This is a genomic window from Comamonas sp. UBA7528, assembly GCF_002479375.1.
GTDB lineage: Bacteria > Pseudomonadota > Gammaproteobacteria > Burkholderiales > Burkholderiaceae_C > Comamonas.
Map to the genome: position 1 here is coordinate 55,747 of NZ_DLMU01000015.1, position 55,431 is coordinate 111,177.

The 55,431-nt window shown below is 67.3% G+C and carries 56 protein-coding genes (2 of these 56 cut by a window edge); 23 read left to right on the top strand and 33 right to left on the bottom strand.

What is annotated here, in order from left to right; genetic code table 11:
• Position 1, top strand: a 1-nt sliver of a protein-coding gene (locus tag B3349_RS18640; protein ID WP_291590997.1) for a lactate/malate family dehydrogenase. 953 nt of this gene lie to the left of the window's left edge; a 1-nt sliver of its 954-nt coding sequence is all that appears in the window; the start codon falls outside the window, past its left edge; only part of the stop codon is in view: it crosses the left edge, with 1 base visible at position 1.
• 121 nt (positions 2-122) lie between these two features.
• Here the strand turns inward: B3349_RS18640 and B3349_RS18645 are convergent, their stop codons facing one another.
• The 3 genes from B3349_RS18645 to B3349_RS18655 form a co-directional block, all read right to left on the bottom strand.
• A complete protein-coding gene (locus B3349_RS18645) occupies positions 123-1,001 on the bottom strand; it encodes a M48 family metallopeptidase (protein ID WP_291590999.1) in 879 nt (292 codons plus the stop codon).
• Between the two features lie 93 nt (positions 1,002-1,094).
• Positions 1,095-2,039 (bottom strand): DMT family transporter, encoded by a 945-nt coding sequence (locus tag B3349_RS18650; RefSeq protein ID WP_291591001.1) that lies wholly within the window; start codon positions 2,037-2,039, stop codon positions 1,095-1,097.
• A gap of 128 nt (positions 2,040-2,167) precedes the next feature.
• Positions 2,168-2,911 carry a helix-turn-helix domain-containing protein gene (locus B3349_RS18655; RefSeq protein WP_291591002.1) on the bottom strand — a complete coding sequence of 248 codons (744 nt, stop codon included), beginning with the start codon at positions 2,909-2,911 and terminating at the stop codon, positions 2,168-2,170.
• A 107-nt stretch (positions 2,912-3,018) separates the two neighbouring features.
• Between B3349_RS18655 and B3349_RS18660 the strand changes: the two genes are divergently transcribed.
• From B3349_RS18660 to B3349_RS18670, 3 genes are all read left to right on the top strand, one after another.
• A complete protein-coding gene (locus B3349_RS18660; protein ID WP_291591004.1) occupies positions 3,019-4,389 on the top strand; it encodes an AmpG family muropeptide MFS transporter in 1,371 nt (456 codons plus the stop codon).
• A 236-nt stretch (positions 4,390-4,625) separates the two neighbouring features.
• A complete protein-coding gene (locus B3349_RS18665) occupies positions 4,626-5,354 on the top strand; it encodes a response regulator (RefSeq protein ID WP_291591006.1) in 729 nt (242 codons plus the stop codon).
• Positions 5,355-5,367: 13 nt separating this feature from the next.
• Complete coding sequence (locus B3349_RS18670; RefSeq protein WP_291591007.1) at positions 5,368-6,615, top strand: HAMP domain-containing sensor histidine kinase; 1,248 nt, start codon at positions 5,368-5,370, stop codon at positions 6,613-6,615.
• A 48-nt stretch (positions 6,616-6,663) separates the two neighbouring features.
• Here the strand turns inward: B3349_RS18670 and B3349_RS18675 are convergent, their stop codons facing one another.
• From B3349_RS18675 to radA, 8 genes are all read right to left on the bottom strand, one after another.
• Positions 6,664-7,296, bottom strand: coding sequence for a YrbL family protein (locus B3349_RS18675; RefSeq protein WP_291591009.1), 633 nt, complete (start codon positions 7,294-7,296; stop codon positions 6,664-6,666).
• 8 nt (positions 7,297-7,304) lie between these two features.
• Positions 7,305-8,546 carry an O-antigen ligase family protein gene (locus B3349_RS18680; RefSeq protein WP_291591010.1) on the bottom strand — a complete coding sequence of 414 codons (1,242 nt, stop codon included), beginning with the start codon at positions 8,544-8,546 and terminating at the stop codon, positions 7,305-7,307.
• 52 nt (positions 8,547-8,598) lie between these two features.
• Complete coding sequence (locus tag B3349_RS18685; RefSeq protein ID WP_291591011.1) at positions 8,599-9,372, bottom strand: glycosyltransferase family 2 protein; 774 nt, start codon at positions 9,370-9,372, stop codon at positions 8,599-8,601.
• A 15-nt stretch (positions 9,373-9,387) separates the two neighbouring features.
• Positions 9,388-10,296: a glycosyltransferase family 2 protein gene (locus B3349_RS18690; RefSeq protein ID WP_291591012.1), complete on the bottom strand. Its 909-nt coding sequence runs from the start codon at positions 10,294-10,296 to the stop codon at positions 9,388-9,390.
• Entirely contained in the window at positions 10,286-10,495 is a 210-nt protein-coding gene (locus B3349_RS18695; protein WP_066538786.1) for a zinc-finger domain-containing protein, read from the bottom strand. Before B3349_RS18695 ends, B3349_RS18690 begins: the two co-directional genes overlap by 11 nt.
• 31 nt (positions 10,496-10,526) lie before the next feature.
• Positions 10,527-11,465: a branched-chain amino acid transaminase gene (locus B3349_RS18700; protein WP_280012186.1), complete on the bottom strand. Its 939-nt coding sequence runs from the start codon at positions 11,463-11,465 to the stop codon at positions 10,527-10,529.
• 178 nt (positions 11,466-11,643) lie between these two features.
• Positions 11,644-12,096: a glycerate kinase gene (locus tag B3349_RS18705; RefSeq protein ID WP_291591014.1), complete on the bottom strand. Its 453-nt coding sequence runs from the start codon at positions 12,094-12,096 to the stop codon at positions 11,644-11,646.
• A gap of 186 nt (positions 12,097-12,282) precedes the next feature.
• The gene (gene radA, locus B3349_RS18710) at positions 12,283-13,668 is read right to left on the bottom strand and encodes a DNA repair protein RadA (protein WP_280024420.1); all 1,386 of its coding nucleotides are present in this window, start codon (positions 13,666-13,668) and stop codon (positions 12,283-12,285) included.
• A gap of 151 nt (positions 13,669-13,819) precedes the next feature.
• On the opposite strand from radA, the gene B3349_RS18715 reads away from it, so the two are divergent.
• Positions 13,820-14,443, top strand: a complete 624-nt coding sequence (locus B3349_RS18715) for a glutathione S-transferase family protein (protein ID WP_291591017.1) — start codon at positions 13,820-13,822, stop codon at positions 14,441-14,443.
• A 25-nt stretch (positions 14,444-14,468) separates the two neighbouring features.
• Here B3349_RS18715 and B3349_RS18720 read toward each other — a convergent pair whose 3' ends face one another.
• Positions 14,469-15,281 (bottom strand): siderophore-interacting protein, encoded by an 813-nt coding sequence (locus B3349_RS18720; protein ID WP_291591019.1) that lies wholly within the window; start codon positions 15,279-15,281, stop codon positions 14,469-14,471.
• A 105-nt stretch (positions 15,282-15,386) separates the two neighbouring features.
• Here B3349_RS18720 and B3349_RS18725 point away from each other — a divergent pair, with 105 nt between their 5' ends.
• Complete coding sequence (locus B3349_RS18725; RefSeq protein WP_280012190.1) at positions 15,387-15,896, top strand: MarR family winged helix-turn-helix transcriptional regulator; 510 nt, start codon at positions 15,387-15,389, stop codon at positions 15,894-15,896.
• 65 nt (positions 15,897-15,961) lie between these two features.
• Here the strand turns inward: B3349_RS18725 and alr are convergent, their stop codons facing one another.
• Entirely contained in the window at positions 15,962-17,065 is a 1,104-nt protein-coding gene (gene alr, locus B3349_RS18730) for an alanine racemase (RefSeq protein WP_291591021.1), read from the bottom strand.
• Positions 17,066-17,205: 140 nt separating this feature from the next.
• Here alr and lplT point away from each other — a divergent pair, with 140 nt between their 5' ends.
• The 3 genes from lplT (at position 17,206) to B3349_RS18745 (ending at position 20,007) form a co-directional block, all read left to right on the top strand.
• Positions 17,206-18,498 carry a lysophospholipid transporter LplT gene (gene lplT / locus B3349_RS18735; protein WP_291591023.1) on the top strand — a complete coding sequence of 431 codons (1,293 nt, stop codon included), beginning with the start codon at positions 17,206-17,208 and terminating at the stop codon, positions 18,496-18,498.
• 73 nt (positions 18,499-18,571) lie between these two features.
• Positions 18,572-19,459: a DMT family transporter gene (locus B3349_RS18740; protein ID WP_291591025.1), complete on the top strand. Its 888-nt coding sequence runs from the start codon at positions 18,572-18,574 to the stop codon at positions 19,457-19,459.
• A gap of 47 nt (positions 19,460-19,506) precedes the next feature.
• On the top strand, positions 19,507-20,007 hold the full coding sequence (locus B3349_RS18745) for a glutathione peroxidase (protein ID WP_291591026.1): 501 nt from the start codon (positions 19,507-19,509) through the stop codon (positions 20,005-20,007).
• Positions 20,008-20,107: 100 nt separating this feature from the next.
• Here the strand turns inward: B3349_RS18745 and B3349_RS18750 are convergent, their stop codons facing one another.
• The 5 genes from B3349_RS18750 to B3349_RS18770 form a co-directional block, all read right to left on the bottom strand.
• The gene (locus B3349_RS18750; RefSeq protein WP_291591028.1) at positions 20,108-20,875 is read right to left on the bottom strand and encodes a ProQ/FinO family protein; all 768 of its coding nucleotides are present in this window, start codon (positions 20,873-20,875) and stop codon (positions 20,108-20,110) included.
• Between the two features lie 151 nt (positions 20,876-21,026).
• A complete protein-coding gene (gene glcF / locus B3349_RS18755; protein WP_280012198.1) occupies positions 21,027-22,274 on the bottom strand; it encodes a glycolate oxidase subunit GlcF in 1,248 nt (415 codons plus the stop codon).
• Between the two features lie 34 nt (positions 22,275-22,308).
• Positions 22,309-23,436, bottom strand: coding sequence for a glycolate oxidase subunit GlcE (gene glcE / locus B3349_RS18760; RefSeq protein WP_291591030.1), 1,128 nt, complete (start codon positions 23,434-23,436; stop codon positions 22,309-22,311).
• Positions 23,437-23,794: 358 nt separating this feature from the next.
• Entirely contained in the window at positions 23,795-25,159 is a 1,365-nt protein-coding gene (locus B3349_RS18765; RefSeq protein WP_279999888.1) for an ammonium transporter, read from the bottom strand.
• Positions 25,160-25,185: 26 nt separating this feature from the next.
• Positions 25,186-25,524 (bottom strand): P-II family nitrogen regulator, encoded by a 339-nt coding sequence (locus tag B3349_RS18770; RefSeq protein WP_066538759.1) that lies wholly within the window; start codon positions 25,522-25,524, stop codon positions 25,186-25,188.
• 267 nt (positions 25,525-25,791) lie between these two features.
• Between B3349_RS18770 and B3349_RS18775 the strand changes: the two genes are divergently transcribed.
• Entirely contained in the window at positions 25,792-27,324 is a 1,533-nt protein-coding gene (locus B3349_RS18775; RefSeq protein WP_291591032.1) for a YifB family Mg chelatase-like AAA ATPase, read from the top strand.
• Positions 27,325-27,501: 177 nt separating this feature from the next.
• Here the strand turns inward: B3349_RS18775 and B3349_RS18780 are convergent, their stop codons facing one another.
• Positions 27,502-28,437: a LysR substrate-binding domain-containing protein gene (locus B3349_RS18780; RefSeq protein WP_291591034.1), complete on the bottom strand. Its 936-nt coding sequence runs from the start codon at positions 28,435-28,437 to the stop codon at positions 27,502-27,504.
• Between the two features lie 135 nt (positions 28,438-28,572).
• On the opposite strand from B3349_RS18780, the gene B3349_RS18785 reads away from it, so the two are divergent.
• The 4 genes from B3349_RS18785 to B3349_RS18800 all read left to right on the top strand — a co-directional run bounded on the left by B3349_RS18785 (position 28,573) and on the right by B3349_RS18800 (position 32,135).
• On the top strand, positions 28,573-29,763 hold the full coding sequence (locus B3349_RS18785) for a YbfB/YjiJ family MFS transporter (RefSeq protein WP_291591036.1): 1,191 nt from the start codon (positions 28,573-28,575) through the stop codon (positions 29,761-29,763).
• 36 nt (positions 29,764-29,799) lie between these two features.
• On the top strand, positions 29,800-30,870 hold the full coding sequence (locus B3349_RS18790; RefSeq protein WP_291591037.1) for an NAD(P)H-dependent flavin oxidoreductase: 1,071 nt from the start codon (positions 29,800-29,802) through the stop codon (positions 30,868-30,870).
• A 219-nt stretch (positions 30,871-31,089) separates the two neighbouring features.
• On the top strand, positions 31,090-31,479 hold the full coding sequence (locus B3349_RS18795; RefSeq protein ID WP_291591039.1) for a DUF4878 domain-containing protein: 390 nt from the start codon (positions 31,090-31,092) through the stop codon (positions 31,477-31,479).
• Entirely contained in the window at positions 31,476-32,135 is a 660-nt protein-coding gene (locus B3349_RS18800; RefSeq protein ID WP_291591041.1) for a YiiX/YebB-like N1pC/P60 family cysteine hydrolase, read from the top strand. Before B3349_RS18795 ends, B3349_RS18800 begins: the two co-directional genes overlap by 4 nt.
• 46 nt (positions 32,136-32,181) lie before the next feature.
• Here B3349_RS18800 and B3349_RS18805 read toward each other — a convergent pair whose 3' ends face one another.
• A complete protein-coding gene (locus B3349_RS18805) occupies positions 32,182-32,958 on the bottom strand; it encodes an SDR family NAD(P)-dependent oxidoreductase (RefSeq protein WP_291591043.1) in 777 nt (258 codons plus the stop codon).
• 103 nt (positions 32,959-33,061) lie between these two features.
• On the opposite strand from B3349_RS18805, the gene B3349_RS18810 reads away from it, so the two are divergent.
• On the top strand, positions 33,062-34,000 hold the full coding sequence (locus B3349_RS18810) for a LysR family transcriptional regulator (protein WP_291591044.1): 939 nt from the start codon (positions 33,062-33,064) through the stop codon (positions 33,998-34,000).
• Here the strand turns inward: B3349_RS18810 and B3349_RS18815 are convergent.
• From B3349_RS18815 to B3349_RS18830, 4 genes are all read right to left on the bottom strand, one after another.
• Positions 33,997-34,773, bottom strand: coding sequence for an ABC transporter ATP-binding protein (locus B3349_RS18815; RefSeq protein WP_291591226.1), 777 nt, complete (start codon positions 34,771-34,773; stop codon positions 33,997-33,999). The genes B3349_RS18810 and B3349_RS18815 overlap by 4 nt on opposite strands.
• Before the next feature lie 5 nt (positions 34,774-34,778).
• Complete coding sequence (locus tag B3349_RS18820) at positions 34,779-35,540, bottom strand: ABC transporter ATP-binding protein (RefSeq protein ID WP_291591046.1); 762 nt, start codon at positions 35,538-35,540, stop codon at positions 34,779-34,781.
• Positions 35,537-37,444: an ABC transporter permease gene (locus B3349_RS18825; RefSeq protein ID WP_291591047.1), complete on the bottom strand. Its 1,908-nt coding sequence runs from the start codon at positions 37,442-37,444 to the stop codon at positions 35,537-35,539. Before B3349_RS18825 ends, B3349_RS18820 begins: the two co-directional genes overlap by 4 nt.
• 107 nt (positions 37,445-37,551) lie before the next feature.
• The gene (locus B3349_RS18830; RefSeq protein WP_291591228.1) at positions 37,552-38,745 is read right to left on the bottom strand and encodes an ABC transporter substrate-binding protein; all 1,194 of its coding nucleotides are present in this window, start codon (positions 38,743-38,745) and stop codon (positions 37,552-37,554) included.
• A 266-nt stretch (positions 38,746-39,011) separates the two neighbouring features.
• Here B3349_RS18830 and B3349_RS18835 point away from each other — a divergent pair, with 266 nt between their 5' ends.
• The 3 genes from B3349_RS18835 to B3349_RS18850 all read left to right on the top strand — a co-directional run bounded on the left by B3349_RS18835 (position 39,012) and on the right by B3349_RS18850 (position 41,878).
• Positions 39,012-39,785 carry a ferredoxin--NADP reductase gene (locus tag B3349_RS18835; RefSeq protein ID WP_291591050.1) on the top strand — a complete coding sequence of 258 codons (774 nt, stop codon included), beginning with the start codon at positions 39,012-39,014 and terminating at the stop codon, positions 39,783-39,785.
• A gap of 376 nt (positions 39,786-40,161) precedes the next feature.
• Positions 40,162-40,965 (top strand): IclR family transcriptional regulator, encoded by an 804-nt coding sequence (locus B3349_RS18845; protein WP_291591051.1) that lies wholly within the window; start codon positions 40,162-40,164, stop codon positions 40,963-40,965.
• A 139-nt stretch (positions 40,966-41,104) separates the two neighbouring features.
• Positions 41,105-41,878: an SDR family oxidoreductase gene (locus B3349_RS18850; RefSeq protein WP_066538686.1), complete on the top strand. Its 774-nt coding sequence runs from the start codon at positions 41,105-41,107 to the stop codon at positions 41,876-41,878.
• A 281-nt stretch (positions 41,879-42,159) separates the two neighbouring features.
• Here B3349_RS18850 and B3349_RS18855 read toward each other — a convergent pair whose 3' ends face one another.
• The 6 genes from B3349_RS18855 to B3349_RS18880 all read right to left on the bottom strand — a co-directional run bounded on the left by B3349_RS18855 (position 42,160) and on the right by B3349_RS18880 (position 48,209).
• On the bottom strand, positions 42,160-43,326 hold the full coding sequence (locus tag B3349_RS18855) for an ABC transporter substrate-binding protein (protein ID WP_291591054.1): 1,167 nt from the start codon (positions 43,324-43,326) through the stop codon (positions 42,160-42,162).
• A gap of 99 nt (positions 43,327-43,425) precedes the next feature.
• Positions 43,426-44,133, bottom strand: coding sequence for an ABC transporter ATP-binding protein (locus B3349_RS18860; RefSeq protein WP_066538682.1), 708 nt, complete (start codon positions 44,131-44,133; stop codon positions 43,426-43,428).
• Complete coding sequence (locus tag B3349_RS18865; RefSeq protein ID WP_291591057.1) at positions 44,120-44,884, bottom strand: ABC transporter ATP-binding protein; 765 nt, start codon at positions 44,882-44,884, stop codon at positions 44,120-44,122. Before B3349_RS18865 ends, B3349_RS18860 begins: the two co-directional genes overlap by 14 nt.
• A complete protein-coding gene (locus B3349_RS18870; protein WP_291591058.1) occupies positions 44,871-45,845 on the bottom strand; it encodes a branched-chain amino acid ABC transporter permease in 975 nt (324 codons plus the stop codon). The genes B3349_RS18865 and B3349_RS18870 overlap by 14 nt, the downstream gene beginning before the upstream one ends.
• Before the next feature lie 2 nt (positions 45,846-45,847).
• Positions 45,848-46,711: a branched-chain amino acid ABC transporter permease gene (locus tag B3349_RS18875; protein WP_291591060.1), complete on the bottom strand. Its 864-nt coding sequence runs from the start codon at positions 46,709-46,711 to the stop codon at positions 45,848-45,850.
• A 493-nt stretch (positions 46,712-47,204) separates the two neighbouring features.
• Positions 47,205-48,209 (bottom strand): YihY/virulence factor BrkB family protein, encoded by a 1,005-nt coding sequence (locus B3349_RS18880; protein ID WP_291591061.1) that lies wholly within the window; start codon positions 48,207-48,209, stop codon positions 47,205-47,207.
• 378 nt (positions 48,210-48,587) lie between these two features.
• On the opposite strand from B3349_RS18880, the gene scpC reads away from it, so the two are divergent.
• Positions 48,588-50,156 (top strand): succinyl-CoA:acetate CoA-transferase ScpC, encoded by a 1,569-nt coding sequence (gene scpC / locus B3349_RS18885; protein WP_291591064.1) that lies wholly within the window; start codon positions 48,588-48,590, stop codon positions 50,154-50,156.
• Between the two features lie 176 nt (positions 50,157-50,332).
• Here scpC and B3349_RS18890 read toward each other — a convergent pair whose 3' ends face one another.
• Both B3349_RS18890 and B3349_RS18895 read right to left on the bottom strand, forming a co-directional pair.
• Entirely contained in the window at positions 50,333-51,028 is a 696-nt protein-coding gene (locus B3349_RS18890) for an LrgB family protein (protein WP_291591066.1), read from the bottom strand.
• Positions 51,029-51,030: 2 nt separating this feature from the next.
• Positions 51,031-51,504, bottom strand: a complete 474-nt coding sequence (locus B3349_RS18895; protein WP_291591067.1) for a CidA/LrgA family protein — start codon at positions 51,502-51,504, stop codon at positions 51,031-51,033.
• A 77-nt stretch (positions 51,505-51,581) separates the two neighbouring features.
• Here B3349_RS18895 and B3349_RS18900 point away from each other — a divergent pair, with 77 nt between their 5' ends.
• The 4 genes from B3349_RS18900 to B3349_RS18915 all read left to right on the top strand — a co-directional run bounded on the left by B3349_RS18900 (position 51,582) and on the right by B3349_RS18915 (position 55,299).
• Positions 51,582-52,499 (top strand): LysR family transcriptional regulator, encoded by a 918-nt coding sequence (locus B3349_RS18900; protein WP_291591069.1) that lies wholly within the window; start codon positions 51,582-51,584, stop codon positions 52,497-52,499.
• A gap of 209 nt (positions 52,500-52,708) precedes the next feature.
• Complete coding sequence (locus B3349_RS18905) at positions 52,709-53,677, top strand: tripartite tricarboxylate transporter substrate binding protein (protein ID WP_291591070.1); 969 nt, start codon at positions 52,709-52,711, stop codon at positions 53,675-53,677.
• 90 nt (positions 53,678-53,767) lie between these two features.
• Positions 53,768-54,526 carry an SDR family NAD(P)-dependent oxidoreductase gene (locus B3349_RS18910; protein WP_291591073.1) on the top strand — a complete coding sequence of 253 codons (759 nt, stop codon included), beginning with the start codon at positions 53,768-53,770 and terminating at the stop codon, positions 54,524-54,526.
• Between the two features lie 89 nt (positions 54,527-54,615).
• Positions 54,616-55,299, top strand: a complete 684-nt coding sequence (locus B3349_RS18915) for an ankyrin repeat domain-containing protein (protein ID WP_291591075.1) — start codon at positions 54,616-54,618, stop codon at positions 55,297-55,299.
• A gap of 61 nt (positions 55,300-55,360) precedes the next feature.
• Here the strand turns inward: B3349_RS18915 and B3349_RS18920 are convergent, their stop codons facing one another.
• Positions 55,361-55,431, bottom strand: partial view of a hypothetical protein gene (locus B3349_RS18920; RefSeq protein WP_291591077.1) — the end only. Its footprint extends 217 nt past the window's final position; the window shows 71 of its 288 coding nt (coding positions 218-288); its start codon lies off the right edge, out of view — the gene reads right to left on this strand; it ends in the stop codon at positions 55,361-55,363.

A 55,431-nucleotide genomic window follows, 5' to 3' on the forward strand; every position in this document is an offset into this window, starting at 1 on the left:
AGCGGTTAATCCGCAGGCTTCCTGCAAAAGGCCCGCTCCATGAGCGGGCCTTTTTGCTTCTTTCCGCGATCGCCCGGCATTCCGCCGGGACGGGTACCTCCTCCGTCGCCCGGGCCGCCGCGCTAACGCAGGCGGGCAGCCTCGTAGAGGCCCTGCACCCGCGGAATATTGCGCTCCAGTTCGCGGATGCGGTCCGGCCCTGTGGGGTGGGTCGACAGAAAGCCGATGCCGCCATCGCCCGTGGCCTCTCCCATCTTGCGCCACAGGCTCACCGCAGCCTGCGGGTGATAGCCGGCACGGGCGGCCATTTCCAGCCCCACCAGATCGGCTTCGCTTTCATCGCTGCGGCTGAAACGCAGGCTGAGCAGCTGGGTGCCCATCCTGGCGGCCAGATCGCCCAGATCGCCCAGCCCCAGCAGTTGTGCTCCCAGGGACAGCCCGATGCTGGTGGCCGAATTCTTGGCCATCTGCTCACGCGAATGCTCGCGCAGTGCATGGGCCATTTCATGGCCCATGACCATGGCCACTTCGTCATCGCTGAGCTGCAGCTTCTCCAGAATGCCGGTGTAGAAGGCGATCTTGCCGCCGGGCATGCAGAACGCGTTGATCTCCTTGCTGCCGATCAGGTTCACCTCCCAGCGCCACTGTCCGGCGCGGGGGTTCCACTGGCTGGCATAGGGAATCAGGCGCTGGGCAACACCGCGCAGGCGTTGCAACTGGGGGTGGGTGCTGCCTGCCAGAGCGCCTTGCGCCTTGGCCTTCTGCAGCAGCTCCTGGTACTGCTCGGTGGCGGCGCTTTCCAGGGTTTCGGCCGGCACCAGCTTGCGCAGACCGGAGGAACCTCCCACATTGACCTGCGCCAGCGCAGCCCCGGCCCCGGTGGCGACCGTCCCCGCCACCAGGGCACGCAGAAAGCCACGCCGGCCGGCGTGGCAGCGGCAGGCCTGCGGCAGATGGCCGTCATCGGACAGATGGTTCAGTGGCGTGTGCGGTAGGGGCATGGGTGCTTCTCTCCAGGGCAGTCCAATCAGCCTGCACAGCGGTGCCGTGCCTGAGCGTCAGATTGTGCCGCCAATGTGTGCCAGTGAGACGGCTCAGACCAGCGCCAGCCTGCGCCGCGCGCCACGCACCTCGGCGCCGATCACCACCATCAGCCCCGCCAGCACCGCCAGCAGGCCCAGCCAGGCGGCCAGCGGCTGGTGCTCGCCCACGACCCACACCGCCAGCAGGAAGGCAGCCACCGGCTCGATCAGCGTCAGCGTCACACCGGTCGGACCAGAAATATGGCGCAGTCCATTGGAGAACAGCACATAGGCCAGGCCGGAGACCACCAGCCCCAGGTAGATCACCACCATCAGCGACGGCGCCGTGAACCGCGGCACCCCGGCCAGCAGCAGCGCCACCGGCGCCGCCAGCACTGCGGCACCACTGAACACATACAGGTTCACCAGCCGGGTGGGCACCTTGCTGACCAGGCGCTTGTTGACCAGGGCATAGGACGCGTACGACAGCCCGGCCAGCAGGCACAGCAGCAGGCCGGGCAGCGACAACGCGCCCGCGCCGCCCCCTTTGCTCAGCACCATGGCCACACCGCCGGCCACGCTCACGCCCGTGCCCAGCCACCACAACAGCGACAGGGGCTGGCGCAGTAGCACGGCCTGGATCAGGCCGGCCCAGATGGGTGCGCTGCCAATGGCCACCGCCGTGCCCACACCCACGCCGGCCAGCTTCACGCCCGCATAGAAGCTGATGCTGTAGCCGGCGGTACCGGCCGATGCCAGCCAGAACCAGCGCGCCGGCATACCCAGCGGAGAGGGCCTTGGCAGCAGCGGTTGTCCAGTCGGCGCACTGCGCCGTGTCACCCACAGCACCAGTGCAAAGAAGGTGCTGGCCACAGCCAGCTGGGCCGCACCCACCCAGAACGGCGACAGCACCTGGGCGCCCAGGCTCTGCGCGGTCCCTGTGGTGCCCCACAGCATGGACGCCACCGACACCAGGGCCACACCCCAGACCGAAGAAGAAGCAGAAGAAGAGCTCATGCTTCAAATGATGCCGCCGCAGCGTCCCGGCAACTGTCGAGCAACACTGGTTCTGCCGTGCAGGGCGTATACATGGCCATCCTGCACTGTGTACCGTCACCAGCCACTCCCCACCCGCACCGCTGCGATCAGCGCTGAGCGGCCCGAAGACTGCGCGCGCTCACCTGGCGTTCGCGCCGCAAGGCATAGGCCAGGGCACTGGCCGTACGGTAGCCACAGCGCAGGGCCGTGGTCTCCAGCGGCTGGCCCCGGGCCAGCTGGGCCTCGGCCGCATCCAGCCGCAGGCCGCGCAGCCAGGACTGCGGCGGCTGACCGACCAGCTCCACAAAGCGGCTGTGGAACTGGGGCACGCTCAGATGGCACAGCGCCGCCAGCCGGGCCGTGGGCCAGTGGGCATGCAGGGCGGCCTGCACCTGCTGGGTCAACCAGGCCAGGTCCACCGTACGGCGGTGCAACAGGCTGGGCGCGTCCAGCACCAGCGCCAGCTGGGCGGCAGCAGACAGCGGGTGGCGTGCCAGCGCCGGAGCGCGCAGCCGGGCCGGCACCGCAAACCGGCGGATGCGGTCCAGGCCCGGCCCGGCGGGCAGGTCGATCACCTGCACCTGGGTGTGGGCCTGGGCCAGATAGCCGTGGCTGGCGCCGGCAGGAATGAGCATGCCGCTGGCAGCGTCCACATAGCCGGCGTGGCCGTTCAACTCCAGCTCCATGCGGCCTTCCAGTGCATACAGGATTTGCACATGGTCGTGGGCGTGGGACTGGTGTTCCCCGCTGTAGCGTCGCACCGACCAGGCGGGCGCATCCAGCCGGCCGCCGTCTTGCGACGGAGCAGCGCTGGAGTCCACAAGGGCGGAGACGGTGCTGTGATCGGCCATGGCAGTACGCAGGTGCGTACTGCCATGGTAGCGCGCACGGCGGGCTGCCACCATCGCGGGATAATGGTTCTCAGCCCTTCCTGGCCCTGTGCCCTTTTCGCCTGTCCATGTCCGAACCGTCCACCTCCCCTGTGCCCACCGCCGCCACGCCTTCGGCCCCCTCGACCGCTGCCCCACGCCGCAGCTGGGGGCAGACGCTGCGCGTCTATGCCGAGCCGGCCAGTCTGCGCATGCTGGCCTTGGGGTTTTCGGCCGGCCTGCCGCTGCTGCTGGTGCTGGGCACGCTCTCTTTCTGGTTGCGCAAGGCTGGCATCGACCGCTCCACCATCGGCTACATGAGCTGGGTGGGCCTGGCCTATGCTTTCAAATGGGTGTGGTCGCCGCTGGTCGACCGGCTGCCGCTGCCGGTGCTGAACGGCTGGCTGGGGCGCCGGCGCAGCTGGCTGTTGCTGGCCCAGCTGCTGGTGGTGGGCGGGTTGCTGGGCATGGCCTTCACCGATCCGCAGCAGGATCTGAACCGCATGGTCTGGTGCGCACTGGCTGTGGCGTTTGGTTCGGCCACCCAGGATATTGCGCTGGATGCCTACCGCATTGAATCGGCCGACGCCGAGCGCCAAGCGGCGTTGGCCGCCACCTACCAGACGGGCTACCGGCTGGCGATGATCTGGGCCGGCGCGGGCGCGCTGTGGCTGGTGGCTGCGGCCCTGCATGGCGCACAAACGGCCTACGTGCATGCCGCCTGGCAGCTGGCCTACGGCGTGATGGCGGCCAGCATGCTGGTGGGCGTGTTCACTGTGCTGCTGTCGCCCGAACCTGCTGCGCGCGCGCTGACGCCAGCGCGCAACCTGGGCGAATGGCTGCGTGAAGCCCTGGTGGCCCCGTTTGCCGACTTTGTGCGCCGCTACGGCGGGCAGGCGATTCTGATCCTGGCGCTGATCGGCATCTACCGCATCAGCGATGTGGTGATGGGCATCATGGCCAACCCCTTTTACGTGGACATGGGCTACAGCGAGGCCGAGGTGGCCACGGTGAGCAAGGTCTTTGGCGTCATCATGACGCTGCTGGGCGCCTTCATCGGCGGGGTGATTTCGATGCGCATCGGCGTGATGCGGGTGCTGATGCTGGGTGCCGTGCTGTCGGCCGCCAGCAACCTGCTGTTTGCCTGGCTGAGCACGCGGGGCCACGATGTGACCGGCCTGACCTTGGTGGTCAGCGCCGACAACCTGGCCGGCGGCATTGCCTCAGCGGCCTTCATTGCCTACCTGTCGAGCCTGACGAATGTGCAGTACTCGGCCACGCAGTACGCGCTGTTCAGCTCCATGATGATGCTGGCGCCCAAGTGGCTGGCCGGCTTCTCCGGCGCGTTTGTCGACGCCCATGGCTACAGCAGCTTCTTCATCAGCACGGCAGCCCTGGGCCTGCCGGTGCTGCTGCTGGTGGCGCTGGCATCCCGCGTCACCCTGCGCACCAGGGCGTGATGCAGGCGGGCTGTCAGCCACAGGCTGCGGCTTACGAAAGCCGTTGACAAGACACGGTGCGCGTCTGCGCACCCCGGGTGGACGGCCAGCGGCGTTGTCAGGCCCCAACCGATCGGCAGATCGCAGCCACAGGTTTACCCGCGCTTTACATACAGGACAAGCGCGTGTGACGCGCCTCCGCCATGCTGGGACCATCGCGCTCCCCATGAGCGCCCGACTGCCTACACTCTCCCACCATGAGCACCCACACCCTGCTGATGATCGAAGACGATGCCCGCCTGGCCCAGATGGTCAGCGAGTACCTGGGCCAGAACAGCCTGGCCGTCATCCACTGCGCCGACGCCACCAGCGGCCTGGAACGCCTGCAGCCCGGCGATCCGTCCGAGCTGCCCGATCTGGTGATCCTGGACCTGATGCTGCCCGACATGGACGGCCTGGAAGTCTGCCGCCGGCTGCGTGCCCTGCCGGGTGCGGCCGCCAAGGTGCCGGTGCTGATGCTGACCGCCAAGGGCGACCCCATGGACCGCGTGATCGGCCTGGAAATGGGCGCCGACGACTACCTGCCCAAGCCTTTCGAACCGCGCGAGCTGCTGGCCCGCATCCGCGCCATCCTGCGCCGCCGCGGCAGCGAAGGCGCCCCGGCCAGCCAGCCTATTCCGGCGCTGCGCTTCGGTTCGCTGGAGATCGATCGCGACGCCCGCACCGTCACCGTGGCCAGCCAGCCCTGTGAGCTGACCAGCTACCAGTTCGACCTGCTGGTGGCCCTGGCCGAGCGCGCTGGCCGGGTGCTGACCCGCGACCAGATCATGGAGGCCGTGCGCGGCCGCGAACTGGAGGCATTCGACCGCTCCATCGACGTGCACATGGGCCGCATCCGTGCGGCGATCGAAGTGGACTCCAAGAACCCCAAGCGCATCCTGACCGTGCGCGGCGTGGGCTACGTCTTCGCCAAGCAGCAGGACTGAAGGGATCGCCACCATGTTCAAGGCTTTCTCCCAACGTCTGTACCTGCGCATCTGGCTGGCCGTGGTGCTGGGCGTGGCCATTCTGACCCTGCTGGTCGGCTGGGCCTGGAAGGAGGCCGCGGAACAGAATGCCCGCAACCAGACCCAGGTGAACCAGATCGCCCGCGAGCTGGTGCTGACCGATCCGGACGGCAAGGTCATCGCCCAGGGCAGTGCCACGCGCGCGCCGACGCCGCCGCAGGAAGGGGTGTTGTTCGACATCGTCACGCCCGGTGGGGATTTGCTGCAACTGCACATGGCCCCCCGCCCCGACCGGGGTGACCGCAACGAGCGCGGTGGAGGGCCCCATGGCGGCCGCCCGCCCCCCGGCGGCTACGCGGCTTTCTGGCTCAGCCCGCCTTTCGGCTTTCTGTGGATGCTGGCCCTGGTGGGTGTCGCGGTGGCCGTGGGGGTGTTCCCCATCATCCGCCGCCTGCTGCAACGCCTGGAGAACCTGCAACGCGGGGTGCAGCGCTTCGGCGAAGGCGATCTGTCCGTGCGCGTGGCTACCAAGGGCGATGACGAAGTAGCCGATCTGGCCCGCCAGTTCAACGCCGCCGCCGAGCGCATCGAAACCCTGGTGACCTCGCACAAGACGCTGCTGGCCAATGCCTCGCACGAGCTGCGCTCGCCGCTGACGCGCATCCGCATGGGCCTGGAACTGATGGGCGATGACCAGCCTTCAGCCAGTGCCAAGGCCGAGATCCTGCGCAACATCGGAGAGCTGGACCAGCTGGTGGACGAAATCCTGCTGGCCAGCCGCCTGGAATCCAAGGAAACCGATGTGGGGACACCCGAATCGGTGGACCTGATTGGTCTGGCCGCCGAGGAATGCGCCCGCGTGGAAGCCGAACTGGACCTGCAGGGCACCAGCCCGCTGGAGGTGCAGGGCGTGGCCAAGCTGCTGCGCCGTGCCGTGCGCAATCTGCTGGAAAATGCCCGCCGCTACAGCCACGGCGACATCACCCTGACCCTGGCGCAGGAGGGTGGCATGGCCCTCATCCGGGTACAGGACCACGGCCCCGGCGTGCCGGCCGCACAGCGCGAACGCATTTTCGAGAAGTTCTACCGCCTGCCCGGAGCCAGTGAACGCTCGGGCGGTGTGGGCCTGGGCCTGTCGCTGGTGCGCTCGATTGCCGAACGCCATGGCGGCACGGTGCGCGCCACCGACCGCACCGACGGTGCGCCCGGCGCGTGCTTCGAATTGCGGCTTCCGCTGTAAGCCGCCTGCACATGCACAGTCCTGCTCCGGCAGGGCTGTGTCTTTTCTTCAGGCCTGCGCAGCCTCCTGAACCAGGGCCTGCACCTGCCCCATCAGACGGCGCTGGACCTTGCGGACATAGCTGGTATTGATGCTTTTGAACCAGCTGCGCACCGGAATCAACAGCTTCTCGCCAATGCCGTCCACCAGCACGAACTCCGGGCCACCCGAGCGGGATTCGGTGTACATCAACCCCGCCACATTCACTTCCCCGAACACCAGGTGCAGGTCTGCACAGGCATCGAAGAACTGCTCCAGCGCGGTGTAATGCTTGGCCTCCAGCGCGCCGGCGGCAGCGAGCGCTTCGAGCGTCTGGGGCAGGCCGTCCGGGCCGAGGATTTTCTCTGTCACCAGGCCCAGGCCCTGCGTCGTGGGCACCAGCCCATACGGCGTTTCCATCGGAAAGAAGGTGGTCTGCTGGTGGTAGGCCGCTTTGGACAGCTGCAGGTACTGGATGATCTCGCGCCGGAACTGCCGGTACACACCCTGGGCAAACGCACGCTTGAGCCGGCCATGTTTGGCGAAGCCGCCGTCCGGCGCCACCAGTTCGGGGCGGATCAGCTTGAGCACCTTGCCGTCATCATCGGGCAGGGCATAGACACGCTTCACGGTTCCTTCGCCCAGCAGGGGCAGGCGGCTCACATCCACAATCACATTCGGTCCTTCTGCAGGGCGGCAGATGTCTGTCGCGTTCCAAAATAGGCCTGGGCCGCCAGCAAGCTCAGCATCATGGTGAAGAAATGGCTCTCACGCGAGCTCCACAGCGACACATTGATCAGGCTGTTGGTCGCCAGGATCACGAGGAAGCTCAGCACCACCGGACGCCAGCGGTCATCACGCCAGGCGGAATGGGCGGTGGTCACCAGAATCCCAATGAAGAGCAACACGCCAATCAGGCCGTTTTCCATCCAGAACAACAGATACTGGTTGTGGGGGTGGCGGTCGCCGAAATCACACCACCCGGGTTCCGTCACATGACGGCACCATTCATCGTGGTAGCTGCCGGTGCCCCAACCGGTGAGCGGCTTTTGCTGCACCAGCTCCCAGGTGTGCTTCCAGAAATTGATGCGGCCACCAATGCTGGTGATCTCCATCTTCTCACTGTCGCGGGCTTCGGCAATCGCCAGATGCACGCGATCCTGGGCCGTCTGAGACACGGCGTAGGCACCGCCCGCTGCCACCACAATGGTGAGCAGTGCCAGCCAGCGCTGATAGCCTTTCAGTGCAAAGAACACAAAGCTGCTCACGCCCAGCATCAACAGCACATAGCCGGTGCGCCCCAGCGACAACTGGGTGATGGCCACGGCCGCCAGCAAGGCCACTGCCGCGGCCAGCAGCCGCAGGGACAACCGGGGAGCATTCTTGCCGTACCACAGCGCCAGCACCACAAAGAACGACATCATGATGTTCTGCGTGATGTAGTCGCCAATCACCGTGTGGTCCACGCCCCAGCCCAGATTCTGGGTCTTCGACCATGGCAGCTGCAGCCAGATGTTGGCGTAGACCGACACCAGAATGAACAGCATGCAGGCACTGAACGCCTGCAGGCACCGTGTGCGCCACTGCGGCTGGGCCAGCAGGACAAAGAACACCGCCCCCAGCAGCAGCTTGATGTACTTGGTGTAGTTCAGCTGGATGTCGCCCCAAAGAGCACTGCTCCACAGGCCGCCCAGCAACACCACGCCATACAGGCCCAGCATCAGCCAGGGGTACGGCGCACGGCGCCATGTACTGCGCTCACGCCATAACACCCCGCTGAGCAGCGCCAGCAGGCCCGTCAGCAGCATGGCGATATTGCCCAATGCCATGGCCGCAGGAAAAAACAGAAACGCGGCGACCAGCATCCACTGGGCACCTGTCTCCAGGCGCGAGGAAATCAACTTTGGCTGCATAAACCCTTAGGCACGCGCTCCAGCGGCGCATGCTTTGCACACCGAACACATATCAACGCCGCACCGGCTTCTTCAGTTGGTCGCGGTCCACTTCCAGCGCCACGTAGCGGAAGAAACATTCCAGCCCGACAAAAAAACTATAGAGAAACCCTGCGCGACCGCACAGAAAACCACGCTGAAAGACGTACAGGCGGGTGAAATTGGCCATACCGGAGCCCAGACCGCGCAGAACGCCACCGCGCTTTCCCGCCTGGTGCCGTTTCAGCGCGCCCAATTGGACATACTGCGCCAGCTTCACCAGGCTGCCATAAATGGTTTCACGCGAGAAATGCGGCAGGCGCTGGCGCAGATGCCGGGTGGGTACTGCAGTGCGCAGCACCGCCCCTTCATGCACCGCACCGCTGAAGCCTTCAAGCACCCGCATCGGGAACAGCCGTGCCACGCCTCCGGTGCCACGCATGCGCCCCAGCGACTGCCCATAGGCCATCTGCTCCCATTCCACTTCCCAGACGGCTTCGGCGTTGTCCGCCACCACCTGGCGGATTTCGTCGGCCAGTGCCGGGGTCAGGCGCTCATCGGCATCCAGAAAGAACACCCAGTCTGCCTGTACATGCTGCAGTGCGCGGCTGCGCTGTTCGCCAAACCCTTGCCAGTCCGGGTACGCCACAACCTGGGCGCCCAGTCCCTGGGCCAAAGACACGGTCGCATCCTGACTGCCGCTGTCCACCACCAGAATCTGGTCGGCCACGCCCTGGGCGCTGCGCAGGCAGGCGTCGATGTTGTGCGCCTCGTTCAGGGTCAGCACCACAATGCTCAATCGGCTCATCCGCGCGTCCATTCTTCAGTATTGCACCGGCGCAGACCACAGGCCCACGACACGCCCCCACACCCGCGCCACATGCTTGGGCGACGGGGCAAAGACACGCAGGGCCAGCAGGCCTACGGCGCCCCACAGGGCCCGGCGGCGGTGCTGGATGGCCGCCGCATGGCCCTGGTGCTTGGCTGTGAACAGCACCTTGGAGCGGGCATGGTGGTAGCCACGTCCGTATTCCACATTCAGCGGGCGTGGACCGCGCACCGACCCGCGGTTGGCGTGGGCCACGTGCACGGACGGCTCGATCAACACGGGCGTGCCAGCCTGCAACAGACGCAGACACAGGTCTTCGTCTTCGTAGTACAGGAAAAAGCGCGTGTCGAACCAGTCGCGCGTGGGCATGGCGCTCAAACGCAGCAGCATGGCCGCACCGCAGGCATTGCCGACACAGGTCACGCCCTCGGCAGCCGGGCCTTTGGACGCCCACAGGTGGCGAGCCCAGCCGTAATTGACCTGCTTGCCGCCATCACCCCCCACCAACTGCGGAGCCATGATGGCCGCTTGCGGCCACTGCGCCATGGAGGCCAGCAGCGCCTGGGCATCGGCGGCCATCACCGCGCAGTCCGGATTCATGAGCAACGCAAAAGGGGTCCGGACCTGGTGCAGGGCGGCATTGTTGGCCGCACCAAATCCCCGGTTTTCCCCCAGCTCCAGCACCTGGGCCTGCGGCAGGGACGCACGGATGCGGGCCGGCGTGTCGTCGGCGCTGCCGTTGTCCACCACGATGACATGCGGCCAATCCGCCAGCTGCGCGGCCAGTGCCTCGGCACAGTGCGCGCTGTTGAAGGTCACGATGACGGCGGTGACGGCATCCAAAGTGAAACAGCGCTCCGCGGGAGCGCTGTCGTCGGACGCCAGGATGTGATCAGTGGCCACCCGCAAACACCTCGCCCTCTTTCAGGCGGTAAGTCGTGCCACAGTAGGGGCACTTGGCCTGGCCGGTATGGGCCACATCCAGGTAGACCTTGGGGTGGCTGTTCCACAGCTTCATGTCGGCCTTGGGGCTGGGGCAGTAGACGCCGCCTTGGGCATTCAAATCCTTGGCAGCCAGTTCTACAACGGCAGTCGTGCTCATATTCGGTGTCTCTCTCTCGATGGGGCGGAATTTACACCCGGGTCAACCAGTGGGTGTATTTGGGATTGCGTCCGTTGACGATGTCAAAGAACGCGTTTTGAATCTTTTCGGTGAGGGGGCCACGGCGGCCTTCGCCGATGGGCAGGCGGTCCACCTCGCGGATGGGCGTCACTTCGGCGGCCGTGCCGGTGAAGAAGACTTCGTCGGCGATGTACAACTCGTCACGGGTGATGCGCTTTTGCACCACCTCCAAGCCCAGATCCTTGCAGATGTGGAACACGGTGTTGCGGGTGATGCCGTTCAGGGCGCCGGCGGACAGGTCGGGCGTATAGACCACACCGTCCTTGATCACAAAGATGTTCTCGCCCGAGCCTTCGGACACAAAGCCTGCCGCGTCCAGCAGGATGGCTTCGTCGTAGCCATCGTCCAGCGCTTCGGTGTTGGCCAGGATGGAGTTGGTGTAGTTGCTCACCGCCTTGGCCTGGCTCATGGTGATGTTCACATGGTGGCGAGTGAAGCTCGAAACCTTCACGCGGATGCCGCGCTGCATGCCTTCTTCGCCCAGGTAGGCGCCCCAGGCCCAGGCCGCCACCATCAGGTGGATGCTGTTGCCCTTGGGGCTCACGCCCAGCTTGCGGTCGCCGATCCAGGTCAGCGGGCGCAAGTAGCAGGACTTGAGCTGGTTGGCCTTGACCACGTCCACCTGGGCCTGGTTCACCTGCTCCTGGGTGAACGGGATCTGCATGCGCAGGATCTTGGCACTGTTGAACAGGCGCTTGGTATGGTCTTCCAGGCGGAAGATGGCCGTGCCCTGGGCAGTGTCATAGGCACGCACGCCTTCGAAGGCGCCGCAGCCGTAGTGCAGCGTGTGGGTCAGTACATGGACCTTGGCGTCACGCCACTCCACCATCTGGCCATCCATCCAGATCTTGCCATCACGGTCGGACATCGAGGGAACTACGGGGCTCATACCACTCCTTGGCGTGCTTCAGGGAAAGGGATTTACGGGCGAAACCGCCATTTTAGGCCCGCAAGCGCCATTTGCCCCGATACGCGATGCAGCACACCAAGCAAGGCCCCAGATGCCCCTCACGCAGCGCCCTCCTGGCGCGGGCCCTCAGGCCGGCACAAGGGGCAAAGCCCAGGGCTCAGGGAGCGCCAGGAGGCAGGGCAGCAGGAGCCTGCGCAGCGTCGCCAGCCGTGGCTTCGGGCTGAGGCGGGCGCTGCAGCGTCCACTTCATCAGGCGGCCGCCGACGAATTCACAGGTGACATGGGAGTTGGTACCGTCGGTCCAGCGGAAGATTTCCGGATCCTGGCCTTCCTCCGACATGCGCTGGCCCAGCGAACGCGTCATGGCGATCACATGCATCAGGCTGACCTTGGGCTTGAGCTTGACGTTCAGCATGATGGCGCTGCCGACATAGCCAATGGGCTGGTTGGAAGCACGGCGCACAATGGTCATCAGCCGGGTGAAGTGCAGCAGCAGCCACATCACCGTGCCGCCGCCCACGGCCGCCACGCCCATCCAGCCATAGGAGCGGTGGGCCGCGTAAAACAGAATGGCCAGACCCACTGGCACCACAAACTTGCGAAAATTCATGCGCCGTATTGTCCAACAGGGGGCATTTCCCCTGGCTGCGGGCAGTGCGTAGCCGTGGGGTTATGCCGCCTTGCAGGGTGGACGGCCACAGCACAGCCGCCTATCGCCCCCGGAATCTGGGGGCTGTTTGCCTGCAACAGCGCGCCGGTTCGGCGCAAGCCGCTCCTGTTTTTCAATGCTCTGCGCTTATTCCAGCCCGCGCACGATCTGCATGGCCTCGTCCACGCGCTCCACGGTGTGGATCTTCAGGCCGGCCACCGCCTTCTTCGGCGCGTTCGCCTTGGGCACCACGGCCACCGTGAAGCCCAGCTTGGCGGCCTCCTTCAACCGGTCCTGACCGCGCGGTGCGGGCCGCACCTCACCGGCCAGTCCGACTTCGCCAAAGGCGATAAAGCCCTTGGGCAGGGCCTTGCCGCGCAGGCTGCTGGTGATGGACAGCATCACCGCCAGATCGGCCGCCGGCTCGCCGATGCGCACCCCGCCCACGGCGTTGACAAACACATCCTGGTCGGCGCAGGCCACCCCGGCATGGCGGTTGAGCACGGCCAGCAGCATGGCCAGGCGGTCCTTGTCCAGGCCCACCGACAGGCGCCGCGGCGATGGGCCGCCGCCGTCCACCAGTGCCTGGATCTCCACCAGCAGCGGACGCGTGCCTTCCAGCGTGACCAGCACGCAGCTGCCGGGCACAGGCTCGGTGTGCTGGCTCAGGAAGATGGCGCTGGGGTTGCTCACCCCCTTCAGGCCTTTTTCCGTCATGGCGAACACGCCGATCTCGTTCACCGCACCAAAGCGGTTCTTGATGGCGCGGACCAGGCGGTGCGGGCTGTGGGTGTCACCCTCGAAGTACAGCACCGTATCCACCATGTGCTCCAGCACACGCGGGCCGGCCAGCGCGCCCTCCTTGGTCACATGGCCCACCAGGATCACGGTCACCCCGGTGCTCTTGGCCATGCGCGTCAGGTGCGCCGCGCATTCGCGCACCTGGGCCACCGAGCCGGGAGCGCTGGTGAGCTGGTCGGAATACACGGTCTGGATGGAGTCGATCACCACCACGGCCGGCTGCGTGGCCTCCACCGTGGCCAGGATCTTTTCCAGCTGGATTTCGGCCAGCAGGTTGACCTGGCTGCCGTCGATGCCCAACCTGCGCGAACGCATCGCCACCTGGGCTCCGCTCTCCTCGCCGGTCACATACAAGGTGGGCAGACCGGCGCGCTGCAGCGCGTCCATGGCCTGCAGCAGCAACGTGGATTTTCCGATGCCCGGATCGCCGCCGATCAGCACCACCCCGCCTTCGACCACCCCGCCGCCCAGCACGCGGTCCAGTTCCTCGATGCCGCTGGGCGTGCGCGCCACATCCTGCGCCTCGATGGCCGCCAGCGGCGTCACCGGCTGGGCATTGGCCAGACCGGCATAGCCCTGGGGGGCACTCAGGCGGTTCTTGCCGCCGGACGCGCTGTCGGGCACGGTCTCGATCAGGCTGTTCCACGCCCCGCAGTTCGGGCATTTGCCCAGCCAGCGCGGCGTGGTGCCGCCGCATGCGTTGCAGGTGTAGATGGTTTTGTCCTTGGCCATGGGCAGCGACTATAGCGGCGGGCGCCCGGCCCGGCGGCGCCACCGCCGCATGCCCGCACACCACGGGCGCTGCCGTGCCTGTTTTCTGCCGGCCGCCTGCTGCCGCTATGCTGCAGGCCATTCCCCTCCCAACGGACCCTCTGGAGACCGCATGCCGCACCTGACCCTGTTCTACGCCCCCCACACCTGCGCCCTGGCCACCCGCATTGCCCTGAACGAAGCCGGTGCCGACTACCAGCTGCAGTACGTCGACTTCAGCCAGAACGCCCAGCGCAGCGGCGAATACCTGGCGCTGAACCCACTGGGCCGTGTGCCCGCGCTGCGGCTGGAAGATGGCAGCACCGTGCTGACCGAGACCGTGGCCCTGCTGGCCTATGTGGCCCAGCGCTTTCCCGAGGCCCATCTGGCCCCCACCGACCCGGTGCAGTTCGCCCGCATGCAGGGCTTTCACAGCTACCTGGCCAGCACCGTGCATGTGGCCCACGCCCACGGCCGGCGCGGCGCACGCTGGAGCGATGATGCGGCGGCCGTCGCCTCCATGCAGGACAAGGTCGCCGCCAACATGGCGGAGTGCTGCGCACTGATCGAAGCCCATTGGCTGGACCGCGGCCCCTGGGTACTGGGCGAGGCCTTCTCCGTGGCAGACGCCTATCTGTTCACCATCGCCGGCTGGCTGCACGGCGACGGCGTGGACATCGCCCACTTCCCGCGCCTGGCCGACCACTACCAGCGCATGCAGCTGCGGCCCGCCGTGCGGGCCGCCCTGCACGACTGAGACGGTTGCCCGGCAGGGCGCCTGCTCACTCCTGCACCAGTTCCTCGTGGTGGTCCGCCTGGCCGCGCTTCCAGTAGGCGGAGATGCGCATGCGCTTGAGCGAAGCGCCCTTGTCCTTGAAGACAGTGCGCAGCGCGGCCATGTCGTTGTGCTCGCCGGCGGCCCAGATGTAGCCGTCCTCGGACGGCAGCGGCAGGGCGGCAGCGGCCTCGGCCAGATCGTCCACCCACTGCAGGTCCACCTGGGCGGCGCTGGGCAGCGGACGGCGGTCGGCCTCAGCTACCTTCAGGCGCACGGTCACACGGGCCGTGGCCGGCAGCTCCGCCAGGCGGCGTTCCACGGCAGGCAGCGCGCTGTCATCGCCCAGCAGCCAGTGCCAGGCAAAGCCGGCAGGAATCACCATGCTGCCACGCGGCCCGGCCACCCCGGCCCATTGGCCGATCTGCGCGGTGCGCGCCCATTCGGCGGCCGGGCCATGGTCATGCAGGGCGAACTCCAGCACCAGCTGGCCTTTGGCGGCATCCCAGCGCACCGGGGTGTAGTCTCGCGCGACAGGGCGCTCGCCGTCAAAGTGGGGGCGACCATCCACCATCTGCGGCAGGCTGGGCTTGTTCTGGCCGGGCTGGGGCAGCAGGAATTTGACGTGGTCATCAAAGCCGTCGCTGCGAAAAGCCGTCAGATCGGCCCCCGCCAGCGTGATGCGCACAAAGCCGGGGCTGACCACTTCGCGCGATTGCAGCTGGAGGTGGTGCGCGGCAAACACGTGGCGCACACGCTCCACGCGCAGGGCGGTATCGGGGATGGTTGAGCCGGTGGCTGCGATATCGGTGGTGGTCATGCACGCTCCTGCTTAGAATGTTGACTTGATCAACAATATAACCATTGTTAATTGACTTTGTCAACCAATGCGTGCACCATTTGCTTCTGCTGACGAGATCCCTGGATGAACACCTCTGCCCTGCCCTCTGCCGTGCTGGATGCCATGCACAACCTGACGCTGGCCTACCGCCGCCAGATGCGTGCGGCCCTGCACGCCCAGGCGCTGCCGCTGACGGCCAATGAGCTGAAAGTGCTGCTGTACGTGGGCCACCATCCCCTGTGCACCCACAAGGACCTGGTGGCGCACACCGGCACCGACAAGGCCCAGGTGGCACGCCTGCTGCAGCAGATGGAAACCCATGGCTGGCTGGAGAGGGTGCCCCATCCACAGGACAAGCGCAGCCGCTGCCTGCGTCTGAGCGCCCAGGGCGCCGAAGCCTTCACCGGTCTGCGCAACCACCGCAGCAGCCTGGGCGCGCAGATGCTGGCGGGCTGGTCGATGTCGGAACAGCAGCAGTTGCTGGACCTGCTGCGCCAGATGCACAGCCAGCTGGCCGCCCTGCCGCTGCCGCAAGGCGAAGGCGATTCGCTGGCACACGACCCCAGCTACAGCCCGCCCCCGCTGCACGACTGAGTCCTGTCCCCCGAAGCACCCGCAGCGCACTGCGGGAGCCCCTGCCCCCTCAACCTTCCCGCCTCTCAGGCTGCGCCTTCCACCACCACCGGCACACGCGGCGCCACGGCGCACATCAGCTCGTAGCCCACGGTGCCGGCCGCAGCGGCCACCTCGTCGATGGACAGCTGGGCGCCCTGGCGCGCCGTGCCCCACAGCGTGACTTCGCTGCCGATGCCGGCGTCGGGCACGGGCGTCAGGTCGACATTGAGCATGTCCATGCTGACGCGGCCCAGCACACGGGTGCGCACGCCGTCCACCAGCACCGGCGTGCCCGTGCCGCAGTGGCGTGGGTAGCCGTCGGCATAACCGCAGGCAATGATGCCGGTGCGCATGGGGCCGTCGGCCACAAAGGTGGAGCCGTAGCCCACGCTGTCCCCCGCCTGCAGCTGCTGCACGCCGATGACCTGGGTCGACAGCGTCATGGCGGGCTGCAGCCCCCAATCGGCGGCCGTGTGCAGCGGGTAATCGGGCGCGCTGCCGTACAGCACGATGCCAGGACGCACCCAGTCGTTGCGCACGCGCGATTCCATGCCGTGCAGCAAGGTGGCGGCACTGTTGCACACGCTGCGCTCGCCGGGCAGGTCCTGCGTGGCGCCGAGAAAGGCCTGGAGCTGGTGCTCAATGCCGCGCGGCCCGTCGGCATCGCTGAAATGGGTGATGAAGGAAATCTCTTCCACCTGGGTGAGCGCATTCAGGCGCGCATAGGCGCTGCGAAAGCGCTCGGGCGTGAAGCCCAGGCGGTTCATGCCGCTGTTCATCTTCAGGAACACTCGGTGCGGCTGCTGGGTCTTGTGGGCGGCCAGCCAGTCGATCTGCTGGTCGCAATGCACGGCGTGCCACACGCCCAGGCGGGAGCACAGTTCCAGGTCGCGGGCGTCAAATACCCCTTCGAGCAACAGAATCGGGCCACGCCATCCCAGCTGGCGGATGCGTTCGGCTTCGGACAATTCCAGCAGCGCAAAGCCGTCAGTGGCCCGCATCGCATCGAACACGCGCTCGATGCCATGGCCATAGGCATTGGCCTTGACCACCGCCCACAGCCGTGCATCGGGGGCCGCCTGGCGCGCACGCTCCAGGTTGTGGCGCACTGCTTCGGGATGGATGGTGGCCTGGATGGGACGTGGCATGTCAGATAAGAGTTAGGGAAAAGAAGTACGGAATTCTGGCACTCCCGCTACAAACCTGCGTGATATAACCGCCAGTCACTTTGCCAACAGGTCCAGATCAGCGTGGGTATTAGCTCTGCTAATAGTACGCATCCCCATCCATGAAACGCGGTTTCTACACCATCATGTCGGCGCAGTTCTTCAGCTCGCTGGCCGACAATGCCCTGTTTGTCACCGCGGTGGAACTGTTGCGCACCTCCGGCGCCCCGGAATGGCAGCGTGCGGCCCTGGTGCCCATGTTCGCGCTGTTCTACGTGATCCTGGCCCCTTTTGTGGGCGCCTTTGCCGACGCCTTGCCCAAGGGGCGGGTGATGTTCATCAGCAATGCCATCAAGGTGGTGGGCTGTCTGATGATGCTGATCGGCCACCACCCGCTGCTGGCCTATGCCGTGGTGGGCCTGGGCGCCGCCGCCTACTCGCCGGCCAAATACGGCATCCTGACCGAACTGCTGCCCCCCTCCCAGCTGGTCAAGGCCAATGGCTGGATCGAGGGGCTGACCATCACCTCCATCATCCTGGGCGTGCTGCTGGGCGGCCAGCTGGTGGGCCCGGCTGTTGCGACACAGCTGATGGCACTGAACGTGCCGTTTGTCGACAACGCGGCCGAAGCCGCCATCGGCGTGCTGGTGTTTGTCTATGCCCTGGCGGCCGTCTTCAACCTGCGCATTCCCCGCACCAGCACCCCGCTGGTGCCCATGCGCCAGCACCCGGACCAGGGCCTGCTGGCCGCCACACTGGCCCTGCTGCCTGACTTCCGTGACTGCAACCGCCGCCTGTGGCGCGACAAGCTGGGTCAGATCTCGCTGTCCACCACCACCCTGTTCTGGGGCGTGTCCGGCAATCTGCGCTACATCGTGCTGGCCTGGGCTGCGGTGGCACTGGGCTATGGCACCACCCAGGCCTCGGCCCTGGTGGGCGTGGTGGCCATCGGCACCGCCGCCGGCGCGGTGCTGGCCTCGATGCGCATGCGCCTGCAGCACGCCACGCGGGTGATTCCCATGGGCATTGCCATGGGCCTGCTGGTGGTGTGCATGAATTTCATCGGCCACCTGTGGATTGCCATCCCCTTCCTGATCCTGCTGGGCGGCCTGGGCGGCTTCTTGGTGGTGCCCATGAACGCGCTGCTGCAGCACCGCGGCCATGACCTGATGGGCGCGGGCCGCTCCATCGCCGTGCAGAATTTCAATGAACAGGCCTGCATCCTGGGCCTGGGCGCCTTGTATGCGCTGGCCACCAAGCTGGGAGTATCGGCCTATGGCGCCATCACCGGCTTTGGCCTGATTGTGGCCATCACCATGTGGCTGATCGGCCGCTGGTACCGCTACAACTGCCGCCACCACGGTGGGGAAGTGCGCCGCCTGCTCAATATTGCGCGCCACGACCACCACCACTGAAGCCAGCCACCCGCTTTCCACGTGTTCATCGTTTCCGGCGCAGGCACCCCCTGCGCCGGAGTCGTTTTCTGCCATGCACTCTCCTGCACCGTATTTCGCCCTGCTGTTCAACGCCATGGTCTGGGGGCTGTCCTGGTGGCCGTTCAAGACCATGCATGCCGCCGGCCTGGCCGCCCCCTGGGCCACCTCGCTGATCTACGGCGCCCTGGTGCTCGGCACCACGCTGCTGGCAGCGCGCAGCTGGGGCGGGCTGCTGGCCCACCCGGCGCTGTGGCTGCTGGCCCTGTCCTCCGGGCTGACGAATGTGGCCTTCAACACCGCCAGCTCTACCGGGGATGTGGTGCGGGTGATCCTGCTGTTCTATCTGATGCCCGCCTGGGCGGTGCTGCTGGCCTGGAAGTTCCTGGGCGAGCGCCCCACGCCCCTGGGTCTGCTGCGCCTGGCACTGGCATTCGCCGGCATGGGCCTGGTGATCGTGCCTGCGGGGGCCAGCTGGAGCAGTCTGACGGCCGGCATCGCCCTGCCCGACTATCTGGCCGTGTTCGGCGGCCTGTGCTTTGCCATCACCAATGTGATCCTGCGCCGCACCCACAGTGCGCCCGGCACCTCGCGCATGCTGGCCATGTTTGTAGGCTGCATGGCCACGGGCCTGACCACCGCCAGCCTGGGCTACGGGCTGGGCGCGCTGCCCGGCCTGCCGGCGCCGCAGACTACCTGGTTGCTGTGCGCCTTGGTCATGGCCGTGCTGGTGGCGGTGGGCAACTGGGCACTGCAGTACGGCGCGGCGCGCCTGCCGACGGCCACCACCTCGCTGATCATGCTGTCCGAAGTGCTGTTTGCCACCATCTCGGCCTGGCTGCTGGGCGCCACCGAGCTGACGCCGCGCATGCTGCTGGGCGGTGCGCTGATCATCGGCGGCGCGCTGCTGGCCGCCTTGCAGGGCCGCCGCCGCAAGGCATAAAGTGCGCCCATGGGCGTGGCAAGATGGCGCCCATGCAAGGATACTCCATGACCACACTCCATGATTTCCAGGTGCGCAACATCGAAGGCGACGAACACGACCTGGGCCAGTACGCCGGCAAGGTCGTGCTGGTGGTGAACACCGCCAGCGCCTGCGGCTTCACGCCCCAGCTGGCCGGCCTGCAGCAGCTGTATGAACGCTTCGGCTCCCAGGGGCTGGTGGTGCTGGGCTTCCCCTGCAACCAGTTCGGCCACCAGGACCCGGCCCACAACAGCGACATCGCCACCTTCTGCCAGAAGAACTACGGCGTGGAGTTTCCGATGATGGCCAAGATCGAAGTCAACGGCGAAGCCGCTGCGCCGCTGTTCGTCTGGCTCAAGGAACAGGCCCCCGGTCTGCTGGGCAGCAAGGCCATCAAGTGGAACTTCACCAAATTCCTGGTCGGTCGCGATGGCCGGGCGATCCGCCGCTATGCGCCCCAGGATGCACCGGTGACGCTGGGCAGCGATATCGAGCAGGCGCTGGCACAGGCCCCCACCTCCGCCTAAGCGAAGGTTGCAACGGCTGCAGGCCGCATGCCGTCAGGCACCCGGCCAACCGCCATTGGCGGCGCCACACCAGCGCCCCCGGCGGTTCACCATGCAGTGCTCAGGCCTGTGCCTTCAACTGCCGGGCGCGGTGCAGCTGGCGCTGCACCTGCTGGGTGTTCATGCCGTACATGTCGGCAAAGGCGTCCACCGTCTCCGCACCGCTGCCTTCAAAGGCCCGCAGCACGGCTTCGGCCTTGGCGTCCTGTTCGGCCACCACGGCCAGCGCCGCTTCGACCTTGGCCAGGGCGCTGGGTTCGCGCAGCTGCACTTTTTCCAGGTAGGCATCGCGGCCCAGACCGCTGTCGATGAAGGCCTGGCCGATGCGGCGTTGCAGCTTGGCCTGCAGGTCCTCGCCGTCGCGCGGCTTCTTGCGGCGGAAGACTTCGATCAACGCGTGCAGCACGTGCTCGGGCGCCATGGCTTCCACTTCCACGCCCTGCAGATCGCAGCGTGCCGCGCCCGTGGCTACGACATTCAGATAGCGGGAGGAGCGGGTGTGCAGGGCCAGCGCCTGCTTGAGGCCGTCCTTGTCCAGCGCTTCGCCCTGGGCGGCCTGCAGATCCTGGAAGATGCCGCGCTTGAGCGGCTTGGGGCTGTCACCGAACAGCGCCGGGTACAGCTGCGCCAGCTGCAGCAGCACGGGATGGATTTCACGCACGGCGCGCGCGGGAGCGGCAGCGGACTGCGGTGCGGCGCCCTTGGCGGCAGCGGCACGTCCCCGTCCACCGCGCCGGTTGCGGCGACGGGCACCATCGGCCTGGGCGGGCTGTACGGCTGCGGCGTCGGTGGCCGGGGTTTCGGGGAGGGAGGACACGATTTCGGTCATGGGCAGGCCAATGGCGACAAAAAAACAAGGCCGCCATCATGCCAGCATTGGCAGTCCTGCGGGCGACGGGCGGCTTTGCAGGCTGCGGCCGGCACGGGAATGCGGTGGCCGTGCTGCGGCTGCAGGGCCCCTGCAGGGCGCAGCCCAGCGGTCAGACCAGGGCTTCGTCCAGCACTTCCACCCAGTGGCGCACCGGCACAGCCGTACCGGCTTGCAGGTGGGTGATGCAGCCGATATTGGCAGACAGGATGGCAGCAGGCGCACCGCCTTCAAAGGCCTCGTCCAGCGCATCCAGCTTGCGGGTGCGCAGCTGCTGGGAAATATCGGACTGCAGGATGGAATAGGTGCCGGCCGAACCGCAGCACAGGTGCGATTCGGTGCGCGCCGTGCGCAGCTGGAAGCCCAGCTTGCCCAGGTTGGCCTCGACCACGCCCTTGAGCTTTTGCGCATGCTGCAAGGTGCAGGGCGGGTGGTAGGCCATGGGCTGTGCAGGCACCTTGGCACGGCCGGCCAGCTTGTCGGCCAGTTCGGGCAGCAGGGCGGGTAGCAGCTCGCTCAGATCGCGCGCCAGCGCGCTCACGCGCTGGGCCTTGGCCGCATAGGCGCTGTCGTCACGCAGGGCATGGGCATAGTCCTTGACCATGGCGCCGCAGCCCGAGGCATTGCTGATGATGGCTTCGACTTCGCCGGCCTCCACGGCAGGCCACCAGGCATCGATGTTGGCGCGCATCTGGTCCCGCGCACTGTCCTGGTCATTCAGGTGGAACTTCACTGCGCCGCAGCACCCGGCCTTATCGGCGATCACGGTCTGGATGCCCACGGCATCGAGCACGCGGGCCGTGGCGTAGTTGATGTTGGGCAGCATCGCAGGCTGCACGCAGCCCGCCAGCAGCAGCACCTTGCGGGCGTGTGCACGCGTCGGCCAGACACCGTGTTCCGTCTTGGGTGGCACCTTGGCCTTGATGACCTCCGGCAGCAGCGGGCGCACGGCCTGGCCTAGCTTCATGGCCGGGGCAAACAGCGGCGAGGGGATGCCTTCCTTCAGCGCCCAGCGCTTGAGGCGCTCGCCCAGCGGGCGCTGCACCTTCTCGTCCACCACCTTGCGGCCGATGTCCACCAGGTGACCGTATTGCACGCCGCTGGGGCAGGTGGATTCGCAGTTGCGGCAGGTCAGGCAGCGGTCCAGGTGCTCCTGCGTGGCGCGGGTGGGGGTGGCCCCTTCCAGCACCTGCTTGATCAGGTAGATGCGGCCGCGCGGGCCGTCCAGCTCGTCACCCAGCGTCTGGTAGGTGGGGCAGGTGGCGGTGCAAAAGCCGCAGTGCACGCATTTGCGCAGAATGGCCTCGGCCTCCTGGCCTTCGGGCGTGCTGCGGTATTCGGGTGCGAGGTTGGTCTGCATCGTGGTGTCTCGTAATTCTTGTCAGGGCACGGCGTCAGAGCGCAGCGCTGGTGCGTCCGGGGTTGAAGATGCCCACCGGATCGAACGCGGTCTTCAGCTGTTTCTGGATGCGCTGCACCGCGGCATTCTGGGGATCGAACAGCGGTTCACCGCTGAGGGGCTGCGCAGCTTCCGCGCTGAACAGCAGCGCATCGCCGCCCACCGTGCGGGCGGCGGCTTTCAGCGCGGCGCCCGCGCTGCGCGGCGCCTGCACCCAGCGCAGGCCGCCATGCCATTCGACCAGCGGCGCGGCCGTACCGATAGGCAGCGCCAGCTCGGGCGCCGTCTGCGGCACGGACAGGCGCCACAGGCAGTGGTCAGCCGCGCGCGCGGTGAACCAGGGCAGTTGCAGCTCGCGGCAGGCAGCCCAGTCTGCGGCCGTGCTGGCGGCGTCCAGGCGGGAGCCGCCCATGCTGCGGCAAGCCGCATCCACGGCGGCCGTGGCGCCGCGCAGGCGGACGTACAGCGTGCCCGTGCCCCCATCCTGCAGCCAGCAGCTGGCATTCAACGGCAGGGGCTGGCCGCCCCAGGTGTTCAACTGTTTCAGGGCATCGGCCTGGCCGATGCCGTCAAAGCGCAGCGTGGCCTCGGCAGGTGCCACCGGCAGCACTTTCAGGCTGACTTCGGTGATCACGCCCAACGTGCCCCAGCTTCCGGCCATCAGGCGGGACACGTCGTAACCCGCCACGTTTTTCATGACCTGGCCGCCAAAGCGCAGCAGCTCGGCCTTGCCATTCAGAATTTCGATACCCAGCACATAGTCGCGCACCGCGCCCACGCTGGCACGTGCCGGGCCGGACAACCCTGCCGCCACCATGCCTCCCACCGTGGCCTGGCGGCCCTGGCGGGCAAAGTGCGGCGGCTCAAAGGCCAGGGCCTGGCCGCGTTCTGCCAGCACCTGCTCCAGCTGCGCCAGTGGGGTGCCGGCACGCACCGTCACCACCAGTTCGCTGGGTTCGTAATCGACGATGCCCTGCAGCGGGCGCACATCCAGCGCCTCGCCACGCAGTTCAAGGCCGAGGAAATCCTTGCTGCCCCCGCCCTGGATGCGCAGGGCTTGCGGGGTAGCGGCTTGGCTGGCGGCGCGCACGCGCTCGATGATCTGGCTCAGTGCTGGTTCCATGGGCAGCGATGGTAGCGGCAGCCCCCCTGGCGCGTACATGCCGGCCTTGTGATTTTTTTGAACAGCCGGCGTGAAGCGTGCTGGCCGGAGGCGTGCAGACCGCTGTTGCTACAACTTGTATAGCTGGCGGCGTTTGCATGGATTGAATCCTGACCGCCAAGCCACCCAGAGATCACACTGCAGTGCCCCAAACAGCTCCTGAAATCGCAGCATGCGGCACGGAAGCGGGCCGCCGCCCGTCCGAACGCCGCAGCCATAAAAAAAGCCCGCCAGGGGCGGGCTATGAATCGTCACGTCACTCGCAATGGGAACACCGACCGGGCGGCGGGCACCCCGTGCCCGGTCGGGAACCAGCGGCTTAGCGCTGGTAGGCGGACTCGCCGTGGCTGGTGATGTCCAGGCCTTCGCGTTCGGCTTCTTCCGACACACGCAGACCGACCGTGACCTTGCAGATCGCGAAGGCGATCGCTGCCACCACACCGGACCACACCAGAGTCACAACCACGCTTTTGAACTGCACCCACACTTGGTGGGCCATGTTGAAGCCTTCGGGCTCCACGCCACCCAGGCTGGAAGCGCAGAACACACCGGTCAGGATGGCACCCAGGATACCGCCCACGCCGTGGACGCCGAACACATCGCAGGTGTCATCGGCCTTGAGCATGCGCTTCAGACCCGACACGCCCCACAGGCACAGAGGGCCAGCGATCAGACCCATCACGATGGAACCCATGGGGCCCACGAAACCGGCAGCGGGGGTGATGGTCACCAGACCGGCCACCGCACCCGAGGCAGCACCCAGCATGGAAGCCTTGCCCTTGTGCAGGGCTTCGGCCACGATCCAGGACACGGCGGCAGCGCCGGTGGCAAGGATGGTGTTGATGAAAGCCAGACCGGCGATGCCATTGGCGGCGCCTGCAGAGCCGGCGTTGAAACCGAACCAGCCCACCCACAGCAGGGAGGCACCGACCATGGTCAGCGTCAGGCTGTGCGGAGGCAGGGCTTCACGGCCGAAACCGATGCGCTTGCCCACCATGTAGGAACCCACCAGGCCAGCGATGGCGGCGTTGATGTGCACCACGGTGCCGCCAGCGAAGTCCAGTGCGCCGTCGGCAGCCAGCAGACCACCGCCCCAGACCATGTGGGCCATGGGGATATAGCTGAAGGTGAACCACAGGATGGAGAACAGCATCACGGCAGCGAACTTGATGCGTTCGGCGAACGCACCCACGATCAGCGACACGGTGATGGCGGCGAAGGTGGACTGGAAGGCCACGAACACGTATTCGGGAATGGTCTTCAGCGCACTGGACAGCGTGTCCGGTGTGATGCCGGCCAGGAACAGCTTGTCGAAGCCGCCGAAGAACGTGCCTTCACCGCCGAATGCCAGCGAGAAGCCGTAGATGGCCCACAGCACGGTGATGGCCGAAAAGATCACGAACACCTGCGCCAGCACGGACAGCATGTTCTTGGAACGCACCAGGCCGCCGTAAAACAGTGCCAGACCGGGGATGGTCATCAGGATCACCAGCATGGTGGAAGTCAGCATCCAGGCGGTATCACCGGCGCTGAGGGTGGGAGCGGCTTCGGCAGCTGCTGCAGCGGCCGGGGCGGCGGCTTCGGCCACAGCGGCGACGGCAGGGGCGGCCTCTTGGGCCAGTGCACCGGCGGCTGCGGTCAGCAGACCCAGACCCAGTGAAAGTGCAGGGAGCGTTTTTTTCATGACTGTCTCTCGCTGAAGGGTGGAAATCAAAGGGCTTCTTTACCGGTTTCGCCGGTGCGGATGCGCACCACCTGTTCCAGGTCATAGACGAAGATCTTGCCGTCACCGATCTTGCCGGTGCGGGCTGCGGATTCGATGGCTTCCAGCGCCTGTTCCAGCACCGCGTCATCCACGGCCGCTTCCAGCTTCACCTTGGGCAGGAAATCGACCACATACTCGGCGCCGCGGTACAGCTCGGTGTGGCCCTTCTGGCGGCCAAAGCCTTTCACCTCGGTCACGGTGATGCCCTGCACGCCGATTTGCGACAGGGCTTCACGCACCTCGTCCAGCTTGAAGGGTTTGATGATGGCTGAGACCATTTTCATGATTGCGTCCTCCTGAATCGGGTGCTTCGGCGCCCGGAGTTGTAACTCGGTGGCTGGCTGCGGGGCGGCCATGCCGTCTGTCTGTTCGATGCGTACCGACTGTCACAAAGCATGGAGCGTGCCAGCCACAGTTCTCCCAAGCGGCGGCCAGGGCCCACTACAGTGTTGCCGAGGGGAAAGCGGTCGGTCACCCCGTCTGTGCACCAAAGCAGTGCAGACACCCAATATCCCGATTCCCGCCACGCACTTGTCTGGGGAGAACACGCCATGGGCCTTGCAAGCGTGCGCAGCCGCGCACTGGTTGGCATGCACGCGCAGCCAATCGAGGTGGAGGTGCATCTGGCCAACGGCCTGCCCTGCCTGACCCTGGTGGGCCTGGCCGATACCGAGGTGAAAGAGGCCCGTGAACGCGTGCGCAGCGCCATCCTGAACGCCGGGCTGGAGTTCCCGCACAGCAAACGCATCACCGTCAACCTGGCCCCGGCCGATCTTCCCAAGGACTCCGGCCGCTTCGATCTGCCCATCGCCCTGGGCATCCTGGCAGCCAGCGGGCAGATCGACCCGGCGCAGCTGGCGCGCTATGAATTTGCGGGGGAACTGTCCCTGTCCGGCGCACTGCGTCCGGTGCGCGGCGCCCTGGCCACCGCCCTGGCCATGCAGCTGCACCGCGAGAGCACGCCTTTGGTGCTGCCCCAGGACAGTGCCCGTGAAGCCGCGCTGGTGCCGGACACCACGGTCTATGCCGCCGCCCATCTGCTCGACGTGGTGCGGGCCCTGCAGCCCCAGGCCACCGAGGGCCTGCCACTGGCCCAGGCCCCTGCGCCTGCTGCGGCAACGGCCGGGCCCGACCTGGCCGATGTGCAGGGCCAGGCCAGCGCCAAGCGCGCGCTGGAGATTGCCGCCGCCGGCGGTCACGGCGTGCTGCTGGTGGGGCCCCCGGGCAGTGGCAAATCCATGCTGGCCCAGCGCTTTGCCGGCCTGCTACCGCCGCTGACCCCGCTGGAGGCACTGGAAGCCGCGGCCATGTCCAGCCTGGTCGGCCCCTTCGACGCCGGCACCTGGGGCCAGCGCCAGATTGCAGCGCCCCACCACACCGCCAGCGCCGTGGCGCTGGTGGGCGGCGGTTCACCCCCTCGGCCGGGCGCCATCTCCCGCGCCCACCATGGCGTGCTGTTTCTGGACGAGTTTCCGGAATTCGCCCGGACGGCCCTGGAGGCGCTGCGCGAACCGCTGGAGACCGGGCGCATCCAGATCGCCCGCGCCGCCCAGCAGGCCGACTTTCCTGCCCGCTTCCAGCTGGTGGCCGCCATGAACCCCTGTCCCTGCGGCCTCCAGGGCAGCCCCCGCTGCCGCTGCACACCCGATCAGGTGGCGCGCTACCACGCCAAGCTCAGCGGCCCGCTGCTGGACCGCATCGATCTGCAGGTGGAAGTCCCGGCTCTGGCTCCGGCCGAGCTGTTGCAGCGCAGCGAACCCGGCAGCGCCGGCGCGCCCGCCGAGACCAGCGCCCACGTACAGGCCCGCGTGGTGCAAGCCCGCCACCTGGCGCTGCAGCGCCAGGGCCACGCCAACCAGTGGCTGGAAGCCGCCACGCTGCAGCAGCACCTGCAGCTGGACGACGCCGCCCAGGCCCTGGCCCGCAAAGCCGCCGAACGCCTGGGCTGGTCGGCCCGCGCCACCCATCGCGCGCTCAAGGTGGCGCGCACCATCGCCGACCTGGCCGACAGCCCGGGCGTGCAGGCCGCCCATGTGGCGGAAGCCCTGCAATATCGGCGCGCCATCGTCCGGCCGCACCCTTGAGACAAACGCACCATTTTGGTGCAAAACCCAACAGTGCGCCCCGTGCCATGCCGATACCGCACATTGCCGCCCATCTGCAGGCCGATGAACGGTAGAAGACGGCGACTTGGCGGCAGAACCCGCCTCTGCGGTCCCCGCTGGCTCCGCCATGCGCCACCGCTCAGCCGGTACCTGACGTTATGCCCACTGGGGCTCGGCCACGGGCGCCGACACCACCGCGTCCCTGGCCCCCACCACCGGTTCTACCACCTCCTGCAGCAGCTGCGCCATCGCCCGCAGCGCCGGCGACCAGCTGGCCTGCGGTCCGGTGACAAAGCAGGTGTCCACCTGGGCGATCCCGGCCAGTGCCGGCGGCAGCGGGCACCAGTGCACGCCGAAGCGCTGCTGCTGGGCCGCGATCAGGGCCTGGGGCAGCAGGGCGTAGCCCATGCCGGCGGCCACACAGCCCAGGATGGCATCCAGCGTGCCCAGCTCCATGATCTGCACGGCGGTGATGCCCTGACTGGCCAACAGCAGCTCGATGCGCTGGCGGTAGCTGCAGCCCTGGCGGAAAGCCAGGAAAGGGGTGCTGCCCAGTTGCTCGGGCGTGGGAAAGGCCGCCAGCGGCGCTACGCTGACCAGCACCAGGGTCTCGCGGAACACCGGCCAGCCCGTCAGGCGCGCCTGCGGCGGCAGGCCGGCCACGAAGGCGCAATCGATCTGCCCGGCCAGCAGCTCGGCCAGCTGGCTGGCGGTGGGGCCGGTGCGCAGTTCCAGGGCCATGCCCGGGTGCCGCTGGTGCAGCTGCGCCAGCAGCGGCGGCAGGCGCAGCGCGGCCGTGGTTTCCATGCTGCCGATGCGCAGCGCGCCGGGCGCCGCCTGGCGGCCCTGCAACAGGGCCAGGGCCTCGTCATGTGCCTGCAGCATCTGCTGGGCATAGCGGCGCAGCAGCCGCCCGGCGGGCGTGGGGTGCACCGGGGCACTGCGTTCCAGCAGCTGGGCGCCGGCCTCGTCTTCCAGTTTCTTGATGTGCGCCGTCACATTGGACTGCACGGTGTGCAGCAGCTGGGCGGCCGCACCGAAGCTGCCGGATTCGCACACGGCTTCGAACATGCGCAGGGATTTGAGTTGCATGGCGACCCCATCTGAAAAAAAGATGCAAGCCATCATTTTGAATCATTGGACATGATGACTTCAGTGCCCGTACGCTCTGCACCACTGGCTTCCGGCCGGCACGCGGTGCCGGCGTCTCCCCCTGAAAGCGCTCGCGTGATCCACCGCAACGAACTGCCTTTGTTTTTCACCGGCTTTGCCGCCACGCTCAGCGGCGTGGGCCTGGCCCGCTTTGCCTACACGGCGCTGATGCCACAGATGGTGCACGCCGGCTGGTTCAGCGGCGAACAGGTGGCCTATCTGGGAGCGGCCAATCTGCTGGGCTATCTGGTGGGCGCGCTGGCCGCCGCACCGCTGGCCGAGCGCCTGGGCACGCTGCGTGTGCTGGCGGCCTGCTGGCTGGCCGTGGCGTTCAGCTTTGCCGCCTGCAGCCAGGCCCAGCCGATGGCACTGTTCTTTGTCTGGCGGCTGGTGTCCGGCATTGCCGGCGCCGTGCTGATGGTGCTGGGTCCATCGGTGGCCATGGCCGCCACACCGGTACAGCGCCGTGCGGCGCTGGGGCCGTTGATGTTCTGCGGCATCGGCTGCGGCGCACTGCTGTCGGCCACCCTGGTGCCGGCCCTGGCTGCGACCAGCCTGTCCCTGGTGTGGTGGGCGCTGGCAGCGGCGAGCGCGCTGGCCGGCTGGGGGGGCTGGCACCAGGCACGGCTGCTGCCGGCGCCGGCACCGCAGGCGCTGTCGCCCCAGCCGGGTGCCGCCCTGCGCAGCACACCGCTGTGGACGTTGCCGGTGCTGCTGGTGATGCTGGCCTACACCTGTGACGCCTTCGGCTTTGTCCCCCACACCGTGTTCTGGGTGGACTACCTGGCGCGCGAGCTGCACCTGGGTGCGGCCTATGCGTCCACCCAATGGGCATTCTTTGGTCTGGGGGCCATCGCCGGTCCGCTGGCGGCCGCGTTCTGCGCCAGCCGCTGGGGCTGGTGGGGCACCACCACCAGCGCCTACGCCATCAAGGCGGCGGCGATTGCGCTGCCGCTGGTGTGGGCAAGCTTTGCCGGCCATGCCACGTCGGCGTTCCTGGTGGGCGCGCTGTCGCCGGGCATGGCGGCCATCACCTCCGGTTACCTGATGCAACTGATCGGCCCGCTGCAACACAAGAAGATGTGGGGCTATGCCACGGCCGCCTTTGCACTGATGCAGGCCGTGTCCGGCTACTTCATGGCCTGGATGTATGCCGGCACCGGTGTCTACCAGCCGCTGTTCGCCATCGGCAGCGCCGTGCTGCTGGCCGGCACGGTGATGGTGGTGGCCAGCCGGTGGGCCCGCCAGGTCCCGGTGACGGCCTGAGCGCGTTTTGGTTTTTCTGGATCACAAGGATTGGCTATGACCCCCTCCCTCCCCCACTGGATGACCCGTCTGGGCCTGCAGCACCCCCTCATCCAGGCGCCCATGGCAGGCACCTCCACGCCGCAGCTGGCTGCCGCCGTCAGCGAGGCCGGCGCACTGGGCTCGGTGGGCATTGGCGCCTACAGCGTGGAACAGGCCCAGCAGCACATCGCCCAGACCCAGGCACTGACGCAGCGGCCCGTCAACGTCAATCTGTTCTGCCACCAACAGGCCACGGCGGATGTGGAACGTGAAGCCGCCTGGATCCGCTACCTGGCACCGGAATTTGCCCGCTTTGGTGTGCAGCCTCCCAGCCAGCTGCGCAGCATCTACGCCACGGCCGTGGGCAATGCCGCACTGCAGGCCATGCTGCTGGCGCAAAAGCCCGCCGTGATCAGCTTTCATTTCGGCCTGCCGGAGCAGGCGTTCATCGCCGCACTGCGCGCCGCCGGCATCACCACCCTGGCCTGCGCCACCACGCTGGACGAGGCCCGCCAGATCGAACAGGCCGGCGTGGACGTGGTGGTGGCCCAGGGTATGGAGGCCGGTGGCCACCGCGGCGCCTTTGTGCCGGAGCAGGACCGGCTGATGGGCACGTTCGCCCTGACCCGCGTGCTGACCGCCCACTGCCAGCTGCCCGTGGTGGCGGCCGGCGGCATCATGGACGGCAGTGGGATTGCCGCTGCGCTGGAGCTGGGCGCCTGCGCCGTGCAAATGGGCACCGCCTTCATCCTGTGCCCCGAATCTGCCGCCAGCCCCGCCTACCGGGCCGAGCTGCAGAGCGAACGGGCCCACCACACGGCCATCACCGCCGCCATCTCCGGCCGCCCGGCGCGCGGCATGGCCAACCGCCTGCACCTGCTGGGCGCCGACTACGCCGGCGATCTGCCCGGCTACCCCATGGTGTACGACGCCGGCAAGGCATTGCACCAGGCCGCAAGCGCACAGGGCCGCAGCGACTATGCGGCCCACTGGGCCGGCCAGGGCGCCCCGCTGGCCCGGGCCCTGCCTGCCGCCACGCTGGTGCAGACCCTGGCGCAGGAGCTGGCCCAGGCGCGCCCGGCCTGAGCCCTCCACACCGTCCGTGTACGCCGCAGGTCGGTGCCGGTAAGGCGACCCGGCCTCGGTCCCGCATGGTGCCGTGGCGGCGGGCAGGTCGTTCGCCCGGCGCCGTGCGGTGCGCCACTACACTCCGACGTTCTGTGTCATTTTGTGAAATGGTTGCCTGTGTCCGTGTCCGTGTCCGTGTCTGTTCCGGTTTCCCGCCGCCGCTGCCTGTGGGCAGGCGTGGCTGTTTTTTCTGCACTGAACCTGGCCGCCTGCGCCACCGCCCCGACTCCCACTGCGGCCGAAAGCCAGGATGCGCTGATCCAGCGCTTTTACCAGCTGGTGGCGGACGGTGATTTCGACAGCTGCGTGCCCCTGGTCGGTGCCCGCAACATCTCCAAGGAAGCGCTGGCCGGCTTTGAAGACAAGCTGCGCCGCATGCTGGCCGGCGCCAAGGCCAAGATCGATTCCAAAGGCGGCTTGCAGCAGGTGGAAATCGTGGAGCGCGTGCCCTCCGAAGACGGGCAGTTCACCAAGCTGCGGGTGCTGGTGCGCTATGGCGATGGCAACACCCGCCGCGAGCGCATGAATGTGTTCCAGGAAGACGGCGTCTGGAAAGTGCTGCTGTGAAGCCGTGGCGGCGCTGCGCCGCCATGCTGCTGATCGCCGGCGCCGGGCTGGCGGCCTGCCGCCTCGGCGGTGCCGCACCGCTGCAGCCGCTCCTGGTGCAGCTTAGCGCGCAGGCGCAGGCCGGTGACCTGCTGTTCCGCCAGGGCACCGAAGCCATCAGCCAGCTGGTGCGCAGCGTGGATGCGGACGATTTCAGCCATGTCGGGCTGCTGGTGGCGCCCGCCACGCCTGCCGGGCTCTGGCGGGTGGTCCATGCCACGCCGTCCGAAAAGCCCGGTCAGCCCGATGCCGTGGTGCTGGACACGCTGGACTTCTACCTGCACCCGCAGCGCGCCCACAGCTACCAGCTGTACCGTGTGGCCGCCAGTGCGACGGCCCGCCAGCAGGCCGTGGACTGGGCGCTGGCCCAGCAGGGCCGCGCCTTCGATCTGCTGGATGCCGAGCGCGGCCTGTACTGCACCACGCTGGTCTGGCAGGCCTGGCACCATGCGGGGGTGGCGCTGGAGGCCCGCTTCACCGAGGTCCTGCTGCCTTTTCTCGGCGGCCGCTACCTGCTGCCTGGCGGCCTGCGGCGCGCGCCCCAGGTACAGGCGCTGACCCCCGTGCTGCCGGTGGTGCCCGCATTGCCTGTGGTGCCCGTGTTGCCGGCTCCGTAGCGGCAGCGCTGCACCGCACCGCATCTGCCGCCTTGGGCACCGCAGTTCAGAGGAACATGCCGCCCGAGGCCTCGATGCGTTGGGCATTGATCCAGCCGCAGCCCGGCTGCAACAGCGCCGCAATGACGCCGCCGATATCGTCGGGCTGGCCCACACGGCCCAGTGCCGTCTGGCTGGCGACCATGGCGTTGAGCTGGGCGTTATCCCGCACGGCGCCGCCGCCGAAGTCGGTCTCGATGGCGCCCGGCGCCACCACATTGACGGCGATGCCGCGTGCGCCCAGCTCCTTGGCCATGTAGCGGCTCAGCACCTCGATACCGCCCTTCATCGCCGCGTAGGCGGCGTAGCCCGGCAGGGCAAAACGCGCCAGCCCGGTGGACACATTGAGGATGCGCCCCCCGTCGTTCATCAGCGGCAGCAGCTTCTGGGACAGGAAGAACGTGCCTTTGAGGTGGATGTTGACCAGCTCGTCGAACTGCGCCTCCGTCGTCTCCATGAAGCTGGCGTGGATGCCGACGCCAGCGTTGTTCACCAGGTGGTCGAAACGTTCGCGCTGCCAGTGCGCTGCCAGCGCGGCCTGCACCTGCTGGGCAAAGGCGGCAAAGCTGCGGCTGTCGGACACATCCAGCGGCAGGGCCACGGCACGGCGTCCGAGCGCCTCGATTTCGGCCACCACGGCCTGGGCTTCGGTGGCCTGGCTGCGGTAGGTCAGGATCACGTCGGTGCCCGAACGCGCCACATGCAGGGCGGCATTGCGTCCCAGTCCGCGGCTGCCGCCGGTGATCAGTGCAATGGGAGAGGTCGTGGCGGTCACAGCGGTCATTTCAGGCTCCTGCAGAAGGGAAGGTCGATGGCTGGACTTTATTGAATCGCCAGGGTTCGATAAATCACGCAAAATTGATCAGATCGTTCAAATTTGGCGAACAATGAACTCCCTGGAACGCATGCACATCTTCACGCGGGTGGCTGAGCTGGCCAGCTTCACGCAGGCCGCTGCCACCCTGGGCCTGCCCAAGGCCAGCACCTCCACGGCGGTGCAGCAGCTCGAGGCCGGGCTGGGCACACGGCTGCTGCACCGCACGACGCGGCGGGTGCAGCTCACCCAGGACGGCCAGACCTATTACGAACGCTGCAAGGACCTGCTGGCCGATGTGGACGAGCTGCAGTCCATGTTCCAGCATGCCGACCGCGGCGGTCTGCAGGGCCGGGTGCGCATCGACATGTCCACGGGCATGGCGCGCAACGTGGTCGTGCCGCAGTTGCCGGCCCTGCTGGACCAGCACCCCGGCCTGGCCGTGGAGCTGAGCAGCACCGAGCGGCGCGTGGACGTGGTGCGCGAAGGATTCGACTGCGTGCTGCGCAGCGGCGCCGTGGTCGACCAGAGCCTGGTCGCCCGCCCGCTGGGCATGGCCCCCCTGGTCAACTGCGTGAGCCCGGCCTATGTGCAGCGCTACGGCCGGCCCGAACACCTGCAGGATCTGGACCGCCACCGCCTGGTGCACTTCGTCAACACCCTGGGCGCCGCCTCGGCGGGGTTCGAGGCCCTGGTCGACGGCCGCCTGGTGCAGCGCCCCATGGCGGGGGCGGTCACCGTGAACAATGCCGAGGCCTATGTGTCGGCCTGCCGGGCCGGACTGGGCATCATCCAGGTGCCCCGCCTGGGGGTGGAAGACCTGCTGGCACGGGGCGAACTGCTGGAGGTGCTGCCCCGCCACCAGGCCCCGCCCATGGCCCTGACCCTGATGTACGCCACGCGCCGCCACCTGCCGCGCCGGGTCAGGGTGGTCATGGACTGGCTGGCCGCCGTGGTGGCCGCGTACCTGGCCGCCGACACGGGCGAAGTCCCGGTCCGGCCTGCGGACTAGACCCCCAGGTACTGCTGGCGCACCGTCGCATCCCCGGCCAGGGCCGCCATGGTGCTGTGGTGCACGATCTGGCCTTTTTCCAGCACGTAGGCACGGTCGGCCACCACCTCGGCAAACGGCAGGTTCTGCTCGCTCAGCAAAATGCCGATGCCCTGGGCCTTGAGCTCCAGGATGGTGCGCGCCATCTGCTCGACGATCAGCGGCGCCACGCCTTCGGACGGCTCGTCCAGCAGCACCAGACAGGGCTGGCCCATCAGCGTGCGCGCAACCGACAGCATCTGCTGTTCACCGCCGCTCATGCGGCCGCCCAGGCGATCGGGCATCTCGCCCAGATTCGGGAACAGTGCAAAAAGCTTTTCAGGCGTCCAGTGCGGCACGGCCGTGCCGTCGGGCCAGGAACGCGGCTTCTGCCGGCCGACTTCCAGGTTCTCCAACACCGTCAGCTCGGTGAAGATGCGCCGGTCTTCCGGCACATAGCCCAGGCCGCGCTGGGCGATCTGGTGCGACGCCTGGTGCGTGATGGCCTCGCCCCTGAAAAGAATTTTTCCTTCGCGGCGCGGCACCAGGGCGGCGATGCTTTTGAGCGTGGTGGATTTGCCCGCGCCATTGCGCCCCATCAAGGCCACCACTTCACCGCGCCCCACGCTCAGACCCACGCCGTGCAGGATATGGGCCGCGCCATACCAGGCATTCAGGCCGTCCACCTGCAGCAACAGCGGGGCGGAGGGGTCCGCCCCCCCCGCACCCCGGGTTGCGGCCACGCCGCTGTCCATCGCACTCATTTTTGTTTCTCCAGCACCAGTCCGGTCCCCAGATACGCCTGCTGCACCCGGGCATCTGCCCGGATGGCCTGCGGCGTGCCTTCGGCCAGCAGCTGGCCGCGCACCAGCACGGCCACGCGGTCGGCCTGGCCGAACACCACGTCCATGCTGTGCTCGGTGAACAGCACGCCCATGCGCCGCTGCCGGGCGATCTGGCGCGTGAGCTGCATCAGCGCCACGCGCTCGCCGGGCGCCATGCCGGCGGTGGGCTCGTCCATCAGCAGCAGCTGGGGGCTGTGGGCCAGCGCCATGGCCAGCTCCACCCGCTTCACATCGCCGTAGGCCAGCTCGCTGCAGGGGCGGTCGGCCTGGGCGTCCATGCCCACCTGTGCCAGCAGCGCCAGCGCATCGCTGCGGCGGTGGGCGGTGGCGCGGCGCCACCAGTGGAAGATGCTGCGGTCGGCCGAGAGCAGGGCCATCTGCACGTTCTCGGCCACCGTCAGCGTGGCAAAAGTCTGGGCCACCTGGAAGGTGCGGCCCACGCCCCGTCGCCACACGGCGCGCGGAGGCAGACCGGTGATGTCCTGGCCGTTCAACCGCACCTGGCCGCTGTCGGGTGCCAACTGGCCGCCCACCATGTTGAAGGTGGTGCTCTTGCCCGCACCGTTGGGGCCGATCAGCGCCAGCAGCTCGCCGGCCTGGAGCAGCAGCGACACGTTCTGCACCGCCTGCACGCCCCCGAAGGCCTTGCTCAGATGTGTGACTTGCAGCAGGCTCATGCGGCAGCTCCCTGGTTCTTGCGCGGCACCAGCCGCGCCCACAGCATCTGCACAAAGCCCGAAATGCCCTGGGGAAACAGCAGCACCAGCACCAACATGATGCCGCCCAGCAGCGCGCGCCAGTATTCGGTGTTGCGTGCCACGGTGTCGTGCAGCCAGGTGAAGGCCGCGGCCCCGACCACGGGGCCGGCCAGCGTCTGCACGCCGCCGAGCAGCACCATCACCAGCGCGTCGACGGATTTGGTGACCGACATGGCATCCGGCGCCACACCGCCCTTGCTGAACGCAAACAGCGCACCGGCCAGACCAGCCAGCAGCCCGGCAATGACGAATGCGGTCCACTGCACGCGACGCACGTCGATGCCGATGGCGTCCGCGCGCAGCGCGGAATCGCGCGAGGCCCGCAGCGCATAACCCAGCGGGGCAAACAGCATGCGCCGCAGCAGATACAGGCCGGCCGCGCACACCGCCAGCGCCAGCCAGTAGAAGGCCGCACCCTGCGAGGCCCATTCCGGCGGCCACACGCCCGTGAGGCCATTGCTGCCGCCGGTGAAGCGGTCCCATTGGAAGACGATGGCCCAGCTGATCTGTGCGAACGCCAGCGTCAGCATGGTCAGGTACACACCCGACAGCCGCACGCAGAACCAGCCGTAGAGCAGCGCCCCGCCGGCCGCCACCAGTGGCCCCAGCAGCAGCGCGGCCGCCATGGGCAGATCCAGCTGGCGCACCAGCAGCGCCGCGCCATAGGCGCCCAGGCCGAAGTAGGCCGCATGGCCGAAGGAATGCATGCCGCCCGGGCCCACGATGAAGTGCAGGCTGGCCGCCAACAGGGCCGCGATGAAGATGTCCGTCAGCAGCACGGTGGCATAGCTGCCGGCGTCCCCGGCGGCCAGCGGCAACAGCACCAGGGCGGCGACCACGCCCAGCCATGCCGCCGACGCCCCGCGGCCGGGGGCGCGCAGCGGCTGCTCGGGTTCCCCGCCGCTGCGAGCCAGGGCCTGGGGCTTGCCCAGCAGGCCCCAGGGGCGCCAGACCAGCACCACGGCCATCACCAGGAATTCGACCACCAGCGTGAGCTTGGAGAACGACACCTCCACGCCGCCGATCTCCTGTACACCCAGCCAGATGCAAATGGCCTTGAGTTCGGCCACCAGCAGCGCGGCAATGAAGGCGCCGGGAATGCTGCCCATGCCGCCCACCACCACCACCACAAAGGCCGCCCCGATGGTCAGCATGTCCATCTCCAGGCTGGCCGGCTCGCGCGGCAGCTGCAGCGCACCGCCCAGGCCGGCCAGCAAGGTGCCCAGGGCAAATACCGCCGTGAACAGCCAGGCCTGGTTCACGCCCAGGGCGCCCACCATTTCCCGGTCCTGCGTGGCCGCCCGCACCAGGATGCCGAAGCGGGTTTTCGCCAGCAGCAGGGTCAGGCCCAGCAGCACCAGGGGGCCGACGGCGATCAGCAGCAGGTCGTAGGCAGGGAACTGGCGGCCCAGGATTTCCACCGCGCCTTCAAAGCCGGCCGCACGCGGCCCGAACAGCTCTTCCGGTCCCCACAGCCACAGGACGGCATCCTTGATGACCAGCACCAGTGCGAACGTGGCCAGCAGCTGGAACAGCTCGGGTGCCTGGTAGATGCGGCGCAGCAGCAGCATCTCGGTGAGCGCCCCCAGCAGGCCGCAGGCCAGCGGCGCCAGCAGCAGCGCAGGCCAGAAACCGATGTGCGGCGCCAGGTGCTCGACGCTGCTGAAGGCCATGAACGCCCCCAGCATGAAGAACGATCCGTGGGCAAAATTGATGGTGCGGGTGACGCCAAAAATCAGCGACAGCCCCACCGACACCAGAAACAGCGACGATGCGCTGGCCAGCCCGTTCAGCAACTGGGCCAGCAGGCCGGATGCGCTCATGCCGAGCTCCTCGTTCGCAACATATCTTTCCTGCGGGTGTGAAAAAGCCACCCGGGCGGGCCAGCATGCGCACTGGTCGCCAAGGTGGCTGTCAGCCAAAGACGCAATTATTGCGCGCTGGCGGGGCGGAGTTTCTTGACCGCTTCATCCGAAGGCTGGTAGTCCTTGCCATCGGCGTAGTAGAAGTCGGTCATGATGCCGCGCTGCATCTTCTGGCTGTAGGTGGTCTTGCCCACAAATGCCCCCATGGTGGACTGGTTGTCCTGGGCCCGGTAGGTAATGGGGCCCCAGGGGGTGTTCACCGGCAGGCCCTTGAAGGCGGCGATCAGCTTTTCGGTGTCGGTGCTGTTGGCCTTCTTGATGCCGGCCGCCAGCGACTGGATCGCGTTGTAGCCCACGATGGTGCCCAGGCGCGGATAGTCCTTGAACTTGGCTTCATAGGCCTTCAGGAACGCCTGGTGTTCCGGTGTCTGGATGGCGTACCAGGGGTAGCCGGTGACGATCCAGCCCTCGGGCGCCTCCTGGCGCAGCGCGTCCAGGTATTCGGGCTCGCCCGAGAGCAGGCCCACCACGGCGCGGTCCTTGAACAGGCCCCGGGTGTTGCCCTCGCGCACAAACTTGCCCAGGTCCGCCGAGAACAGCACGTTGAAGATGGCGTCGGGCTTGGCGTCGGCCAGTGCCTGCACCACCGAGCCGGCGTCGATCTTGCCCAGGGCGGGCGCCTGTTCGGCCACGAACTCGATGTCCGGCTGGGCTTCCTTCATCAGCTTCTTGAAGGTGGCCACCGCCGACTGGCCGTATTCGTAGTTGGGGTAGACGATGGCCCAGCGCTTCTTCTTCAGCTTGACGGCTTCCTTCACCAGCATGGCGGTCTGCATGTAGGTGGAGCCACGCAGGCGGTAGGTGTAGCGGTTGCCGTTTTCCCAGACCACCTTGTCGGTCAGCGTCTCGGATGCCAGGAAGAAACGCTTCTTCTGGCCCGCATAGTCGGTCAGCGCCATGCCCACATGCGACAGAAAGCTGCCGGTGAGCACATCGACCTTCTCGCGGGTGTAGAGCTCTTCGGCCGCGCGCACGGCATCGCCGGGGTTGCCGTTGTCGTCCCGGATGACCAGCTGCACCTTTTTGCCCAGCAGGCCGCCCGAGGCATTGATCTGCTCCACCGCCAGGTCCATCCCCTTTTTATAGGGTTCCAGGAAGGCTGGCATGGCTTTGTAGCTATTGATTTCACCGATCTTGAGCACCGCCTGTGCCCAGGCTGGCGCGGCGGCCAGGGTCAGCAACGGCAGGCTCCAGCGCATATACGACCCATGGGATGTGGACATCGTCATTCTCCTTATTACGCATCCATATCAAGACAAGGCCTCGAACTGTACCCTTTTGCCAGCATTTGCCGGACAATATCGCGTTAACCCGATGGTCTGCCCGGCCGCCACAAAGCCTCCACGCCACGCATTGCGATGCGCCAGCCCCGAAGCTTTCCGCCACCGTCCGCTGGCCCGGCGTCTGTTCGCTGCCTTGCAGCGCCCAGGCATCGCTTTTTCAGACACCACCCATCTTTGCCATCATGAGTGCTTTTCTCGAAGAACGCGTGTTGTCCGTTCACCACTGGACCGACCGCCTTTTCTCCTTCACCACGACGCGGGATACCGCGCTGCGTTTCTCCAACGGCCATTTCACGATGATCGGCCTGAAGGTGAACGGCAAGCCCCTGCTGCGTGCCTATTCCATCGCCAGCCCGAACTACGAGGAACACCTGGAGTTCCTGTCCATCAAGGTGCCGGACGGCCCGCTGACCTCGAAGCTGCAGAACATCCAGGTGGGCGACACCGTCATCGTCGGCAAGAAGCCCACGGGCACGCTGCTGATCGACTACCTGCTGCCCGGCAAGAACCTGTACCTGATCGGCACCGGCACCGGCCTGGCGCCCTGGCTGGCCGTGGCCCGCGACCCCGAGACCTATGAGCGTTTCGACAACGTGGTCGTGGTGCATGGCGTGCGCCAGGTGGAAGAGCTGGCCTACCAAGCGCTGTTCGAGAAGGAACTGCCCGAGCACGAATTCCTGGGCGACATCGTCCAGGGCAAGCTGCACTACTACCCCACCGTGACGCGCGAGCCCTTCCGCAACCAGGGCCGTATTTCGGACCAGATCAATGCCGGCACCTTCCCGCAGAACCTGGGCCTGCCCGCACTGAACCCGGAAACCGACCGCATCATGCTGTGCGGCAGCCCCGCCATGCTGGCCGAGCTCAAGGAAATGCTGGAAGAGCGCGGCTTCAAGGAAGGCAACACCACCACCCCGGGCGACTTCGTGATCGAACGCGCCTTCGTGGAAAAGTAAGCTCCGCGCCCTGCGCCGAGCCCGGAGCCGCGTGCGGCTCCCCCAGGCCTGCCGCGTGCAGGCCTTTTTTTATGCGGCTGCGTCCTGCGGCGCGGCCGCATCGTCGCCGCCATGGGCGGCGTCAATGGTCTGCATATTGCCCAGCAGCTTGAGCAGATAGTGCAGCAGGTGGGCCATGTCCCCCACCGAGAAATCCGCCAGCGCCTGGCCACGGCAACCCCGGGGGAAAGAGCCTGGAGCGGGGGTGGTCGCGGCGCACCACCTGCGGTTTCCTCCCCGTCGTGCACGGCCGGCGCTCTCGCGCCCACAGGCCGCGCCCCCAACCCGCTGCACCCACGTGACAGCGCCGCTGACCGGCTTGCCCTAAGGTCGCGCCATGCCCGCCCCCCAGTTGTCCACCACCGCGCCGGAAGACGATCGCCACTTTGTGACGGCACTGGCACGCGGGCTGGAAGTGCTGTCCTGCTTTCGCTCCGGCGAAAAGCTGCTGGGCAACCAGGAGATCGCACAGCGCTGCGGCCTGCCCAAATCCACGGTGTCGCGCCTCACGCGCACGCTCACCATGCTGGGCTACCTGATCCATGTGCCCGATGCCGGCAAATACCGCCTGGGCACGGCCACGCTGGCCCTGGGCAGCGCCATGCTCACCGGGCTGGATGTGCGCCAGATTGCACGGCCGCTGATGCAGCGCCTGGCCGACTTCGCCCAGGCCGAGATCGCACTGGGCACGCGCGACCGGCACAACATGCTCTACATCGAGCACTGCCCCTGCCCGCAACCCATCATCTCGGATCTGGACATGGGCTCGCGCATTCCGCTGGCCACCACGGCCATGGGCCGCGCCTGGCTGGCCGCATGCTCGGCCGCCGACCGGCAGGAAGCGCTGGACTATCTGCAGGCCCATGCCCCCGAGCAGTGGGCGGCGGCGCAGGCCCAGGCACCGCTGTGGCCTGCCGCCAAGGAGCGTGCCCAGCCTTGGCTGACCTGTTCCTTCGGCGACTGGCTGGAGCATGTCAACGCCATTGCGCTGGCGTTTTCGCCCGGGCGCGGCCTGCCGCTGATGGTCATCAGCTGCGGCGGGCCCACGCGGCTGGTCTCGCCCGATTTTCTGATGCAACGCGCCAAGCCCGAGCTGGAGCGCATGGTGCGCCGACTGCAGCAAGCCATCTACAAGGCCTGAGGCCCCTTCTGCCTGCTAGGGCTACCGCCTGTCCCGCGCAGGACGCACAGTTACCTAGAGGACAGCGCCGCACCGGGGCACGCCCTAGCATGTGCCATGAATTTCAACGCATACCTACATTCCTCCAAGGAGACAGTCCATGAGCGTGAAAGCATTGTTTGACCTGACGGGCAAGACCGCCCTGATCACCGGCGGCTCGCGCGGCCTGGGCCTGCAGATGGCCGAAGCCCTGGGCGAGATGGGGGCCAGGCTGGCCATCACCGCCCGCAAGGCCGATGAGCTGGCCGAAGCCAAGGCGCACCTGCAAGGGCTGGGCTACGAGGTGGAAACCTTCACCAACGATCTGCAGAAATTCGACAGCATTCCCGGTCTGGTGGACGACGTGCTGGCACGCTGCAAGGACATCGACATCCTGGTCAACAATGCCGGCGCCACCTGGGGCGCCAAGGCCGAGGACTACCCCGACGAAGCCTGGCACAAGGTGATGAACCTCAACGTCAACGCGCCGTTCTTTCTGACCCGTGAAGTGGGCAAGCGCGTGATGATTCCCAAGGGCCGCGGCAATGTGATCATCACCGCTTCGGTCGCTGCCTTCAAGGGCACACCGCCCGGCATGAACACCGTGGCCTACAACACCTCCAAGGCCGCCGCCGTGCACCTGGCCAAGGTGCTGGCCTCGGAATGGGGACCGTATGGCATCCGCGTCAACTCGATCTGCCCAGGCTTCTTCCCCAGCAAGCTGGCCAACGGCCTGATCGACAAGATCGGCGACGCCATCATCGCGCGCGCGCCGCTGCGCCGCATCGGCAACGAAGAGGATCTGAAGGGTGCCGTGGCCTATCTGGCCTCCGACGCCTCGCGCCACATGACGGGCCAGGCCCTGGTGATCGACGGCGGCGCCAGCCTGTTCTGATCCGCGCGGCGCCTGCACCCCGCAGGCGCTTGCACCTCCCTTTACCAGCAGCTCCTACCGGGAGCTGTTGTTGCTTTCAGAGAGTACATAGACCTTCTCGCTCCCGTCTCCCGCCGGGCAGGGCACCACCGTCGCAACCCCATCAAGGCGCTGCATTTCTCCGTCCACGAGGGACGAAAAAAAACGCACCCGAAGGTGCGTTTTTTCGATGGCACAGATGCCACTGGGAGCGGTCCGCGCCGGCCAGCAGACCGGCAGGCGGTACCGCTGCGGCGTGCGGCTTACTTGACGGTGGAAACGGCTTCGATCTTGCCGTCCTTCACCGCCGCGCCGCGTTCCGTGGTCAGGGTGCCGCCCTTGTCGTCCACGCCCATCACGCCACCGGGGTTCACATCGGGGGCCAGTGCCTTGTAGGCATCGTTGAGCTTGGCGTGGATGGCCTTGGCATCGCTGTAGGTGCCTGCCAGCTGCATGGCCTTGGCCGTGGCGTGCACGGCGGTGTAGTTCCACTGCGCTTCCGAGCCCGGCACACGGCCCGGGTACATCTGGCCAAAGCGTTTGACGAAGGCCTGGTTGGCCGGCTTGGTGTCTTCGGACACCGGCATCACGCCGATGGCGCCTTCCAGGGTGGCATAGCCGCCGACCACGCGGGACATTTCATCCAGCTTGGCCTGGTCCATGATGATGAAGCCGCCCTTGAAACCCAGCTCGCGCGCCTGCTTGACCACCAGGGCCGTGGGCTCGGATGCACCGCCCACAAACAGCACGTCGGGCTTGGCCGCCAGCGCCTTGCTCACGCCGCTGTAGAAGTCGGTGGCGCGGTTGTAGCTCATGGGGTTTTCGGCCACCACGGTGCCGCCCAGCTTTTCCCAGCCGGGCTTGAATGCCGCCGCCCAGGCCTTGGCGTAATCGTGGTCGGCACCGACCATGGCCACCTTCTTGCCAAAGCGGTTCATCACGTATTTGGAGAAGGGGTCGATGTAGCTGGTGAACTCGGGCGGGATGCGCAGCGTCAGCTTGTTGCCGCGCGCCGTGATCTGCGGCACCGAGCTGTAGGCCAGCACAATGAAATTGCTGCGCTCGTTGGTGGTCTGCAGCGCGTAGATGCCGCCCGAATGCGGCACCAGAATGGCGGCCGTCTTGTGCTGCTGCACCAGTCGCTGGGCGTTGATGGCGGTCTCGGACGGGTTGTACTTGTCGTCCAGCGGAACGATCTCGTACTTGACCTTCTTGCCGGCGATCTCGGGGTTGGCCGCATTGATCTCGGCCACGGCCATTTGCATGCCGTCCAGCGCGTTCTTGCCGTACTGCGCGGCGCCGCCCGACAGCGGGCCGGAGTAGCCGATCTTGACCACTTCCTGGGCCATCGCAGGGCCGGCGGCCACGGCCGCGCAGGCCAGGGCCAGGCCCGTCAGCTGGCGGCGGGTGAATTGGGGAAATGCGCGCATGGTTGTCTCCTTGTGTATGGGTTTCGCGTGCCAAAAATCGGTGGCGGCGCGCAAGGGCCGGTCCGGCCAAAGTCGCGGCGCCCGGTGCGTTGCGGGGCGTCAGGCCCCGATGTACGCCTTGCGGATGGAGTCATCCGCCAGCAGCTCGGCCGGCTTGCCTTCGCGCACGATGCGGCCGTTCTCCAGCACATAGGCGCGGTGGGCAATCTTCAGCGCGGCATAGGCGTTCTGCTCGGCCAGCAGCACCGTGGTGCCCGCCTGGTTGATGCGCTGGATGACTTCGAACATCTGCTTGATGACCAGGGGGGCCAGACCCAGCGAGGGCTCGTCCAGCAGCAGCACCTTGGGCCGTCCCATCATGGCGCGGCCGATGGCCACCATCTGCTGCTGGCCGCCGGACAGCGAGCCCGCCGGGTCGTCCTTCTTCTGGCGCAGGATGGGAAACAGTTCCAGCACCTCCTCCAGCGTCTGGCGGCTCGGCCCCGGATCGCGGCGGTGCACATAAGCGCCCAGCTCCAGGTTCTTCTGCACCGTCATCTGCGGGAACAGCTTGCGCCCTTCGGGGCACTGCACCAGACCGCCTTGCACGATGGCCGAGGGCTTCTGCCCCACCAGTTCCTGGCCTTCCCAGGTGATGGAACCGCCGGCGGCCTTGTGGATCCCGCTGGCCGTGAGGAACAGCGAACTTTTGCCTGCGCCGTTGGCGCCCAGCAGCACCACCAATTCCCCCTTGTCCGCATGCAGGCTGACCTGGTCCAGCGCCAGAAAGCTGCCGTATTTCAGCGAGACGTTCTCAAATTTCAGCATGCTCGCTCCCCAGGTAGGCATCGATCACCGCAGGGTTACGGCGGATCTCTTCGGGTGTGCCTTCGGCGATCTTCTCGCCGTAGCTCAGCACCAGGATCTTGTCGGCCAGGCTCATGATCATGCCCATCTTGTGTTCGATCAGCGCCACCGTGATGCCATGGCGCACGATCTTGCGGATCAGCTCGGCCAGGCCTTCGGTTTCCTCCGGGTTCACGCCGCCGGCAGGTTCATCGAGCAGCATCAGCTTGGGGTCGGTGGCCAGCGCCAGCGCAAACGCCACGCGCTTGCGCTCTTCCTGCGAGATGTCGCCCGCCACGCGTTTGGCAATGTGGGACAGGCCCACGAAATCCAGCGCCTCGCGCGCCTTCTCGCGGCACACGCGCTCCTCCTCGCGCAGGCGGCTGGAGCCGCGCAGCACATCCCAGAGACCGGATTGCGTGCGCAGGCGGTGGCCCACGATCAGGTTGTCCAGCACCGTGGCACGGTCGAACAGCGCCGTGGTCTGGAAGGTGCGCGCCACACCCAGCCGGGCCACCTGGTCCGGGCGCAGCGAGGTCACATCCTGCCCGTCGAAGGTGATGGTGCCGCTGGTGGGCTTGTGCATGGAGCTGATCAGGTTGAAGAACGTGGTCTTGCCTGCGCCGTTGGGCCCGATGATGGCGTTGATCTTGCCTTGCTCGATGGTGGTGGTGACGTCGTTGACCGCGGCCAGCCCACCGAACTTCTTGGTCAGGTGTTCAATCTGCAGCATGGGCCTTCCCTTCCTTGGTGGCACGGCGTGTGCGCCAGGCCATGAAACTGCCCACCACACCGTAGGGCATGAAAATCACCAGCGCCACCAGGATGGGGCCGAACACGATGAAGCGGAACTCCTGCAGGAACTGCAGGTACTGGGTGATCCAGGGCATGCCGATGGCGCCCAGCAGCGGGCCCAGCACCGTGCCCATGCCGCCCACCATGGCGAAGATCATCATGTCGAAGGTGTGGTGCACCGCCGCCATGTCGGGGCCGATGAAGCGCACGAAGCCGGCGTACAGGCCCCCGGCAATGCCGGCATAGAACACGCTCAGCATGAAGGCCAGCACCTTGTTGCGCATCAGGTTGATGCCCAGCGCCTCGGCCAGCTCGTCGCTGTTGCGAATGGCGATGAATGTGCGGCCCAGCAGCGACTTGACGATGCGGCGCTTCACCCACACCAGCAGCACCAGGAAGCACAGCACGAAGTAGTACAGGCGCAGCGGCGTGTCGAACGTCAGCGCGCCAATGGCCTCGGGCTCGGGGATGCCCATGATGCCCACCGTGCCGTGGGTCAGGCCTTCCCACTTCTCGATCACCAGGAACATGATGTAGCCCACGCACAGCGTGAAGATCGAGAAGTAATGGCCTTTGAGGCGCAGCGAGATGAGGCCGATCACATAGCCCAGCGCCACGCACACCACGCCGGACATCAGCAGCGAGGCCCAGAACGTCCAGCCGTGGTCCACCGTCAGAATGCCCACGGTGTACGCACCCACCGCCATGAAGCCGGCATGCGCCAGATTCAACTGGCCGGTGTAGCCGGTGATCAGGTTCAGCCCCAGGGTGGCAATGGCAAAGATGTAGGCCGTGCTCATCACCGTCAGGAAGTAGTCGTTGCCGGCGATCCAGGGAAAGGCAATGCCCAGCAGCAGCAAGGCGCCCCAGGCCAGTTTGCTGTCAAACAATCCGCTCATGCTCAGTGCTCCCTCTTGGCAAACAGGCCCTGCGGGCGCAGCGACAGGATGATCACCAACAGCACGAAGGCGATGATGTCCTTGTAGTCGGTGGAGATGTAGTAGGCCCCGAAGCTCTCGGCGAAGCCGATGATCAGCCCGCCCAGCACCGCCCCCGGGATGCTGCCCATGCCGCCCAGGATGATGATCACAAAGGCCTTGGTGATGACCAGCTGCCCCATGGCCGGATAGACCAGGTTGATGGGCGCATACAGCGTGGCCGCCACGGCGGCCAGCGCGCCGGAAATGGCAAACGTCATCATCGCCACGCGGTTGGCATCGATGCCCACCAGCGACGCGCCTTCGCGGTTCTGCGCCATGGCAATGATGGTGGAGCCGGTGGTGGTGCGCGTCAGGAACAGGTGCAGCGCCACCATCAGCGCAAACGCGGCGGCAATGATCAGCAGGCGCTGCGCCGGGGCCGTCAGGCCGCCCAGCTCGATCACGCTGGTGTAGGGCGTGGGCAGGCGCTGGAAGTCCGCGCCCCAGAGGGCCTGCGCACCGGCTTCCAGGAACAGCAGCAGGCCGATGGACGCGATCTTGGGGTGCAACGGCGAGGCCTTGCGCAGCGGGTGGAACACCAGCCGCTCGCTAACGATGCCCAGCACCGCCACCGTCACCGCCGCCATCACCATGGCCGACCAGTAGCCCCAGCTCCAAGCCACCATGGCGTGCAGTGCCACAAAGGCACCGATCATGTAGAAACCGCCGTGCGCGAAATTGGGCACATGCAAAATGCCGTACACCAGCGTCAGCCCCAGGGCCACCAGGCCATAGATGCCGCCCAGCGTCAGGCCGTTGAGTACTTGCTGCAGGAAGACGTCCATCTCAGAACCTCCTCCATCGGCCGCCATCCGGTTGCCCGGCGGCGGCGCGCCATGTGTCACCACGCATGTCTCGCTCCTTGTTGAGTCTGGATCACCAGGCCTGCTGCCATGCAGCACGGGCCTCGCGCTGTCTCCATGCTCAACAAGCCAGGGGCTGCAAACAAGAGGGGTGTTCTGCAATGCAGAACCACAAGGGCAAACCCCAACCGTTTTGGGTAACGCAGATGACAGCTGTGCCGCCGCGGTTTCCGCGTTCCCAGGGACAACCCTGAGACCTCGGAAACGGTTTGCTACATGCGTATCGGAAGGCGCTGTGCGCAGCAGGCCGGGCAGCGCATCCATCCCTGCGCGCAGGCGCTGCAGCGCATCGACAACGGCCTGCCCAGACCAAAGCCTTCGGCCGCTGCCACCGGCACGGCGGCAGCGCTGCGGAGCCCCATGGGTCACACCCTGCGGGGCGTAATGCCGCAGCGTTCTGCGTGGAAGGCGCGGACTAGTGCTGCAGCCCGCCGTACGCCGATTGCGGCACGGTGGGCGCGGGCGGCTGCGCCATGGCCGGCGGCGCGACCGCCAGCGGGTCCTGCCAGTTGCGCGGCATGCCGAACACCGGAGGTTGGGTGGCACCGAAAGCCCGCGCGCAGGCCGCTGCGTACAGCAGGATGGCCGAGGTGAAGTAAATCCACATCAGCAGCACCACCAGCGAACCGGCCGCGCCGTAGGCCGACACCACGGCGGCGGTGGACAGATACCAAGCGAATGCCTGCTTGCCCGCGGTGAACAGCGCGGCGCCCACCATGGCGCCGAACACCAGGTAGCGCGCCGGGGGCTTGGGCCCGCTGCCCAGGCGCATCACGCCCCAGAACAGCGCCACGGACACGCCGAACGACACCAGCTCGTTGGCCACCAGCATCACCTGGCCCAGCGGGGCGATCGGCAGCACCGTGCCCGCCCAGTCCGACGCCAGCTTGAGCCCAGTGGACAGCACCATGGACACCAGCAGCATCAGCCCCAGCACCACCACATAGCCCAGGCCGCGCAGGCGGATGGTGGCCATGCTCCACCAGGGCTTGGCGGGCTCGGGCGGCACATCGCGGCCCACCACCCACAGCTTGCGCAGCGAGTTCTGCAGTTCCGCAAACACCCCGGTGGCGCCCGAAGCCAGCAGCACCAGACTCAGCGCGGATGCCAGCAGGCCTTCCTTCTTGGTCTGGGCGCTGGCCATGGCGGCTTTCAGCACCGAGGCGCCCTGGTCCCCCATCACCGCACTGGCCTGGCCCAGCAGCTCGCTTTCGATCACCGACCGGTCCAGCCACCAGCCCAGCAGCGCCACGATCAGCAGCAGCAGCGGCGACAGGCTGAGCATGCCGTAGAACGACAGCGCGGCACTCATGCGCAATCCATCGGCCTGCAGCCACAGCTGTACCGATTCCATCAAGGGCTGTGCGGGGCGCAGCAGGCGTGCGGCCCGGCGCTTCCAGAGGGTGAGATCGAAAGCCATGCGGCCCATTGTGGCGGCACAGGCGCTGCACCGCCAGCCACCAACGGACCGTGAGCGCCACGGCAATGGGCCTGGCGCATGAATGCGGGGGATCTTGTGCCAGGCGCGGCGGCAACAGCGCAGGCCGCCCGCGCACCCGGTCGCGGCCACGGTGAGTGGCCTACTGCAGCCGCAGCGGCAGCCACTGCGCCTGCGACGGGAAATATCGCCCGGATTACATCTCCCGAATGCTGCAAAAATCATCAGGGTTTCCCCTTGTCAACTACGCTGGCGTGCGGTCCGGGGTGTGTGGAACACTGCGGGTTAGCACTTAAGGTGCAACCCGAAAAAATACAGAAGCACTGCCACAGTGACAGTGCCATGGAAGAGGCAAACCCCATGCACACCACCTTCACCCACGAATCCCCTGCGGACCGCGTGCTGTGCCCCGCCTTGCGCGAACGCATCATGACGGCCGACCAGGCCGCCAGCCTGATCCAGTCCGGCATGACGCTGGGCATGAGCGGTTTCACCCCGGCAGGTGCCCCCAAGGCCGTGCCCCAGGCGCTGGCGCGCCGTATCGAGGAACAGAACGCCCACGGCGGCCAGTTCCGCATCAGCCTGTGGACCGGCGCCTCGACCTCGGCCGAACTGGACGGCGCGCTGGCCAAGGTGCATGGCATCGAACGCCGCCTGCCCTACCAGTCCGACCCCACGGTGCGCAAAGAGATCAATGAAGGGCGCATGCAGTACGTGGACATCCACCTCTCGCATGTGGCGCAGTATGTGTGGTTCGGCTTCCTGGGCCACCTGGATGTGGCGGTGGTCGAAGTGGCGGGCATCCTGCCCGACGGGCGCCTGATTCCGTCGACGTCGGTGGGCAACAACAAGACCTGGCTGGAGCAGGCCGACAAGATCATTCTGGAAGTCAACAGCGCCCAGCCCGCCGCGCTGGAAGGCATGCATGACATCTACTACGGCGCGGCCGTGCCGCCCTTGCGCAAGCCCATTCCCATGGTGCACCCGTACGACCGCATTGGCGACCCGTATCTGCACTGCGACCTGGACAAGGTGATCGCCGTGGTGCCCACGCAGCAGCGTGACAGGCTGGCCGGTTTCACGGCGCCCGATGCCGATTCACAGCGCATCGCCCAGCACATCATTGACTTCCTGCAGCACGAGGTGACAGTGGGCCGCCTGCCACCCGAGCTGCTGCCCCTGCAGTCCGGCGTGGGCAACATCGCCAACGCGGTGCTGGCCGGTCTCAACCACGGCGCGTTAGAGCAGCTGCACGCCTACACCGAAGTGCTGCAGGACGGCATGCTGGACATGCTGGAATCGGGCAAGCTCGCGACGGCGTCCACCACCTCGCTGGCGCTCAGCCCGGCGGCCATGGAACGCTTTCTGGCCGACATTGACCGCTACCGCTCGCGGGTGATCCTGCGCCCGCAGGAGATCTCCAACCACCCGGAGCTGATCCGCCGCATGGGCCTGATCTCCATGAACGCGCTGATCGAGGCCGATATGTACGGCAACGTCAACAGCACGCACGTGATGGGCTCGTCCATCATGAACGGCATCGGCGGCAGCGGCGACTTTGCACGCAACGCCTACCTGTCCATCTTCATGACACCGTCCATGGCCAAGGGCGGGAACATCAGCTGCATCGTGCCCATGGTGTCCCATGTGGACCACACCGAGCACGATGTGCAGGTCATCGTCACCGAACAGGGCCTGGCCGATCTGCGTGGCCTGGCACCGGTGCAGCGCGCGCGGCGGATCATTGCGCAGTGCGTGCACCCGGACTACCGGGCGGAGATGACCGACTACCTGGAGCGCGCGCTGCGCGATGCCCCGGGCAAGCACACGCCCCATCTGCTGGAAGAGGCCTATGCCTGGCACCAGCGCTACCTGAAGACCGGCAGCATGCACGCGGCGGCCCCGGCCGCCCGCATGCGGGCGGCTTGAGCACCCGGCACGGGCCGAGGAAGGGTGGCACAGGAACGACACGTGGACTGAAACAACGCAGCCCCCCTGCCCCAAGGCGCTGCATCGCAGCGCCTTTTTTTGGTTTTTTTTGAGGGGATTTTGGGCTTTTTTGAAAACCGGGTGCGCGCGCTCCTGCCGCGCCCCCGGCCGCCCGGTCAGAACAGCAGCGTCTTGATGAATGGCGCCGCCAGCACGTTCACGGCACCGGCAATCAGCATCACCAGCGATGCCATCACCGCCTGCACCTCGCCGGCCTGGCGGGCGCGCGCCACACCGCTGCCGTGGGCCGCACCGCCCCAGCAGGCACCGGTGGCCAGCTTGCTGCGGATGCGGGGCAGCACGCGCAGCACGGTCTGACCCAGCAGCATGGCGCTGACGCCGGTGAGCAGCACAAACAGCGCGGCCAGATCGGTGGGGCCGCCCAGCACTTTCTCCGCCTCGATGGCGAAGGGCGTCGTGATGGAACGCACTGCCAGGCCTTTTTCCAGTTCCTCGGGCAGACCGAACCACTGGGCAAAGGTCACCGAGGTGCCGATGGACACCACGGTGGCCGCCAGCACGCCGGTGGCAATCGACATCCAGTGCTTGCGCAGCAGGTCCCGGTGGGCATGCAGCGGCAGCGCAAAGGCCACGGTGGTGGGCCCCAGCAGCCAGACCAGCCAGTGCGTCTGGGCGTAGTACTGGGGAAAGCGCACCTGCGTGAGCAGGGCCAGCGTGACCAGCACCACGGGCGTGGCGATGATGGGCATCAGCAGCACATGCGGGTGGCGGCCGTACAGGCGCTTGTTCACCACATAGCACGCCACGGTGGCGGCCAAGGACAGCAGGCCGATCACCTCGTTCGAGAGCATGTTCACACCTCCTCCCGCACCGCACGGCGCGCACGGGCCGTGGATTTGCGGCGCGCCAGCCACAGCTCCAGACGATAGACACGGTCCACGGCCAGGGCCGTCACCGCCATCACGCAGGCGGTGCTGATCACGATCACCGCCAGAATGCGCAGGCCCTGGTGGCGGATCAGGTCGGGGTATTCGGTCACCACCAGCATGGCGGGGACAAAGAACAGCAGCATCTCGGCCATCAGCCAGTTGGTGCCGGCCTGCAGCCACTGGGCCTTGACCAGCCCCGTGAACAGGCCCACGGCCAGCAGGCCGAAGCCGATCAGCCCGGCCGGCATGCTCCAGCCAAAATGCTGGCGCATGCCTTCCATGGCCACCCAGATCGCACTGAGCAGGCCCACCTGCAGCACCACCCTGGCCAGCGGCCAGACGGACCGTGCCGCACGGAGGGTGAGGGGCCGCGCGGGCAGGGTCGGAATTCTTGACATGGGACAAAGTCTAGGGTTTACCCCTGTATTCGTAAAATGAATAATTTCCATAAAAGCCATGCTTTAAAGGAATCCCCATGGACCTGCGTGCCCTGCGCTACTTCATCGAGGTGGTGCGCCAGAACGGTTTCACCCGCGCGGCCGAAACCCTGCATGTGACCCAGCCCACCATCAGCAAGATGGTCAGGGCGCTGGAGGACGAGCTGGGTGGGCCGCTGCTGCTGCGCGAGGGCCGCGGGGTGCAACTGACCGATGCCGGCCAGGTGGTCTATGACCGGGGGCAGGAGATGCTGGACCAGGCCCGGCTGCTGCGCCAGCAGGTGGCCGAGGTGGACAACATCACGCGCGGCGAGCTGAGCGTGGGCATCATGCCCACCACCGGCCACTACATGGCACCGGTGATTGCACTGTTCCAGCAGCGCTTTCCGGGCGTGCACCTGCAGGTCAACGAACAGGGGGCACGCGCCCAGTACCAGCTGATCCAGGACGGCAAGCTGGACATGGCGCTGGGCCTGTTTTCCGCACCCGATCCGGCACTGGAACGCTACACCGTGGCGCGGCAGAAGACCCGCGTGGTGCTGCCCGTGCACCGTGTGGGCGATCCCGACCGACCGCTGCGCTGGCAGGATCTGCACGACCTGCCCTTTGTGCTCTACACCTCGGACTTTGCGCTGCACGAGCATGTGCTGCAGCAGTGCGAGGCGGCGGGCTTCTCCCCCCAGGTCAAGGTGCAGACGCGCTACTGGGATTTCATCGGCCATCTGGTGGCCGCTGACGTGGGCGTGGCCGTGATGTTCGAGCATGTCATCGCCCGCTATGACCCCCGGCGCGTGGCCAGCCGCCCGCTGACCGAGCCGGCGATCACCTGGGATGTGGCCCTGATGTGGCGCCCCGGCTACCTGTCCCGCGCCGCCCGGGCCTGGCTGGACTGCGTGCGGGCCGTCTATCCCCGCCCGCTGCACGGGGCGGACCAGCCGCCGATGCCGCAGCCATAGCCTCCCTGGAACGTGCTGGGCACCTGCCGGTGCGGCCAGTTGCTCATGTGGGAGGGCGTCCCTCCAACGCCCCGGCGTCTGCTGCACCTCGCCCATGCCGATGCCGGTCCCAGCGCATGTGCAGTCCGCAACCGGGCCATTGCTGGTGTAATCGGGCAGCCCCACCGCTGCAGGGCGCTTCACCACAACGACACCGAGACACGAGACATATGCAACGCCGACATTTTCTTGCCGCTGCTGCGGCCTCCTGTGCCACCCCCACGCTGTCCGCCCTGGCGGCCGGCAAGCCCGTGCGCATCGTCGTGCCTTATGCCGCCGGCGGCGCCATCGACCTGAGCGTGCGCCGCATGGCCACCATGCTGGAGGCCGACCTGGGCACCGTCATCATCGAAAACCGCCCGGGCGGCGGGGGCGGTATCGGCATGACGGCCGTGGCGCGCGCACCGGCCGACGGCCTGACCCTGGGCATTGCCGCCGTGGCCACCAATGCCATCACCCCCTGGCTGTTTGCCAACCTGGCCTACGACCCGATCAAGGACTTCGCCCCCATCACCCAGATGACGCGCATTCCCAATGTGCTGGTGGTGAATGCCGAGGCAGCACAGAAGCGCGGCATCGCCAGCCTGGGCGACTTTGTCGCCTTTGCGCAGCGCGAATCCGGCAAGCTGACCTATGCCAGCGGCGGCAATGGCAGCGCCGGCCATCTGGCAGGCGAGATGTTCAAGCGCGACGCCCAGGTGGACATCGTGCACGTGCCCTACAACGGCGGTGCACCGTCCCAGCTGGCCTTGCTGTCGGGCCAGGTGGATTGCTCCTTCGACAACCTGGCCAGCGCGGCGGCCAATATCCGCGCCGGCAAGCTCAAGGCCCTGGCGGTGACCTCCGCCCAGCGCAGCGAACTGCTGCCCGATCTGCCGGCGGTGGCCGAACGGTTCAAAGGCTTCCAGATCGACACCTGGTGGGGTCTGGTCGCACCGGCCGGCACGCCCGCGGAGGTGGTGCAGCGCCTGAATGCCGTGGCGGTCAAGGCCTTGTACAGCGCCGAAGTGATGGCCCTGTACCGCGACATGATGATGGAAACCGTCACCAGCACGCCGGATGCCTTCGGCGCCTTCATGCGCCTGGAGTTGGCCCGCTACCAGCAGGTGGTGCGCATCAGCGGCGCCACCGTGGGTTGAACGCGCCGCAACAGGTGGCGCGCACCGTCCCGGGCAGGGCCGCAGGCCCTGCCGTTTTTTTGACAACCGTTTTTCACCCCTTCTGCACCCATGCACGACGCGTTTCTGGCCCAGCACACTGTTTTCATCACCGGTGCCGGCCGGGGCATAGGCCAGGCCGTGGCCGTGGGTCTGGCGGCCATGGGCGCCCACCTGGTGGTCAGTGACCTCAGCAGCGAGGCGGCGGCCGCCACGGCCGCACAGATCCGCAGTGCCGGCGGTGTGGCCTCCAGCCTGGCACTGGATGTGGCAGATGCCGCCGCCTGCCAGGCCGCCGCGGCGGCGCTGCCACTGCCCGCCGGGCACCGCCTGGTGCTGGTGAACAACGCCGGCATCCGCCCCAAGCACGCTTTCGACAGCCCGGACCGCGATGCGCAGTGGCGCCGCACCATGGACATCAACCTGGACGGCGCACGCCACACCATCCTGGCCTTCCAGGCCCTGCTGGCGGCCAGCGGCGGCAATGTGGTGAACGTGGGCTCTATCTCGGCCTCGCGCGCCTCGCCGGGGTCCATCGCCTATTCCACTTCCAAGGCTGCCGTCGAGATGCTGACCAAGGTGATGGCGCTGGAACTGGCCCCCCAGGGCATCCGCGTGAACGCGGTGGCACCCGGCGTGATGCTGACCGGCATGACCGAGCAGACCCGCAAGGATCCCCGGCATGTGGAATACATCCTGCGCCGCGTGCCGCTCAAGCGCTACGGCGAACCCGCCGAGATCGCCGGCCCCGTGGCCTTTCTCGCATCACCGCTGGCCAGCTACATCACCGCCACGGTGCTGAATGTGGATGGCGGCTATCTGGCTGCCTGATCCGGCGTACCACTGCGTGCACCACGCCCACGCTGCGCCGGCTATGCTGCGGCCCTGGGCAGCCGTGTCCGCTGCCGTGTCGCACTGCCATGACGCCATCCTTTCACGCCCGCCGCCACACCCTGTCCCGCACCGCTGCGCTGCTGTTCGGACTGGGCGGCTTGCCACCGCTGCACGCCATGTCTGCCACTGCCTTGCACGAAGCCGCCACACGCGGTGACACCGCCGTGCTGCGCCAGCAGCTGCAACAGGGCGCGCCCGTGGATGGGCGCGACGGCGCGGGCCGCACCGCCTTGCTGGCCGCCACCCACGCCAACCAGGTGGAAGCCGCGCGCCTGCTGGTGGCCGCCGGGGCCGATGTGAATGCCAAGGACGCTATCCAGGACAGCCCCTATCTGTACGCCGGCGCACGTGGGCTGCTTGAGATCCTGCAGCTCACCCTGGCCCACGGAGCCGACCTGCGCAGCACCAACCGCTACGGCGGCACCGCCTTGATTCCCGCCGCCGAGCGCGGCCATGTGGAGGCCGTGCGCACGCTGATCACTGCCGGCGTGGACGTGGACCACATCAACCGCCTGGGCTGGACGGCGCTGCTGGAAGCCATCTTGCTGAGCGACGGCGGCCCCCGCCACCAGCAGATCGTGCAACTGCTGCTGGCCGCTGGCGCCAACCCCAACCTGGCCGATGGCGACGGCGTGCGCCCGCTGCTGCATGCCCAGCAGCGCGGCTACACCGCCATGGCCGATCTGCTGCGCGCCGCAGGCGGGCGTTGACCCGCCCCGCGCCCTGGGCTGCCGTAGCGCAGGGCGTGCTGCGTGCACACCACAAAAACTATCAAAATAAGAGCAACCCATGCACACAAAGAATGCGTGAACTGCCATTTTCACCAGAAGAATTTGTACGAC

Coding starts and splice junctions, on each gene's coding strand:
- B3349_RS18645 (WP_291590999.1), bottom strand. CDS start 1,001: ATGCCCCTACCGCACACGCCACTGAACCATCTGTCCGATGACGGCCAT.
- B3349_RS18650 (WP_291591001.1), bottom strand. CDS start 2,039: ATGAGCTCTTCTTCTGCTTCTTCTTCGGTCTGGGGTGTGGCCCTGGTG.
- B3349_RS18655 (WP_291591002.1), bottom strand. CDS start 2,911: ATGGCCGATCACAGCACCGTCTCCGCCCTTGTGGACTCCAGCGCTGCT.
- B3349_RS18660 (WP_291591004.1), top strand. CDS start 3,019: ATGTCCGAACCGTCCACCTCCCCTGTGCCCACCGCCGCCACGCCTTCG.
- B3349_RS18665 (WP_291591006.1), top strand. CDS start 4,626: ATGAGCACCCACACCCTGCTGATGATCGAAGACGATGCCCGCCTGGCC.
- B3349_RS18670 (WP_291591007.1), top strand. CDS start 5,368: ATGTTCAAGGCTTTCTCCCAACGTCTGTACCTGCGCATCTGGCTGGCC.
- B3349_RS18680 (WP_291591010.1), bottom strand. CDS start 8,546: ATGCAGCCAAAGTTGATTTCCTCGCGCCTGGAGACAGGTGCCCAGTGG.
- B3349_RS18685 (WP_291591011.1), bottom strand. CDS start 9,372: ATGAGCCGATTGAGCATTGTGGTGCTGACCCTGAACGAGGCGCACAAC.
- B3349_RS18695 (WP_066538786.1), bottom strand. CDS start 10,495: ATGAGCACGACTGCCGTTGTAGAACTGGCTGCCAAGGATTTGAATGCC.
- B3349_RS18700 (WP_280012186.1), bottom strand. CDS start 11,465: ATGAGCCCCGTAGTTCCCTCGATGTCCGACCGTGATGGCAAGATCTGG.
- B3349_RS18705 (WP_291591014.1), bottom strand. CDS start 12,096: ATGAATTTTCGCAAGTTTGTGGTGCCAGTGGGTCTGGCCATTCTGTTT.
- radA (WP_280024420.1), bottom strand. CDS start 13,668: ATGGCCAAGGACAAAACCATCTACACCTGCAACGCATGCGGCGGCACC.
- B3349_RS18715 (WP_291591017.1), top strand. CDS start 13,820: ATGCCGCACCTGACCCTGTTCTACGCCCCCCACACCTGCGCCCTGGCC.
- B3349_RS18720 (WP_291591019.1), bottom strand. CDS start 15,281: ATGACCACCACCGATATCGCAGCCACCGGCTCAACCATCCCCGATACC.
- B3349_RS18725 (WP_280012190.1), top strand. CDS start 15,387: ATGAACACCTCTGCCCTGCCCTCTGCCGTGCTGGATGCCATGCACAAC.
- alr (WP_291591021.1), bottom strand. CDS start 17,065: ATGCCACGTCCCATCCAGGCCACCATCCATCCCGAAGCAGTGCGCCAC.
- lplT (WP_291591023.1), top strand. CDS start 17,206: ATGAAACGCGGTTTCTACACCATCATGTCGGCGCAGTTCTTCAGCTCG.
- B3349_RS18740 (WP_291591025.1), top strand. CDS start 18,572: ATGCACTCTCCTGCACCGTATTTCGCCCTGCTGTTCAACGCCATGGTC.
- B3349_RS18745 (WP_291591026.1), top strand. CDS start 19,507: ATGACCACACTCCATGATTTCCAGGTGCGCAACATCGAAGGCGACGAA.
- B3349_RS18750 (WP_291591028.1), bottom strand. CDS start 20,875: ATGACCGAAATCGTGTCCTCCCTCCCCGAAACCCCGGCCACCGACGCC.
- glcF (WP_280012198.1), bottom strand. CDS start 22,274: ATGCAGACCAACCTCGCACCCGAATACCGCAGCACGCCCGAAGGCCAG.
- glcE (WP_291591030.1), bottom strand. CDS start 23,436: ATGGAACCAGCACTGAGCCAGATCATCGAGCGCGTGCGCGCCGCCAGC.
- B3349_RS18765 (WP_279999888.1), bottom strand. CDS start 25,159: ATGAAAAAAACGCTCCCTGCACTTTCACTGGGTCTGGGTCTGCTGACC.
- B3349_RS18770 (WP_066538759.1), bottom strand. CDS start 25,524: ATGAAAATGGTCTCAGCCATCATCAAACCCTTCAAGCTGGACGAGGTG.
- B3349_RS18775 (WP_291591032.1), top strand. CDS start 25,792: ATGGGCCTTGCAAGCGTGCGCAGCCGCGCACTGGTTGGCATGCACGCG.
- B3349_RS18780 (WP_291591034.1), bottom strand. CDS start 28,437: ATGCAACTCAAATCCCTGCGCATGTTCGAAGCCGTGTGCGAATCCGGC.
- B3349_RS18790 (WP_291591037.1), top strand. CDS start 29,800: ATGACCCCCTCCCTCCCCCACTGGATGACCCGTCTGGGCCTGCAGCAC.
- B3349_RS18805 (WP_291591043.1), bottom strand. CDS start 32,958: ATGACCGCTGTGACCGCCACGACCTCTCCCATTGCACTGATCACCGGC.
- B3349_RS18810 (WP_291591044.1), top strand. CDS start 33,062: ATGAACTCCCTGGAACGCATGCACATCTTCACGCGGGTGGCTGAGCTG.
- B3349_RS18815 (WP_291591226.1), bottom strand. CDS start 34,773: ATGGACAGCGGCGTGGCCGCAACCCGGGGTGCGGGGGGGGCGGACCCC.
- B3349_RS18820 (WP_291591046.1), bottom strand. CDS start 35,540: ATGAGCCTGCTGCAAGTCACACATCTGAGCAAGGCCTTCGGGGGCGTG.
- B3349_RS18825 (WP_291591047.1), bottom strand. CDS start 37,444: ATGAGCGCATCCGGCCTGCTGGCCCAGTTGCTGAACGGGCTGGCCAGC.
- B3349_RS18830 (WP_291591228.1), bottom strand. CDS start 38,745: ATGCGCTGGAGCCTGCCGTTGCTGACCCTGGCCGCCGCGCCAGCCTGG.
- B3349_RS18835 (WP_291591050.1), top strand. CDS start 39,012: ATGAGTGCTTTTCTCGAAGAACGCGTGTTGTCCGTTCACCACTGGACC.
- B3349_RS18845 (WP_291591051.1), top strand. CDS start 40,162: ATGCCCGCCCCCCAGTTGTCCACCACCGCGCCGGAAGACGATCGCCAC.
- B3349_RS18850 (WP_066538686.1), top strand. CDS start 41,105: ATGAGCGTGAAAGCATTGTTTGACCTGACGGGCAAGACCGCCCTGATC.
- B3349_RS18855 (WP_291591054.1), bottom strand. CDS start 43,326: ATGCGCGCATTTCCCCAATTCACCCGCCGCCAGCTGACGGGCCTGGCC.
- B3349_RS18860 (WP_066538682.1), bottom strand. CDS start 44,133: ATGCTGAAATTTGAGAACGTCTCGCTGAAATACGGCAGCTTTCTGGCG.
- B3349_RS18865 (WP_291591057.1), bottom strand. CDS start 44,884: ATGCTGCAGATTGAACACCTGACCAAGAAGTTCGGTGGGCTGGCCGCG.
- B3349_RS18870 (WP_291591058.1), bottom strand. CDS start 45,845: ATGAGCGGATTGTTTGACAGCAAACTGGCCTGGGGCGCCTTGCTGCTG.
- B3349_RS18875 (WP_291591060.1), bottom strand. CDS start 46,711: ATGGACGTCTTCCTGCAGCAAGTACTCAACGGCCTGACGCTGGGCGGC.
- B3349_RS18880 (WP_291591061.1), bottom strand. CDS start 48,209: ATGGCTTTCGATCTCACCCTCTGGAAGCGCCGGGCCGCACGCCTGCTG.
- scpC (WP_291591064.1), top strand. CDS start 48,588: ATGCACACCACCTTCACCCACGAATCCCCTGCGGACCGCGTGCTGTGC.
- B3349_RS18890 (WP_291591066.1), bottom strand. CDS start 51,028: ATGCTCTCGAACGAGGTGATCGGCCTGCTGTCCTTGGCCGCCACCGTG.
- B3349_RS18895 (WP_291591067.1), bottom strand. CDS start 51,504: ATGTCAAGAATTCCGACCCTGCCCGCGCGGCCCCTCACCCTCCGTGCG.
- B3349_RS18900 (WP_291591069.1), top strand. CDS start 51,582: ATGGACCTGCGTGCCCTGCGCTACTTCATCGAGGTGGTGCGCCAGAAC.
- B3349_RS18905 (WP_291591070.1), top strand. CDS start 52,709: ATGCAACGCCGACATTTTCTTGCCGCTGCTGCGGCCTCCTGTGCCACC.
- B3349_RS18910 (WP_291591073.1), top strand. CDS start 53,768: ATGCACGACGCGTTTCTGGCCCAGCACACTGTTTTCATCACCGGTGCC.
- B3349_RS18915 (WP_291591075.1), top strand. CDS start 54,616: ATGACGCCATCCTTTCACGCCCGCCGCCACACCCTGTCCCGCACCGCT.